The sequence below is a fragment of the Enterococcus mundtii genome (assembly GCF_003957375.1).
Classification (GTDB): Bacteria; Bacillota; Bacilli; order Lactobacillales; family Enterococcaceae; genus Enterococcus_B; species Enterococcus_B spodopteracolus.
Genome location: NZ_CP025473.1, coordinates 470,001 through 527,671, shown reverse-complemented (window position 1 = coordinate 527,671; position 57,671 = coordinate 470,001). Strand labels below are relative to the sequence as shown.

The following is a 57,671-nucleotide window of genomic DNA, read 5'->3' as shown; positions in this document are numbered from 1 at the left end:
AATAAATGGGATATTGACAAAAAGCGCATAAAAAACCATGACCCACCCCGCCCATTTGGGATTCCACAAAAAGAAAAGGAACGCTGGCGCGATCAATAGCCAATGTGTCAGCTCTGCTCTTTGTGTTTCAATGATGAATTTTTTCAGTGCGGCAGAATCAGTCTTACCAAGTCTTGATTTATCGAATCCACTCTTGGCAATCACAGTACCATCTGGCAGCTTGTCTTTCCATTTTTTGATCTGAAATTTTTTCTCCCAAATAACTCCTTGCTTTTCAAAAGAAAAAGAACGAAACCAACGACGCTTTCTTTCAAAAAAAGAGTCAGAAATTTGACGTACACCAAAGGATATACCCAAATGAAAAATAAACCAGGCAAGAATGTCGAGCATCACTAATACTCCAGTGGTCAAATGGATCAGTGGCATAAAAACCTCCTAAAGTTTGATTTTTCTTCCTTTCCAAGTCACTGATTTCAAAAGATAGGTTTGGATCAACGACCACAAAAACAAGAAAAGAAAGAAGATAAAAAAGAACGGAAAAACGAACAAGAAAAGCGGCTTGAAATTTCCTACACGTTTGGCAAATACAATACATTGGAGCACATACAGGCAATAAATGACCAGTGCGAGCGGCCATTGTTCCATACCAAAAGCCAACACTGAGCCAACTCCACCACTTATCCAGAGGATGACTCCTAACAAAATAAAGGGATTGGTTGCTCTAGAAGCTGTGGCAAAATCCTTTGTCCACCCTTGGATCAATTGCTTGAAACCTTCAGGATACATGCGAAAAGCAATCAACTCTTTCCCACCATATAAATGGATGGGAAATCCTGCCTTTTGAAAACGTTTGGCTAAAGCCATATCATCTAAGATCCCACGAGGCATATCTTTATGCCCATCGACTTGGAAATAATCGGTTTTCGAGCATAAGATACACGGCCCAAACGCCCCCGCTGCTTTTAATTTTTCACCCAGCACAGAAAAAGTATTCAACCCTACTAGAATGACCACATTGAAAACAAACGAGAACTGTTCATAAAAGCGAACAGTTTGATGAAACGGTTGAAGCGACAGCAAGCCACTATTCCCTCTTTTTTCGTATTCCTTCAATAGTCTTTCCAAACTATTGTCTGTCTGAAAAAAGGTATCTGCGTCTAAAAATATGAAATGCTCACTTTGGGCCTTTGTTGCACCTAACCAACAGGCAGCCGCCTTGCCATGCTGCTCACGATCATTTGAGTAAACTATTGCATCTAAGTTCTTGGCGATTTTTGCTGTATCGTCAGTGGAAGCATCGTCCACGACGATGATTTCTCGTGGTTGGATCGTTTGCCTTTGGATCGATTGTAGTAATTTTGGGAGCGTATTTGCTTCGTTACGTACAGGAATAATGATTGAAACATTTGTATCAAAACGTTTTGCAGAGGTTAGGTTTGTGATGAATGGCAGTCGATAAAAGATACACCAACCTGAAAGCCAAGCGACAAAAAGGACGATCATTATTAGTACCAAAATAAGCCTTCCTTCCTATACATCTGCTTCTCTTTGGGCAATCTTGTCACTCACTTGTTGCCCACTCAAAGTGACCATGGGCATACCTGCACCTGGATTGACTGTCCCACCTACAAAGTATAAGTTGTCATAGCACTCACTATGTTTTGCATGTTTGAATCCATGATTTTTCTTGCGATCAGATACAGTCCCATAGATTGCTCCACGATGTGATAAATAATTTTTTTGGATATCTTCCGGGGTCCAACGATTTTCATAGACAATATGTTTTCTCAAATCCGTTAGCCCCATCGTTTCCAATTTGATCAAAATACGTTCACGAAAAGCATCATATTCTGCTTCTGTAAATGGTTGATCTTGTAGATAAGGGATATGAGGTAAAATCTTGATATTCTCATGCCCTTCGATCGTTTGGGAAGGATCAGTCTTATTCACATTCACCAAATAGATCGTTGGGTCTTCTGGCAACTGGTGCTGATGGAAGTTTTGATCAAAATTTTCTTTCTCTGCATTTGAAAAGAAAAAATTATGATGGGCTAATTGCGGATATTCTTTATTAACACCTAAATGCAAGACAAACCCTGAACTTGCTGGTTCAAATTTCTTTTCTAACTTCTCAGTAAACGCTGGTTTTTCATCTAATAACTGTTCATAAGCCGGGATGACTTCCATATTCGAAACAAAATAATCTGCTTCGATCACCGTCCCATCTGCTAGTCGTGCCGAACGGATCTGATCATCCTCTACATTTAATTTTTCAACATAAATGCCGGTATGGAATGTCACGCCAATCTCTTTCCCAAGTTTCACGATTCCTTCCGCAATCTTGTGCATCCCACCTGGTACATACCAAACCCCTTGCGCATGTTGCATATAGATCATCATATTCAAAACAGCAGGTGCATCATAAGGAGACGAACCAACATACTTACTAAAATAACCGAGCATCTCCTGCATTTTAGGATGACTCACACGTTTAGCGATCCCATCATGCATCGAAGAAAAATAATCAAATCCTTTCAACGCTTTGATCACACCATGTTCTTTTAAAATCTCCATGGTCGAATCAAGCCCTTTGTCAAAATAACCGACTTCTGTGGCCGCATAGATTTCCTTCGCATAGTCTAAAAAATCTTGATACTCCCTCATGTCTTTTACAGTCAGCAAAGGATTTTCTTGAGCCATTTTCGTTAAATCACTGTATAGATCAATCGTTGTGTGATCAGGAAAAAAAGAACGCCACTGCAAATCTAATCGTTCGATCGGAATGTAATCTGCCATCTGTTTGCCACTCGTGAGAAACAGTTTTTCAAAAATTTGGGGCATCGTTAAAATCGATGGACCTAGATCAAAGCCAAATCCATTTGCTTCTAAACGGTTCAATTTCCCCCTAAATGATCGTTCTTTTCATATAGCGATACGTCGAATCCTTCTTGGGCTAAGGAAACTGCAGCAGACAAACCACCAAGTCCACCTCCCAGAACAATGACTGATTTCTGTTTGTTTTTCACAAAATCACCTCTTACTTTCTAAGTCTTAAAGCTCATTTCCACAGATGTAAATTCGTATGATCCAACTGTAAAAAAACACTTTACATCTATCTCTATAGTAGCATATCTCTAAAAAAACTTATTTCATTGCGCATTGTATTGTTATAAAACACTAAGAAAGGATAAAAGAAAAAACAGAAGAAACAAACACGTAAGAAACGCTTTGTCTATTCTGTCTTAAATTAATGGCACGTTCTTAGGCGCTGATTCCGTTGCTTCTATTAAAGTATCGGCACAAACAAGCCACTGATTTTCTCTTTGATTTTCGTCCATGCACTTCGCCGTTGCCATTCGTCTTTTTTGACCTTTTCGGCGTGGGCTAAATCTTCTGTAAAATGGACGTTCAATTCATCGATCGTTTTTGATGGACCATAAATGAACATTGATAGTTCATGATTGAGATAAAAACTACGAATATCAAAATTAGTCGATCCAATCGTTGCGACCACATCATCAACGATCATATATTTACAATGGATAAATGCAGTTGTATCGTAGATCGACACTTCAACTCCTGCCGATAACAACCCATCAATAAACGAGTTCGTCCCATGAAATGAAATCCCGCGATCGCCTTTTCCTGGTATGATCAATTGCACTTTGATCCCACATCGAGCTGCTCGTCTAAGCGCCCCAAGTGTTTCTTCATCTGGAATAAAATAAGGCATAGCAATCTTGATCGAATCAACTGCTTTACCAATCAAGTCATTGAAAGAGTCTTTGATGATCCTCTCTTGATCATACGGCCCTCCGTAAACAACCTGTACGATTTCTGAACCTTTTGGTTGTTCCGTTTGTAATGGAAAATACAGATCTTGCTGATTGATAAAATAAGTAATCGTTTCTGTCCCTTCATCGAGAAATAACCAATCATAAATGAAACATTCCTGCAACTCGAGTACAGAAGGCCCTTCGATTCGAACATTCGTATCTCGCCAATAAGAAAACTTTTTTCCGCGCCCACTATACTCATTCCCGATGTTCATACCACCAGTGTGCGCAATTTCCCCATCGATCACCACGATTTTCCGATGATTACGCCAATTGGCTTTGTTACTCAGCCACGGTGAGTTCAAGAGATCATAGGTTCGTACTTCTACACCATTTTCTCGCATCGTATCTAATAATCGATTCGGGAAAGCAATTGATCCGACACTGTCATACATAAAACGTACTTTGATTCCCTGTTGTGCTTTTTCGATCAAAGCAGCAACTAGTTCTTCGCCAGTTTCATCCCCTTTTATAATATAGAAGAAAACATGGACATGATGTATTGCCTGTTTGATATCGTGCAACAATGAAGCAAAAGCATCCGCTCCTTCTTTTAACAATGACAATTGATTATCTTTTGTTGGATACTTTGCGGAAAGATGGAAAATCTCATTGGAAAGATCGTGCTTGGCATGGATGATTTCTGAATGTTCCTGAAGAATTTTGGACACCGTCTCTTGTATGTTTCGTTCATTGTCTAGTTGCTGTTTCGATAACTTGCGTAATCGTGGCTCACGACCAATCAGATAGTACAGCATGATCCCGACGACCGGTAAAAATAATAACGCTAAGATCCAAGCAATTTTAGAGGTTGCTTCTCTTTGATCAAAAATCACTAAATAGCCACAAAGAAGAAAGGCAAAAATTTCCACGATCAGCCACGCATAAATGATTTGATTCAAAAAAATAATCAGCGAAACAGCTACAAGAATCAATAATATCAATAATATTTTGTATTGTTGCAATTTATTCTTTATCATATTTATCTCCATATTCGCTCGCTTCGTTTTTTTTGTTGCTTCTTTTTTCTGTGCCAATCAACGTTAATGGTGACAACACACCTTATATAGATTATATACGTTATAGTTACTCTAGTGTAAAGAAATCTCTCGTTTTCTTCGCACTTTTTTACAGAAAGTTTTCTACTATAGAAAAATACTTTTTTCCCTCAGTGTTAAGAAGATGAAAGAAGTGAAATACTATTCGTCATTTCATACTCTCTAAAACTGAGTAAATGTATTTAAAAAAAGAATGTTAGCAAAAATAAGCCAGAAATCCCGAAAATCTTGGGGGTTTCTGACTTATTTTTTGGAGCTGTATCTGGCTATCACAACTCTTTTTTTATTGATTTTCTGGAACACTACTCAATTCCCAAGTAAGTGTCGTTGAATATTCTTTGGCTTCTGGATTCGTTCCTTTCGGTACATACAAACCAACACTTTTATCTGCTGTCTCTGCATTCCCAAAACGATAGATCCAGGTTCCTGTTCCAGATTTTTCATCTGCTTGTAATAAGATTCTTTTAGTATTTGGTATGATTTTTTGGCCAGTTTCTTCTTTTAGCGCAGGCGCTGTTCCGCCTTGAGCTGTCACTAGTTCTTGATTGAGTAACTGGATCTCAGAACCAATCAATTCATGACCATTTTGATTACTGAATTGTCCATTCTGGGTAACCGATAATTGCCAACCACTTCGCTCATTGTCCGGTCGACGATCACTGATTTGGATAAAGTTTGGTCGTTCTTGTATTTCATTGACCGTGCCATCTTCGTTCAGTAAACGTTGGGGTTGGGCATAGTAGGTTTTATCCTTCACTGAGATATTCTGTTTCCCAAAATTGAAGCGAGAAATAAAATCGATACTTAATGCTCCTTGTTCTTCTGGAAGTTCTGGTTGATTTTCCGGAAGAACTTCATTTTCAGGGTCTAATGGGTCGACTGGCGCAACAGGATCAAAATTTCCAACAGTTAAAATAGTTGCCTCAGCAAAAGTCACATCATGGAAATCTAATGGTTGTGCTGGATTGATATTCCCTTGTTCATCATTTGTCAGTGGCGGATTTACAATTCCAGCTGCTTTTGCGGAACCGTTCTTGTCTCTTAAAAACACTTGGATTTCATCGTCTTCTGCTAACTGAATGGTACTAAGGTCAATGCTAAATTTCCCATTTTCATCCACCTCGACATTTTCTGTGTCGATTTTTTGTCCATTATGAGTAGCTGTCACCGATACATCAGGATTCTCGGAAACTCCTTCAATCTTTTGACTATTTCTTGAAATGATCGAAGAAGCAAATGTTGCTGGTTTCGGTGGAACAATTGGAAAGACTTCTACTGTTTCTGTCAAGATTTGATGGTCAAATCCAGTCGTCAATTCCCCACTACTCAACTCAACCTTGCTGATTCGAACTTTTGAACCTGCTTCTAATGGTTCATCCAGCTGTACTTCAAACAGTCCACCACGAGGTTCTTCATTGTAGATACTAATCCCTGGTGATTCATCTGAGTGTCCTACCGTTTTTGCCTTATACTCTTTTTTCTCTCTTGCAGGTGATTCTACTTCTATGGTAACCACGGCTTCATCATCCCAAGCTGGTCGACTATCATCTAATCCCACTGGAAGGCTCACTCGCCCATGAATTTTCGTATCGGCATTGGTTGGGACTCTGAGTTCATCTGCTATCGCCCAACGACCATTATTACTACTCAATCGACTGTATGCTGTTAAACCTAGAGTTCCAAACACTTCCGTATTTAGCTGTGTGGGGTCGCTTGTCTCTCTTAACGTATTAAAATTTGTTCCAGTAAACGAATAATCCATGCTTCGGAAGTCTAAATTGGGGTCACCATTCAAATCAGCGCCTTTTCGCCAAACAGATAAATCACTATTTGTTGCAGTTAGTGTCGATGCACCACTAACGTTAAATATGTTCCCCCACCAACGCGAGTATTTCTAAAGTCCATAAATAATGGATTATCAAAATCAACAGTTAAATTTCCAGCATTGAATATTCCTGCCGCGTCTGTAGCTGTTCTTCCTTGAGCAATGAAAGTGGCTCCATCACGCGCTTCAATTGCTCCTACCTGACTTTCCATATCGATCGCTGCACCGTTATCGGCAATAATTTGTACATTTGAGCCTAAACCATCGACTACAAAAGAATTATTTCCACCATTAGGATAATGTACCCCTTGATTGGCTAACCCAGATGAAGTATCTTGATTTATAGGTGTACCATTCCCAGGATTATAAATAAAAAATTGACCTTTATTCTTGATTTCAATATGGTTATTTCCACCATTCATTCGAATACCTGGTGTTCTGCCTCCAGATTTACTTATATTCATTTTTGCATTATCTATCGTAAACTGATATCCTCCAACACGTATAAATCGCAGTACAGCAACTGCACCATTAGCTGATGAATCAGTATTGCCTGCTGTTAAATTTAATTCTGACTTCTCTAATAAGTTAAATTGACCATTGGCACTGAGCAAACTTAATGCCGAGGCACGATTTGCATGGATGTTCAATTTTGCGCCTTCTGTCAATCTAACTTCAGCATTAGAGTTTGTAGCACCCCCACCCGTACTCGGAGCACCTAAAAAAACGGCTGCGTTTAATTCGGCTGCTGCAACATTACTAATAATCTCCATCTTTGATTCAGACCCACTCATTTGTAATAATGCACGTGCGCCATGTATGGCTATACTGTTCGCATTATCTGATGTTGCATTTACTCGGGCACCATTTTCTATAGCAAGTACTGAATCTGCTCCTGCTAACCAAATATTTCCACCAGAGCTGGCTGCTTCAAAAACAGCATCAGAGTGATCAAGTAAGACTGTACTATTGTTGCCGACCATATGAATATTGTGTCCGGCGGCTCCGTTCGCCTCCCACTGGCTCTTTGAGATGGCTAATTTATTGGTAGTTCCTGTTGCAGCATAACCGACGCCACTACCCTCTAGCTTTAAATTTACATCACTAGAATCAACAAGTGTCGTTGAATTATTTCCAGTTAATACTATTCCACGTCGATTGCCAGAAGTAATATCAATTGAAATGCTCGCTCCATCTGTTATATTTAGTTCTGGTTCATTTCCTCTGAGATGAACGGCATTATTGGCTGTAGCAGATCCTGCACCTGTTCCACTGGTAGTGGTTACACCTAATTTTGAACCACCTTCTAAGTCTATCTTAGGTCTCGCATTATTGTTCCCAACTTGAATATTTTCGGTAGTACCTGTTCCACCACCAGAAACTGTGAAGGTACTATTCTTTTTCAAAGAAAGTAAAGCATCGGTCCCTTCCAAAATCATTCCTTGAGAAGCACCTGTATCTGTCATTTCAATCGTACTCTCATTTAACAATACTTGTGGCGTTGCTCCTTGCAAATAAACTCCTCGACCAGTCATTGTTTTCATCGTCAGATGACTGTTATCCAAATTTAAGACAGGTGAAGCTCCAATCAAATTCATGCGTTGACCAGCCACTGTTTCGATGGATGTTTTGCTGTTTATCGCATGAAATCGTGCATCGCTTCCATTTATATTAATCCCTTGCCCACTTTGTGTATTTATATTAAGCTGGCTATCTTTGATTGTCAGATCAGCCTCTGCACCATTTAAATAGACCCCTCGGCGCGCATTGGAAATAACTGAAACATTTAGTTCTGATTCTTCTGATAGCGTCATTTTTGGTTGCTCACCACGTAAATGTAACCCATTATTCGCCGTATCCGAAGCACCACCTGTACCACTCGTAGTAGCAACCGTCACTTTAGACGCACCGGTCAGTGAGAGTTCTGGACGAGGGTTATTGGCGCCAATTTGGATGTTTTCAAATGTTCCCGTTCCGGCACCATTAATTGTCAGTTCGCTGTGTTCTGTTAAATCCAACAGCGCGTCTGCTCCTTGTAAAATCATTCCTTGTGAAGGTTGGCTATCTGTTATTTCAATCGTACTTTGTTTTAGTAACACTTGTGGCGTCGTTCCTTGTAAATAAATCCCTCGACCACTAGTAGCTCCCATTGATAATTGGGTCTGATCCAATGATAACTGGGGATTATCGCCGATCAAATTCAATCGTTGTCCGGTGGTACTTGTTAAACTCCCTGTAGATCCCACATAGTTGACTTTAGGTGATACACCTGTCAAGGCAAGTGTGGCTCCTGTTTCAGAACGAATATCAGTATGACTATTCGTTACAGAAAATGTTGGCTCCTCCCCTGATAGATTTACTGCTGATTGGGTAGTAGAGGTAACTGATAGTTCTGAGCTATCCACGATCACTTGAGGAGTATTCCCTGATAGATTCATGGCTGACTGTGTGGCTGAGGTCACAGATAATTTCGAATCATTCACAATTACCTGGGGATTATTCCCGGATAGATGTAACCCTCTTTTGGCTGCAGTACTTGTCGTCGTCAAATTACTTTTATCACGAACGGTGACTTTCGGTCCTGATCCAGTCATAGCAATCGTATTATTACTTGTGTTAGTAGGAGTAGCAGTCGTTCCTACTGTATTGATCGTTAAATTTCCAGCAGATTGGAGTGTGATTTCCGCATTTTCTCCTCTGAAATCAATCGCGTTGGCTACACCCGAAGTCGTAGTAATTGTTACAGTTGCGCCGGTTTCGATTGTTAGTTTAGGTTCGGAAACCGTCGCAGCTGCTAGAAAAATCGTGGCATTTCCACGACTGATCGTCACCTGCGCTTGATTGATTGCCTTGACTTCTTTTGCTTCAATGAAAGTTTGTGCAGAACTTGTACGTGTGAAGTTACTCGTCCCACCTGTAAATTGAACCGTTCCTTCTGGAATTGATGCTAGTCGCATCGTATTGGCATTGACTTCTGCCACATCTTCTATTTCTAATGTCCAATTGCGACTAACTTCTGTTGTTGCGTTGACTAAAGGAGTAGCACCGGTTTTTGTCACGGTTGCGTCCTCTATCCGAAAGGTCGTAGGTTCACTCACTTCTGCGAATTGAAAATAAAAACCATTGTTCCCAAAAGTCAGTGTATGACCGTTTCCTTGTATCTTGATTGGTCGGTCGATCGTCATGATATTGGCTGTACTTTCAGTCAAATTCGCTTGAACAGAAATCGTTGAAACATCCGGATCAGCAATGGCTTCGCGAAATTCTACCATTGTCGAAACTTCCGCTATCTGACCGGAAAACTCGTTTACTGTTGCTTCTTTCTTTTCTATTGACGACTCAGCTTCATCATCTGCGTGTTCATCAGTTTCCGCCACAAACGGATCATTATTTTCTGGTTCTGATAGTTCATGTTGACTCTCTTCTGTAGCATCATCTGTTCTATTATCAACTTTTTGTTCAAAACTTTTTTGCTCTTCTTCTGTTTGTTCAAGAGAAGTAGTCGGTGAATCGATAGAAATGGTCGTTTTCGCCTCTTCAACAGACGCTTCATAAGTTCCTACTTCTTGAAAAATAAGTGGTAACGTAAATGTTTCCCTTGGAGCCTCTGAGTGGAGTAGCCAATGATTCTCTTCCACTGTTTCTGTAATAGTCAATCCAGCGGGTAATCTCTCTTTATCCACAACTGCTTCTTTAGGTAAACGAATCTTGGCTTCTTGTGTTGGTTTATTCGCATAAAAAGATACGGATACAGGTTCTGTTACCTCACCTGTAACTCGCAGGTTGCTGGGAGAAAAACGTAAAGGGACCTCCGTCACTTCCCTCAACCCATCTAAATAGTCATTCGCAAGCATACTGCTGTCTGTTGTAACTTCTTGCACATCTACTGCTTCTACAGAAGTTGAAAATAGCACAGATGTAGGGAGTGCAACGGTTTGGACACAAAAAATACTTGTACATAAAACAACTAATTTATGATATCTACTCGTTGTCATTAACCGAATCATCCCTTTCATTTTTTTTCTTTTTCAACAATAACCAAACAATGATCAACAACAATAGGATGATCAGACTAATCGCTGCAACGATCCACCAATTAATACCTGTATCAATTGTGACATCTGCACGATTCAATGCTCTCGCTTCATCCACATCAATGGTAAACTTCCGTTCCCATTGCCATTCCTCTTCTCCAGAGCGTGCCGTCATTTTTAACAAATATTCACCACTGCGAAAACGATCGCCTTCTAAAGAAATCGGAAAATTGAAATTGGAGTTTGGCGCCATTTGCATCTGTTCTTGACTGGCTTGGTATAAAATTTCTTCTTCCCCCACTTTTTGAACCGTAGCTTCAACTTCTAAGCGATTCACAAATGTTGGGGTGAAGTTTTGTAGATTCGCACTGATGACATTGCGATAGTTGAGTTGATCGGCAAAAACATCTAACAACTCTAAATCAGGTTGTACAGCATCTTGTTTGTTGCTCACAACTACACCGATGATATACGCAAACTCATTCTGGATGGCGACCCCTTCTTCATCAGTTGTTTCGTCAGTTGTATTTTCTTTGACTTCTTCTATCCGTAAGCCACCAGCTAAGAAGCCGTCGAATGCTTCTTTAGGCATCTTCAGATCTAGCGTCACCGTTTTCGTTTCGTTACCACCAAGCTCGATGATTTCGGGTTGCTCGATCAACTCACCTAGTGAATGCTGGAGTGTGGGATCTGCTTTTTCTGCGTCTTGTCCGTATTCGACGACCCCCATCACGTTCGTATACGCAGTATGTGGCGTAATTTTGATTTTCTTTGCTTCGGCATTGGCGTTTTGTAGTTTCAATGTCAACTTTTCTGTCGCATCTGGCGCAAGATTTAATTGAAAATAACGATCATTTCCTGACTTTTGATTGTCTGAGAACTCCGGTGTTACATAGAAATTCAACGTTCCTTCTTCTGCCCCCACGCGCATCGGTACCAATAAACTAACCAATAATAGAAGCAGTACCATCCCCGCTTGTTGGATTTTCTTTTTTCGATATGTACTTGCTTGTTTCATTCGTTTACCCCTTCCTTTAAAGAGAGTAGCGCTACAAAATTGTAACGCTACGTCATTTGTTTCTATAATCTAAAATAGCTTGCCTTCCACCGATCCTAAATCTGGATTATAATTCGCCATTTTCTTCTTCTACACCGCTACTACCAGGTGTATTAGATAATTCCCAAGTTAATGTTGATTTATATTGTGTCGCATCTTTCGCTGTCTTACCAGGAACGAATAATTGGATTGCCTCATTGGTCACTACATCCGTCTCTGGATCCGCCTCTTGCGCATCTAGATTTGCTTGGTTCCCCCAAACAACGGAAGATACCCCTGCACCTTTATCTTTTTCAGCTGTCATCACGGATACCGCAGAAGCATTTGGCATCAATTTCAATCCACTTGTATGCACTCCTGGTGCATTTCCAGCCGTGTTTCCTTCATACTGGATTCTTGGATCCAACAATGAAATCTCTGCACCGATCAATGTATCATTCACCGTTGTACTCGTTGCTTTAAAGTCGGTCAGGCGTACTTGCAAATCCCAACCAGCATTCGTTCCACGAACATCTTGTACTTGTGCAAAACTGACATAAGGAACTTTGTTTTCTTCACCTGTTGTACCCGCTTTTTGTTGCTTTTCTGCGATCATATTGTAGGTTTGATCTTGATTCGAGATCACTTGTGAGCCAAAGTTCATCGTGACAGCTTTCATGATCGATAACGGACCTGTTGTTCCTGGCACTTCAGGCTCGATGTCTACATCTGGTCCACCTTCTGGTGGAATAACAACTAGCTCTTCCTCTTCATTTGGTGTAAATTCAATCGTTCCATCAGTTGTGACGTTACGTACTTCTTTTGATGTTTCTTCAGTTGTGTCGTCTGCGAAAGCTGTGATGCCTCCGGCAAAAATGGTGGATGTTAACGCTGCAATGGTAGCTAATCTAACGAATTTCATGTATTTAAATCCTACTTTCTTTTATTGTTTTTTTCATTTTGTGTTTCCAAAAACTAAGAGTAACGACGATGATCAGAATACCCAATATTTTCCAAGTATTCATCTGACTCTCGTTCGTTTGCGGTAATCTTTTATGCTCGCTCTTTGTCACTTCTGATGGTGCTTGAGCGATTTCTTTGGGAAAGGTTGGTTTTACTTCAACTTCGGGTGCTGGCTCTGGCGTTCCCGGTGTTTCATAGACGCCAGTAAAACCAATCGTCCCTTCAGTTTCCACCGAACGTACTTCTGTCCCATGAACAACTAGTGGTGTATACATTTGAATCAGTAACATACTTACACTTAGTATGTATCTTTTTTTGAATTTCATATCCCTCCCCCTACACTTGTTTCTGACCAGTAAGAGAATATTTTGTTGTTTCCTCTGCCTGTACATACAAGGTTAACGTAATACAAACAAAGAAGAAATTCAGGATTTGCACTAACTAGTGAACCTGATTGTAATCATTACAATCTTGTAGTTATATTCTCTTTATCTTTCTTATTACAAAACAAACAATCGAGAAAGAACCAATAGAAACTGCTTTCCTTAAGTCCTTCCTCAATTGAGTGCTATTTATTCGCTATGTCATGCTAAAAGCATTTTATCAATTAGAGGGTTCATGCTTGTTAAAATATTAAGCCAATCGTTTTTATCCGGTACGCGATTAATCAACAGGTAATCTTTTTTTAATTGATAGTCTAATAAGTATGGTCGATAATTGGTCACGATCAAGTCAACATGTTCAACATTCAAACGTTCCTCTGTGAGTTCTTGTAACCGAATAAATAGAACGTTGTGTTGCTTTGAAAGAAGTTGGATTGCTTGGACTTTGATCAGTTGAACCATCAAGTGATTCCCTTCTAAAAGAAACAATACTGTTTTTTTCGGACCATAATAAGAAAATAGAATCTCTGTGTACATTGTTAAACTCGCTACGACATCATCCAAATAGGCTTCTGAAAAAGCCAGTGATTTTTGATTTCTAAGGATAAATTGCTTGTTTTTTTCATAGGGTATGGCGTATAGTTCTTGGATGGTTCTATTTTCCTCACTTAGTAGCTTATTCAAAATAGGACAGATTTCATTATTGATTTTTCTACCTAGAAAAAATGCTTTTAGGAAAATTGGTAAGACAGAGTCATTTGCCACATCGATATGAAATACTTCAAAATAGGACTCGACAACTGCAGTAATTTCAGGCCATTGATTATACTGCTCGAAAAAAGTTACCTCATGTGACACGCTATCAATGGTTCGTTGACTTACGGTAACAAAGAAAAGCCAGATCAATTCGTCAGGGTGTAGAGTAATTCCATAGTTTTCTTCGATAAGAGGAACAATTTCAGAAAGCAAGACAAAATCTTCTGTATCTGAAATTTTTATACCCTTGATGCTTTGTGGAAGTATAATGATGTGTCCTTGCTGATTTCTGACCATTGAAATGTATACACAATAATAAAAAGCATTGACCATGATCCCTGTCCCAAATTCATACTTACCAAGACGTTCACCTAGATTATCTAAAAACATCTGGTGGATACTTTCTGGGGATAGACCGTATAAGGAGTAGGCTCCCCTTCGTAAAAGAAATCAAAAAAGAACTTGCGGATATTTCCTTCTTCTCCAACAAGATCTACTGGTTTCAAACTAAGTGAAAGCTGATATTCTTCTAACGCCTCATTGATTTGAGATACTGCACGTAGCATTGTACTTTCTGAATAGCTATAACGATCCGCTAATTCTTCAATCGATACTAGTTCTCCGAAAAATATATCGCTAACGATCTCAAACCAAATTTCAGATTCTAATAAAGCTTCTTTCTTTTCGTGATACAGTTGGCGATTTGTTTCTTTAAAAAAATAACCAGATGTATTTGACTCAAAAATTGCAGTATCTTCAAAGTATTTTTTCAATTCGCTAACGTCTTTTAGGATCGTCCGTTTAGATATCACAAGTTGCTGCGAAAGACCAACAATTGTAAACATATTTTGTTGTTCGATGACATTTAGGATACGCATCCACCTTTCCGTAATCGTGTTCGTGATAAACTTTAATTGTAATTCTCGCATCTAAGCACCTCATTTGTTTTTTATATCTATTCTTAAAAAAAATAGATTGTAAACATGTATAACAAAAAAAGTGAAAAAATACTAATAATAAATAAGTAAATAAACTAAAAATAACACACTTATGGTACCTTTTTATGACAGAAACACCGGTTGACAGGTTTCAACTTATGATGTTACTCTCACTTTAACAATTGAGGTCATTATGCGAGAAACATTTTTAGCGTTATTACGGGATTCCACGCCGCTGTTTGCAACATTACAAGAAGAAAATCGTCAAGAAATCGTCAGTTTACTAGTAGAAAAAGGCGGCTTAAGCGTGACAGAAATCACAGAAGAAATGTCGATTTCTCGCCCAGCTATTTCTCATCATTTAAAGTTACATTTACAAGCAGGGATTGTGTCTGTCGAAAAACGTGGCAAAGAGTGGATCTATTCTTTGGATGTTGCCTACATCCAACGTAACTTCAAAGGATTTATGCAACTATTGGAAAAAATATAACCAGGCTACGGCTTTTCTTTTTAAATAAACAGGTTCATAAGTTCGAACATATAAATCGATTAAAAGGAGAAAACGGATGATCAACCAACTTTTACAAGAGCAACAACAATTTTTTGAAACAGGACAAACAAAATCAATTGATTTTCGCTTGGCACAATTAGCAAAACTGAAACAAGAAATGAAAGAGAGCGAGATTGAATTGACACAAGCCTTGTTCAAAGATTTGCGAAAACCAGCACATGAAGCATACGTAACTGAAATCGGGGTCGTCTATCAAAGCATTTCTATGATGATCAAAAAATTAAAAAAATACGCGAAACGTCAAACCGTTCATACACCGATCTATATGTGGGGAAAAAGTTATCTTGATTATGAACCTTATGGACAAGTCTTGATCATCGCACCTTTCAATTATCCTTTTCATTTAGCTATCGAACCACTGATTGGGGCGATTGCTGCGGGGAATACGGTAATTTTGAAACCAAGTGAATTAGCACCCAATGTATCCAACGTTCTGGCAAAGCTGATCCGTTCAATTTTTCCCAAAGAGTACATTGCCTCGGTCGAAGGTGGTGTGGACGTAACGACTGAATTACTCGCACAAAGATTCGATTATATCTTCTTTACTGGCAGCGTACCTGTCGGAAAAATCGTAATGCAAGCTGCCGCAAAGAATTTAACACCCGTCACTTTAGAATTAGGTGGCAAAAGTCCCGTGGTCGTCGATGATACTGCGAATCTAAAATTAGCAGCCAAGCGGATCATTTGGGGAAAATTGCAGAACAACGGACAAACATGTATTGCACCAGATTATGTTTTAGTGTCTCGTAAACGAAAAGAGGCATTAATCAAAGAAATGATGATTGCCATGAAAGAATTTTATGGTTCTGATGTCAGAAAAAATACAGATTACGGCAGGATCATCAATGACCGGCATTTTATGCGACTACACAATTTGTTGAAAGTAGATCAATCATTCATCGCCGCGGGTGGTGAAACCAATCGGGCAGACTTGTTCATTGAACCGACTTTACTAGACCTTCCTTCCCATGAAGCGGCAAGTATGCAAGAAGAGATTTTTGGTCCGATTTTACCAATCTTGTCGTTCGATACGATCACTGATGCAATCACTCAAATCAAATACTATGAAAAACCATTAGCATTGTATCTTTTTACAACCTCTACTAGGAATAAAGAGAAAATCATGTCGGCCATTTCATCAGGGAATGTCACCGTCAATGATGTACTCAAACATGTCGCGAACCACCATTTGCCTTTCGGCGGAGTTGGAGAATCTGGTATAGGCGGTTATCATGGCAAGTATAGTTTTTTGACTTTCTCTCATCAAAAAGGAGTATATGAAAATCGATCGAAATTCAATGTCCCCGGCTTATTTCCGCCATATAATGAGCGAACTTTAAAATTACTGAAGCAAATATTGAAATAGATATCCAGTCATTTTAGAATAAATAGAATGATGCCTCTCCCGTATCTCCTAAAACTGAATTAACAGCAAAAACAGAAGTACAATCATTGAAAATAAGGTGACCACCATGAAAATTGCTCTGCCAATTTTTGTGGTTGTCGCCTTATTTCTCAAGTCTAAACACTCCTGTCTCAACCTCATTTTCAAGCAATATGATTTGGCAAAAAAAAGGAAGTTTTACCCTCGTTGCTACAATATAGATCCAATCTGATAGTTACTTTGATTATTAAAAAAATGAGAGGGGCTACCCCACAACAAAAAAATTTTACCCTTATGTATTGTATTCATTAATCAATCGAATTATTTTCCTATTCTTTTATTGATTATTAAAAAAACTGACCTAATTTCTTAGATCAGTAAATATCTCTATAGAGTTGATTAAATATGAATAGCCACTTACAAATTTTCATAGAAAAAGCAATATATTCACTTTTACAGGAATGAGAAAGAGTAAAACTCACCCTTTAAGAAATTGATGATTCATTGCCTGTAAACTTAGTTGATCGATAGCCAATGCTTGTTTCAAATAAGTTTGGATCGACCCGTATTCCTTTTCTATCACTTGATAAAAACGGTCCAAGTAACTACTGTCCACATTCAATGCAACATTTAAAGCAGCTAGATTCCCCTCGTTCAAGTGGACTTTTTTAGCTTGCGCCAAAATCAATGCATTTTCTTTTTTACGTAGTTCATTCGTGCGTAAATAATCGACATAGATTGCCTTACGAGGAACGTCTAATGACTCTAATATTAGCAAAGCTGCGATTCCCGTTCGATCTTTCCCAGCAAAACAGTGAAATAACAGACTTTCCTCTTGATCCAAAGTAAGTACTTCTTGGAAGAAACGAGCATATCCTTTCTGTGAAGTGGGATTCAAGGCAATATCTTCATATATTTTTGTCATATAGTTCGTGGCTTTTTCAGGTGAGCCGATTTTCACAAAATCTTCCAGCCCAGCGCCTTCTTCTGCCACATCTTTCATGATGTCGATATGAATATACTTCGTTTGTGGAACAGGTTTATCTGGTCGAGCTTGGATTTCATCTTCGCCACGTAAATCAACGATTTTACTTAAACGATAGGAGGTTTCTAAATGTTTAGCATCTTCTTCTGTCAAACTAGATAATTCACCTGAACGCAAGAAAACATTTGTTAAAACTTCTTTGCCATTTCTATTTTTGATGCCACCGATATCGCGAAAATTTGTGATTTTTACCATTTCTGCAATGACCTTCCTTTTTCCATATTTTAGGATTTTTTCCACTTAGTTCCTCAGAAGCGGTTGCGTACTGCATCTGAAAGAACCACCAAAGATCCTTGTCAGTTGATAGTCAACATACTCGACGGTGATTCCTCGTTTCTCTAATTCTTCTCCAATAAACATAAATTCTGGATCTGTGATGTACGTTGTTTCATTGATCGGCAAGCCATTCGTTGCCAAGCGAGAGGCTTGTGCTAAAGACACATCTACCCGATCCCAATGGCTTAATTGTTCTGGGATACCACTTAGGAACGCTTCTTCACACACGATCATCAATCCATCTTTGACAAGGCTTAATGCGCAGTCTAAATGTAGGATCGTCGGATGAAGTGGCACTTCGATCACTTTGTAGCCAAATCGCTTGACTAGATTTCTTAACCATTCAATACCACGAGTATTGGATGCTAACCCTGAGTTACCTGCAAAAATCGTTTTTCCTAATACTAAAACATCTCCACCTTCTAAGAAAGGCCCTTGTTCTGAATCGATACCTTGCGAAATATCCGGCTTAGGAATAGAAAAATACAAGCAGTCATTCTCATTCGATTCATTCATTAGTAGCTCACGAATCGGTAGAATCTCATTTCTGCGGTGTGGGAGCTTCAATGAGCCTTCAATCAATAGATCCCCGATCGTAAAAAAGGGATCTCGGGTGAAAAAGTTACTGTAGCCATACTCTAGTCCTAGTTCTTTTTCAAAAGAGGTCAATTTTCTTGGTAAAAGGACTTCTACCTCATGTTTTTCTAGTACTTTTTGTAAATTCTTTCGTTCGACTTCCCAAGCTTTTTGTTGTTCTGGGAAAGCTTCACTAAAGTCTTTGCCTATCACTTCAGGCCCACTAAATAATTCATGGTTTTCTTCTGTCAAGAAATCGACACCGGTTAATTCTTTCGTAGGAAAGCCAAATTCAGACTGTGCTAAAACGACCCGTTTTAGCGGTGCAAACTCGCTTTTCACAAAAATATGATCCATCGTTTCTGCTCCTCCTCGATTTGTTCGAATCTTTACAGGAAATAACATGCGAAACCAACCAAAAATATTAAAACAATCAAAGCAATCATTGGTTCGACCCATGTTTTTTTCGAAGAAAGAAAGACATTTTTCTTATTTTTTACAAATCCCCAACCAAAATTTCTAGGGAGTTGTACTTCTAATATCATCCCACCTGATAAAGGCAACAGTGCCACTTTATATCTGGATTTTGCAAACAAAAACAATGACATAAAATAAAGACCGAACTGGATGATTTTGATCAATCGAATGATTTGGATATTTTTGATTTTTCTCACTATTTCTCTCCTTCTATCCTAGCGGTTATCGTCTAACAATAACACCCTTTCTCTTTTTCTTAGGATATTTTTTAATTATTTGGTTAAAAGAGCGTCCTATTCCGTTACCTCTGCTCCCCAACCCCCACTATCTGTCAGAAGCAACTTTTTTACTATAGCATGAGTTGACTTCGTCTAGATCAAATCGATCATAATCGTTGGTTTTAGACTCATAACCTGCAAAATCACTCACTAAATAGCCCACATCCAGTCGATTGGAGGTGGGCTATTTTCTACCGAATTATTTCATTTCTACGCTTTCACCATTTGTCGCAATCACTTTTTGATACCAGTAAAATGATTTTTTAGGCGAGCGGGCCAATGTTCCGTTGCCCTCGTCATCTCGATCGACATAGATAAAGCCGTATCGTTTACTCATTTCACCAGTTCCTGCACTGATCAAATCAATACAGCCCCATGAAGTATACCCGATCAAGTCCACGCCATCATCGATTGCTTTCCCCATTTCTTGGATATGTTGGGCGAGATAATCGATTCGGTAATCATCATGGATCGAGCCATCGGATTCTACTTTATCGACCGCACCAAGTCCGTTTTCTACGACCATCACTGGGATTTCATAGCGCGAATAGATTTGATTCAAGGTATATCGCAGTCCGACCGCATCAACTTGCCAACCCCACTCGCTTGTTTCAAGATACTCATTGGCAACCCCACCAAATAAATTGCCGCCACTTTTATCTGACCGAGTATTTAGATCATGTGCTATACACGTACTCATGTAATAACTGAACGTATAGTAATCGACAACGCCTTCCTTCAGGAGTGCCAAATCCTCTTCTGTGATGTCCACTTCGATTTGTTCTTTTTCAAAGTAGCTTTTCATGTAATAAGGATAGGCTCCTTTGACTTGGACATCGCCACAGAAATAATTTAACCGGTCATTCATTTGTTGCGTCTTCAACACATCTAATGGATGACATGTTTTGGGATACATCGTGATATACGCCAACATACAGCCGATCTGAAAATCCGGATTGATGTTATGTCCAGCAATCACCGCGCGAGCAGAAGCAAGGAAGACATTGTGTAAGGCTTGATATTTTTCTGTTTCCGTATACGTTCGATTGAATAATCCATTGATTTGTTTGCCATGCTCTAAGACACCAAAATTGATTTCATTGAAGGTCAACCAGTATTTCACTTTGCTTTTGTAGCGTTCAAAAAGTGTCGTTGCGTAACGTTCGTAATACTCGATCGTTCGTGTGTCTAAAAATCCGTCATACGTTTTTCCCAAATGAAACGGTAACTCAAAATGTGAGATCGTCACGATCGGTTCGATCCCATATTTATGTAGCTCATCAAACACTGCATCATAGAATTTCAAGCCTTCTTCATTTGGCTGTGCCTCATCCCCATTAGGAAAAATCCGTGTCCACGCAATCGATAAACGATAGGCTTTAAATCCCATTTCCGCAAATAATGCGATATCTTCTTTGTAGCGATGATAAAAATCAATCGCTGTGTGGCTCGGATAGTAATACTTGGTTTCATCAATCACCAAATCAAATGTGCGCCGTTCCCCCATCTCACGATTGCCTGCCCGATTGTGATCGCTGATCGAATCTCCTTTGCCATTGACATCCCATGCTCCTTCACATTGATTCGCCGCTGTTGCACCACCCCATAAAAAATTCTTCGGAAAACTCATCAGTCATTGCCCCTTTTCAGTTTGATATGATAGCCTTACCGCAGTTATTCTGCCGTTGGGTATAAAAAAAGACCCAATCTACCACCTAAAAAGGCCGTTGATCAGGTCTAGCTTAACTGAATAATCACTATCCTAACTAAAAAGATACTATTTTTTGTAAACGTTGTCAAATATTGATTTATTCGTCATCTTCAGCCAATGCAGCAATCACTTGGTTCACATTCAGAATATTTTCTGCACCAGAGCGAACATATTCCGGCGCCGATCCAACCATTTGACTATTGATAAATTCGATGACCATTGGCATATTCATGCCTGCATATAATTCGATTGCTTCGCCTTCCATGATCAATTGAGCAATACTATTTGCAGGTGTCCCACCCATCAAATCACAAAAAACGACATAGTCTTCCAACGAAGAAACGACCGCAAGAAATTTTTCTTTGAAGTCCTCTGTTCCTTCTTCTGGCAATAAAGCCACAGTATGAATATGAGCTTGCGGTCCCATGATCATTTCGGTACTTGCCTTTAGTCCTTCACAAAGTCCTCCGTGACTGACAAGAACTAACTGTTTGCTCATTTTCACCACTCTCCTATTTTGAAATCACACCTAAAGCGGATAAAACGACACAGATGATCAAGACGATAAAAATTGCTCTTGTGGATGTCATATTCTTTTTGCCTAATAACCAATAGACACCACCAACGATCGCGGCTGGTAATAATTTAGGCAGGATCATATCAATATTATTTTGCATGTTCATCGTCACATCACCAATGCTCGGCGCCCAGGAAACTTGTACATTCACCATTGTAGCAACTAATGCCCCGACCATAAACACCCCTAACAAAGTGGCGGCATCTGTGAGGGCTGTTAACCGTGATTGCATCGTGGTCACTAAAGAAATTCCTTCCTTATAAGCAAATTGCAATTGTTTCCAACGAAAGACCATGACTGCGATTTGTGCTACTATCCAGATAAAAATCCCCGCGGGTTCCCATTAATTGCCATATTTGCGGCTAATGCCCCAAAAATGGTCGGGATCAATGCGGCGAAAATGGAATCGCCAATCGCGGCGAAAGGCCCCATCAATCCAGCTTTCATCCCGGAAATGGTTTCTTTTGCAGCAATGCCCTCTTTTTCTTCAATTGCTAAATCGATCCCAGTAATGATCGTGTTGAAAAAGTTAGAGGTATTAAAAAATTGTGTATGAGTCTTCATTATTTCTTTTAATTCCGGCGTATCATCTCCGTAGATTTTTCGCAATTGTGGCAGGATCGTATAGAGATAACCTGAACCTTGCATCCGCTCATAATTCCAGCCTAATTGGAAGGTCAACAAGCTTCGGCGGTTGATTTGTGTAAAGTCTTCTTTCGTTAACTTGTAATTAGATTTCGTCATCTTCGATTTCTCCTTCCTCAGAGGTTGTATGGGGACTTGCTACTTGCTGGTTTTCTGTTCGTTGATTGTTTTTATAGCTGATCGCTGCTAAAGAGAAACCGATCATTGCTACTGCCAACATCGGTAATGAATTGAAGGTTGCCGGCAAATCTTTGACGACACTTGCGACACTCGTGCCAAGCAACTGGACATTTGAGAACAACGTTGCTAATAAGGCAGTGATCGTAAAACCTAAAATCAGATAGGGAAAATGTTTCTTGACCGGTAAATAGCGTAGTAAAATAGCAAAACCAACAGCTGGTAAAACGGCTCCTGCGACAGATAAGCCATCGCCTAACCATTTCAACTCGCCATTTAGTACAGCGACGACGTTTTCGACTAATCCGCCACCAAATGCTAAGGCTAAAAAGACAGGGATCAAACGTGACAAGGACCAAGGAAGAGCACCTAATAAATAATTGCGTTCAATTGCTTGATAATTCATTGTTTCGACATGTTGGTCGATACGATGAGCGAAGTACGTATTCGCAAATCGAGCTAAAATATCCAATTGGATCATTAAACTAGCGACAGGAACTGCAATAGCCGCAATTGCCTGTTCTGGATTCATCCCTAATGAGATGGAAAAAGCAGTTGCTAGTATCGTTCCGGAGTTTGCATCGATCCTTGAAGCACCGCCAAATGTTCCAACACCTAGAACGGTCAATTGCATACTACCACCGATGATCAATCCAGCTTGTAAATCCCCCATGACTAATCCGGTGAACAAACCGGCAAAAACGGGGGCACTCATTGAGGAATAAATTTGTAGTTCATCTAAAATCTGATAACCTGCATATAAAGATAATAATAAGATTTGCCACCATTGAATGGACATCTACTTAACCCCCTTATTTATTCAAAAGACTCATAAAATCTTCTGATTTATCACTTGGTACCATTTGTGCGGTCAAATGGACCCCACGCGCATGTAACTGTTTGAAATCCTCCATATCCTTTTCCACCACATTGATCGATTTGGTGATTGATCTGGTTTCATTTGTCTGAGACATATTCCCTACATTGACTTCCTTGATCGGCACGCCTCGTTCAACAAGTTTCAATAATCGATCAGGTTTTTTGGCGACGATCAGTAAGCGTTGGGAGTCATATTTCCCAGCGAGAATATTCTCTGCAGCTTTTTCAATCGGTAAGACACTTAACTTTACTCCTGCTGGTGTGGCTAATTTCAAGCCACTTTTTTCTACTGTATTCATTGCAACCTCATCATCTACAACTAGTATCCGAGTAATCGACAACTTCGTTACCCAAAGATTCGCGACTTGTCCATGTATCAAACGTCCATCGATTCTTACACCAATAATTGCCATTGTTCATTCTCCTTTACCACTAAATTTATCATTCTTAAACCAAAGGTAGCGCTTACATTATTCACCTGTTTTTTGATACCAAGGTGTTGCTGTCTGGTTGATTACTTGATTCAAGTTCTCAATATTCTTTCTACCTTGTGTCCGTAGCCATTTGATGGCTCCTTCTTTCCCAGCATCTACATAAGCTTTGACGCCATCTTTCCAAGTCGCTCTTCCGCACAAGACACCATTGAAGGTGGAACCTGACTCATGAGCAAAGACTAGTGTTTGTTGGAATAATTCAGAAGATACACCCGCACTCAAGAAAATGAATGGCAAGTGAGTCGCCTCGCTTTGTGCCTTGAAAAAGTCAGCTGCTTCTTTTTGACTATAGACGATTTCCTTGTCACCAAAACCTTCGACAAAGTTCATATTGACTGGTACTTCGACTTTCAAAACATCTACTTGGTAGCGAGGCTTTGAAAATTCTCTCATCATTTCAATCACTTTATGCGGTTTGACCTTTGCATACTCCGATGAAGCGTTATCATTTATGTTTGCATCATAAGAAAGCAGTTCTAAATAAAACGGGCGATCCTCTCCTGCACATTCACTTCCTAGACGTTCAATAAAGACATGTTTCAAATGATTGATTTTTGGATCTTCATCAACGTCATAATAAAGTAAAAATTTCACTGCATCTGCTTGTTCTTCTTTTAATCTCAAGGAAGACCAGTCTCCTAATAGATCTGGTAAACGTCCAGGAGTCGATACGTCATAACCCGTTTTTTCATATGCCAAGAGCAAACCAGCGGATTGATCACGTACTTTGGCCGCAGGCAAACCATATTCAGGATCTAATAAAATAGCTGAAGCATAGGGCGTCAACTCACGAGAAACCAACGCTTTGAACTCAATCAATTGTTCATCTGTGGGTGTTTCTCCTAAAGCCGACAGCATTTTCTTCAATGCCCCCCGCTGATCGATTGCTAATGCACTGATGATGCCGTCTTTTGTTGCTAATCGTTCCATCGCTTTTTTCTTATTTGGTGTCATCGTTTTTATTGACCTCCTTGTGATTCATTTTGGTACGCATGGATCGTCACACCTTTGACTACTCGATTCACCGTTCCTGTCGGTGAAGGTGTGTCAGGCGTATTTCCGACTTGGATCGACATCTGCAAAGCAATGATTTGTGCGGTCAGGATCATCACAACAGATAGATAGGCATCGGGTAATTCTAGCGCGACTGGTTCTAGGAAAAAGTTTGCTCCAGAAAAGTCTCTTTGCGTCGATTGAGCAATGGCTAACACCTTTGCAGCAATAGCATTGCCATTGATTTCCTCTAAAATATCTAAATCATAGTTGCGTGTGTACTCTTGGTTCGTCACAAACCCAATCACTAAGGTTTGCTCATTGACAAAGGATTTTGGTCCATGACGAAAGCCCATCGAAGAATCAAAGATCGTCGCGATTTTCCCAGCAGTCAACTCTAAGATTTTCAGCTGTGCTTCTCTTGTGGCGCCAGCCAAGCTACCTGAACCAAGATATGCGACCCGATTGAACGGTACTGCTAAAAATTGGCTCAGTTCTTGCTCTCTTTTTAGAACATCTTTGCCGATACGGATCAAGGAATTAACATACTTTTGTTTTGTTTCTTGGTTCGTTTGATCAAACAGCCAAAGGGCACTCAATAACATACATGTAAAACTACCTGTCATGGCAAAGCCAGCATCATTTGCTTTTTGTGGCATCAACAACAAGAAATGTTGCGATTGTTCACGTGCAACTTGTGCTAATTGTCCATCTTCTGCACACGTAATCGCTAAATGAAACAACGTATCCACCACTTGATCGGCGATTTTGACCGCTGCCAGACTTTCCGGACTATTGCCACTTCTAGCAAACGAAATCAATAACGTGGGTTGATCCGGAAACAAATACTCTCTTGGCGAAGCAACAATATCAGTCGTACCAAAACTATGAAAAGCAAATCGTTTGGTGTCTCCATGCTCATTCAAGTAAGGAACAAGCGTATCGCCTACATATTGAGAAGAGCCTGCACCGGTAAAGATGACTTGGATTTGTTGCTTGTTTGCTTGTTTTTCAAGTTCATCAAAGAAAAGAGTTAATTCATTTTTCTTCTCTTCTAAGATGTCCACAACCACTTCCCACAGATTTGGTTGTTGTTTGATTTCTTCTGTAGTGATCCTTGCCCCTATTTTTTCTAATTCATCCTTCGACAGTTCAAACATGTTATTTTCCTCCTAGATTACTCCGAACATGACGGATCTTATAATGGAATTGGTCTGCTCTTGCGATACTATCGGTGTATTCGATGATCTCGTTTTTAATATTGAATGTCGTCCGTTTCAAATGTAGGATCGGCGCACCATCACAGATGTGCAGTAACTCCGCATCTGTTGCGTACACAATACTCGCATAGAATTCTTCTTCTGCCACTTGGACATGTTGATCAAAATCCTGCAGAAAGACATCATATAAAGGCTTACTTTCCAATAACGATAAATCAAGACCAAGAAATAGTTTTGCTGGTAAATAAGATCGCTCAACCATTAAAGGTACATCGTTCGCCAAACGTAATCGTTTGATCTTGAAAATCGCTTCGCCTAAATTGAGATTCAAACATTCAGCCAACTGCTTAGTCGCAGCTTGTTTTTCAAAAGCTAAAATAACCGTTTTCGGTGTACGCCCCAATGCCAACATTTCTTCTGTGAAGCTGTAAGCACCTGCTAAACTCGCTGCTTGATGCGATAAGTCACTGACAAACGTCCCTTTTCCATGTTTTTTATAAATATAGCCAAGTGTTTCTAATTCCCGTAATGCCAATCGAACCGTCGTCCGACTCACACCATAGTAGAGACATAATTCCCTCTCAGACAGCAATTTATCATGGGGGATCATTTCTGTCTCAATTCGTTTCTTTAGCACATCAACTAGTTGATAATATAACGGTTTCCCTTTACGAGAATTTTCCATTTCTTTACCCCTTCCAACTGGTTATAACCACAAGACAATCGTAAAGTAATAATAACTAGCTGTCAACATAAAAATCGTTTAAAAACCTCTACATAACAACGTTTACATTAACTATATATAAAAAAATTTTAAATACCTCGAAAATACCACTTAAAATAAAAAAACAGCATAACCCTCATAAAAAGAAACATAAAGCTTAGCCTAAAAAAAGCTTGTTATACTAGAAAATTTATAAAATAATGAACAAATCCAACGATTCTTTTTCTTCCATTCCGCTAAATTCCAATGAAAAATAACAAAAAAAAAAAACACTTCATTTGCCATGTCTAGGCGCTCAAAGTGTTTCTATTTACTATTTCAAGATGACTAACCAACTAGCGACAAATCTTATTTTGCCAAGGCGAAGCTGTCTTCATCAAGACGCCATTTAATTCCTCAATGTTGTTTCTTCCTTGTTCAGCTAGCCATTTTTTTGCCGCCTTTCCCCCTTGATCTGCAAAAGGTACCACGCCACCTGCCCATGTAGCTCGCCCACATAAAACACCATTGAACGAAGACCCAGCGTTTTTGGCAAAGTGTAACGTTTCTTGGAATCCTTTGGCACTGACACCTGCACTCAGAAAAATAAACGGTAAGTCAGTGGCTTGGCTTTGCTTGATGAAGAAAGCGGACGCCTCTTGCTTGGAATAAATGATTTCTTCTCCAAAACCCTCAACATAAGTCATATTGACAGGTACTTCTACCTTCAGGACATCCACATTGAACCTCGGCTCTGAGAATATTTCCATCATTTCAATGACTTTTTTTGGTTTGATCTTGGCATATTCTTTGGAGGTCGTATCTGGGATCGTTGCATCATAAGATAGCAATTCTAAAAAGAAAGGAAGATCTTCCGCCAGACATTCTGAACCGATTCTTTCTACATATGCCTGTTTCCGTTCATTGACTTCTTCGCTTTCGTCGACATCATAGTAAAGCAAGAATTTGCAGCCATCTGCTCCAGCTTCTTTTAGCCTTTTGACTGACCAAAAAGCTAAAGTATCTGGCAAACGTCCAGGTAGCGTTGTATCATATCCTGTTTTCTCATAAGCCAACAATAGTCCAGCTGTCTTGACGCGTTTTTCGGCAGCGGGCAACCCATATTCTGGATCTAAAAGAATCGAAGAAGCAAAAGGTGTCAATTCTTCGGACACGAGTTCTTTGAAATGGATCAAATCATCCACTTTGACCTCCTCTTGATGTCTCGCTATCATTTTTTTCAATGCCCCTCTTTGATCAATTGCTAGAGCCCCAATGATTCCGTCTGGATTACTCATGTTTACCAATGCCTGATATTTTTCCGCAGATACTTTCCTCATATTCTTAACATCCCTTCTAACTTAGACTCAATCAAACCAACAATTTCTTCTTGGTTGGGAGCCGCAATAAATGCCTGTTTAAAACTATCATCCAGCAACATTCGTGCCATTTGCGAAAGAAGCGCCAAATGACTGGTTCCTGCTTCTTTGGCTGGAATAAACAACGCAATCACATACTTGATCGGTTGACCGTCTAAACTATCCCAGGCCACTGTATTCGTTAATTTCAAGATCATGATCGTTGGTTCTTCTATACTTTCACTTTTCGCATGAGGGATCGCAAAGCCATCCATCATACCAGTCGTGCCTTCTGCCTCTCGTTGTTTCAAGCCGATTTTGACCGCCTGTTCATTGGTCGCTTTTCCTACCTCGACGATTTTTGTTGAAAGAAACTCAAATACCGCTTCACGAGTATTCGCCGTCACATTGGTATAAACAAATAAATTTCCCATCAAATGAATCCTCTCCCTTTCACACACTCAGTGACTTTCTTTTTTGAACCAAGCCTAGTAATACTCCGCCGACAACAGAACCAGCAAGAATCGCAAGCACCCACAGTAAGCCATGCGTCACTACTGGTAAAACGAGAAATCCGCCATGGGGTGCCGGTACTTGTACGCGAAAGAAATAGGTCAATACAGCGGCGATCGACGAACCAAGCATCATGATCGGCAAGACACGAAGCGGATCTTTTGCTGCAAAAGGAATCGCCCCTTCCGTAATATGTGTTGAACCTAAAATGAAATTCACTAGACCAGCATTCTTTTCGTTTGGCTCGAAGTATTTCCCAAAAAGCAAGACAGCAAAGCCTGTAATCAACGGCGGAGCAATACAGGCTGCAGAAACGCCCGCCATAAAGCTAGTATTTCCTTGTGCTAACAGAGCAGTCCCAGTAACATAGGCTGCTTTATTGATCGGACCACCCATATCGAATGCACACATACAACCGACGATCACCCCTAACACTAAGGGACTTGAGTTTTCAAAACCTGCTAGAAAATCCATCATTCCCTCATTGATACTAGCCATCGGTTCTGAAATGACCGTCATGATCAAACCAGTAGTTAACACTCCTAGGACAGGATACAAGAATATCGCTTTTAAACCATCCAGTGTTTTAGGTAAAATTTTCAATACTCTCATTAGCCCCAACACCACATAACCTGCCAAGAAACCTGAGATAATCCCACCTAAAAAACCTGTGCCACCATCTGAGGCAATCAATCCACCGACAAAACCAACAACGAGTCCAGGACGTTTTGCAATTCCTTCAGCAATAAACGCGGAAAGGATTGGCACCATCATACTCATCGCAAAACCACCGATTCGATTCAAACTCGCAGCAAATTCATTGTATTGTGCATTCGTTGGATCAGCAGAATAGATGCCCCATAAAAAAGAAATCGCAATCAAGACCCCACCACTGACAACAAAAGGCAACATGTGGGAAACCCCATTCATTAAGTTCTTATAGATTTCATGCCCCACGCTTTGTTGTACATGTTGTTTTTCCTTGTCTCCTTCGGCCCTTTCGATTTTTTCAGAAATCACACCTTCACCGTTCAAAACCGCAGCAATCAATTGATCGGCTTCTTTGATCCCTTTCGAAACAGAAACATCAATGATCCTTTTCCCAGCAAATCTTTCCGATTGGACATCTTTATCCGCCGCAATAATCACTGCTTCTGCTTCAATGATTTCTTGTTCCGTCAGTTGATTTTCTACCCCTACTTGACCATGGGTCTCCACCTTGATTGAAATGCCTTTTTTCTTTGCTGCCTGTTCCAGTGCTTCTTGTGCCATATACGTGTGGGCGATACCTGTCGGACAACCGGTTGCTGCAATTAATCGATACTTAGCCATTATTTGAATTCCTCCTTATAAATGGTGATTGCTTTTTTCAACGCTGCGACATCTGTAAAATCAGTCAATCCTTTTTGAAACGCAGTCGAGCTGCCCGCAGCTAAACTATCCTTTAAACAATCGGTAGGGTCTTCTCCTTTGATCATACCTGCCAGAAAAGTCCCTAATAATGTATCGCCGGCACAGGCAGTATTGACGACTTTTCCTTGTGGGGCATTTCCTGTCAAACAATAATTCTTGTTTACATAGATGCCACCAGCTTCACCTAATGACAACAACACATTTTGAGCGCCTGCGACTAACAACTTCTGACAATAGTTCACGTATTGCGTTTCTGCGATTTCTTCCTCAAACCATTCTGCCAATTCCTGCTCATTTGGTTTTAGCAAAAATGGCTGATACTTTAAACATTGGGTGACAATCTTAGCGCTCGTATCTAAAATCAAACGCACGTGATTCTCATGACAAATTTTACTGATCATTACTAAGATTTCTTCTGGTACCCCTCTGGGCAAGCTCCCCGAAACACAAAGATAATCCCCCGCTGACAATTGCTCGATTTTCGCAAGCAATTCTTCCATCGCTAACTGGTCGATTTCTGGTCCACGATTGACCAACTTGTATTCACTTGATTCCTCATTCACTTGTGTAAATACGTTGATGCGCGTCATTCCGGGTATAGAAACAAAATGAGCATCGATTCCTTCCTTCGCCAAACATTCCTCAATATAAGCCCCAGTAAATCCTCCGCTAAAGCCCAACGCAGTATTTGGTATCCCGAGTTTATTTAAAATCAATGAAACATTGACCCCTTTCCCATTTGCTTGGATGTCCTCATCGATTGAGCGGTTCACGATATTCGGTTTGAGTTGTGCCACTTCAATAAACAGATCAATCGCTAGATTCATCGTACATGTATATACGTTAGCCACCTGTATCCCTCCTCACTTTATCTACAGTATGACCTGTTTTTGGATGTACATGTTTTCTAAATAAGCGAAATTTTAGGTAAATATTTACAAAATAAAACTCATCCGAGTAAGGGTTTACATCCGTGGTAGAATAAAAAGAAGCTACAAAGAAAAGGGGAGGAGTAAATGGAACCTAAATTAAGCGAGGCAGAATATTTTTTATGGGCGTATATGATGAATCACATCCAAGAAATCCCAAATCTATCAATTATCAAACTAAGCGAACGAGCCAACGTATCCACCACGACCATTGTTCGTACCATGAAGAAAAAAGGGTACGAAGGCTATACTTCTTTTAAGCATCATTTAAAAGAAAAGAAGAATACCACCATCAATTTTGCTATGGTCGATAAAGTAGATGAAGAAATAAAAACCTCCATTCTAAAAAACGAGCAAGAAGTCGTACGTACCATCAATCTATTGGATACAGGAGTAATCGAAGATGCGATTCAAAAAATCTGGAGCTCACAAAGAATCATTATCTTTGCCAGAGGATTTTCAGAAATGATTGGGGAAGAAATACAAACAAAATTCCAACTACTCGATAAATATTGTGTCCTTCATACCGATCCAAATATCATCAAAACCGTTAGTCGCAAACTGCACAAAAAAGATGTCGTTCTCTTTATTTCCTTAAACGGTGAAACAGACGAACTCGTAGCAGCAGCGGAGAATTGCTACCGCGAAGAAATCAGTTCGATCCTGATCACCGCCTCACGGGAAAGTCGCTTGAACCGCTTAGCAGAATTATCCTTGATCGGCTTCAAATCCGAAATCTCCTTCTTCCCTGAATATGAAGTCCGCTCTCGCCTGCCACTTTCTGTGATTGCGCGGATCTTGCTAGATTCGTATGCGATACGGGTGAAGAAGGGGGATTGAGAAATAAGTGTAAGAAGCATCAATCACCGAAAATGTGAAGTTTTTTCGGTGATTGATGCTTCTTTACGAAAGAGTTTATTCAGTTTTATTTACGTTTGATTTACATTTGATTTACATTTGATTTATGACGTTCATCTACATTCATGTCTTGTCATAACGCCAAAACAAAACAAATAATAGAAACTACAACCGTCAAAACAAATTCAACCTTCACTTCCGTTCCATACGTTTGATTCGGTAGATAGATTGCTTTTCGTTTCGATTGATAGGGGATTTTTGGTCGATTAGGTTGGGCAGACTCAATGAGTATCGATAACAAAATCAGTGTGAAGTAAATAGTATTTTGCTGTGCCGCAAAATAGATGCTTGAAGCTAATAAAATCAAACTAGTCCCTTTTAGTATCCTAGCGTAGGGCATTTTTATCTCTCCGTTCTATTCTTCTATTTGTAGATTTTCTGTCCTGTTTTCTAACTATTTTCTATTATTTTTATACCTCCACATGACAATCAATAGAATCGTCATCACTAGATAGGAGGTGAGAACAATTATTTGGTTCACTCTTTTCACCTTCTCTAAAATTCTCAAACGATCGGTACTTTTATGTATTCATTTTTATTACTAATAAATAGACGTGGTTCAAATGATTCCTGTTACTAAAAATGATACAATTCTAATTCTAAAATGGAGCAAATCATAAGAACTAAAATCGTGGGAATCAGCGCAAACATCACTTCCGTTTTAGATATTTGATTCGGTAGATAGATTGCCTTTTTTCCCGATTTGTAAGGAGTTTTAGGTTGGTCGTATTGAACATATTCAATAAATAGTGATAGCATAATCAGTGTGGTATAGATCGTATTTTTCATTGCCGCAAAATAGATGCTTAGTGCTAATAAACCCAGTTGGATTATTTTGAATATTCGAACGTAGGTCATCTTTCAACTCTCCATTCTATGTATAAATAGTAACCGATCCCTCTCTACAAATATATATACGTAAAGCGCTAAAATATTACTTTAACAAATTAAAATAACTTCCACTTTAATCATATCAAAAAATATCAAAAAAATTTATTTCATTCCTAAAAAGCTGTTTTTACATCATAATTGCCCTTATTTTATTTGCCATTTAAAAAAATCGTTAAACAAATAAAAAAACGAAACAACAGGCTGAATGTTTCCATCTACCTGTTATTCCGTATTTACTATTACTTAAATTTAGTTTTTATTCCACAAATGGCTCTTCACCTAGTGCTTGTTGTGCGGCTAAGTTTAGTAGGCTCCATTGACGGTCGTGTTCTGGTTGGAAGAAGAAGTCTGCTTCTGCCAAGTCTTCGATCGTTAATTTTTGTTGGATCGCTAATGCCAAGACATTGCCTTGTGCAGTGATGTCCTTCGTTGATAATACCGCACCGCCTAGCAATTGATGGGTAAATGGATCGTACGCTAATTGCACAGCTGCTTTCGCATTACCAAATTCTTCTGGGACGAATTTGGGACGGATCGTATCTTCGTAGAAGGCTGTTTTGATGGCTACGCCAGCACGATCAGCTGTGAAACTGTTCAAGCCGCTTGCAGCAAAATGATAGTCAAACACACGTAACGCAGATGAGCCGATTAAGCCACCAAATGGTTTGCTTGGTGTTTGTTCAAATAAATGTTGGACCACATAGCGTGCTTCTCGACGGGCAACTGTTGCTAATGCGATTGGCACTTTTTTGCCTGCTGGGATCGAGTAAGCAAGGGTTGCATCTCCTACTGCGTATACATCAGGTAAGTTGGTTTGTAGATATTCATCTGTCATGATCCAGCCACGTTCATCTAAATCAACGATGCCTTTCAACCATTCGGTATTCGGTTTGACACCGGCTGCTTGGATGATCAAATCCGTTTCGATTGTACCACTCTCTGTTTCGATGGCTGCGACTTTCCCCTCACCTGTGAAGGCTTTGATAGTCACGCCAGTTTCGATCTTCATGCCTTTTTCTTTTAAGTGCGCTTCTAAGATATCTGTCATTTCCTTATCTAAGTAAGTACCTAAAGGACGATCGATCATATCTAATAACGTTACTTCTTTTCCTGCATTCAAGAAAACTTCTGCTGCTTCGATTCCGATGTAACCTGAACCGATAACGGCTACTTTTTTCACTGCTGGGTCTGTCATGCGTTCTTTGATTTTCGTTGCCCAATTATAGCCACGCATCAAATATACATTTTCTAAGTCTGTTCCTGGAATAGGTAATGAGTTTGGTTTCACACCTGAACTCAAAATCAATTTATCATAAGCATACTCTTCTGTATGTCCATCTTCTTTACGTGTAACTGTCACTGTTTTTTTATCGGCATTGATTGTGTTGACTTCGTGGTTATTTAATATCGCCACATTTGGTTGTGGAAAGTTTTCCGGTCTGAAATTACGGACATCATTCACACTAGTGACTTGATCCTCTAAATATAATTCCATGCCACATGACATAAATGAAACATAGTCGCCTGCTTCAAACAAGGTGATATCCACATTTTCTCCGTATCTAGATAGTAATTCTAAAATGGATTGATGCCCTCCATGTGATGCACCGACAATAATGACTTTCGTTTTTTCCATTGACAAAACCCTCCTCATAACAATTGTTTAGAATCATTCTAAACAATTTCACGATATCATTCTACGAATAATAATGCAAATGAAAAGGTTTGCCTAAAAATTTTATTCGTTATTTTAATCTTATTGCTTTAATTGTGCTAAAAATGTGCCGATACGTTTACACGCTTCTTTTAGATCGTCCATCCCACTTGCATAAGAGATTCGGATAAATCCTTCGCCTTCTGGTCCAAAAGCGGAGCCAGGGATACAGGCAACCTTACCTTGTTCTGCGAGTGCTAAACAAAAATCCCACGAATTCATCTGGATCGCTTCTGGTAAACGACAGAACAAATAAAATGCACCATCCGGTTGAGAGATTTGAAAGCCTAATTCCGTCAGGTGCGGCAATAGATAATCTCGGCGTTCAATGTAGCGGGCTTTCATTTTTTCTCCTTCATCCATGCTTTTTGTCAGTGCTTCGACCGCCGCTTTTTGCGAAATCGTTGTGGCAGAAGTCACTAAATATTGATGGACTTTGATCAATTCATCGATCACTGGTTTTTGAGCAAAGAGAAATCCAATGCGCCAACCAGTCATAGCATGGGATTTAGAGAGTCCATTCACGACGATCGTTTGTTCAGGTAAGTACGTAGCCATCGATACATGATCCCCCACGTAATTCAACTCCGCGTAAACTTCGTCACTGATGACAAAGACTGGATGTTGGCTTAAAACTTCTGCAAGCTTGCTCATTTGCTCCGCAGATAATAATGTTCCAGTTGGATTACTTGGATAATTCAAAATCACTGCTTTAATTTCGTCTCCGTATGTGGCAAATGCCTCTTCTAGTTGTTCTGGCTGACAAATAAAGCCAGTGTCTGATGTATCGATCGTGATCAATTCGGCGCCTGCTAGATCAACGATTGGTTGATAGCCGGGATACGCAGGTGCCGGGATCAATACCTTATCTCCTTCTTCTAAGACCGCTAGTAAAGCTGTCGCGATTGCTTCTGTGGCACCGATCGTTGTCAGTACTTCCGTTTGCGGATCATAGGAAAGACCATAACGTTCTTTTTGGAAGAAACAAGCTGCCTCACATAATTCTGGTAAACCTCTCATCCCGGTATAATGAGAATAGTTTTCTTTGATGGCTGTGATACCAGCTTCTTTCACTGCTTCAGGTGTTGAAAAGTCTGGCTCACCTAATGTCAATTTGATGATGCCCGGAATACTTGAGATTTGCTGATCGAACATGCGGATCTGTGAGACTTCGACTTTAGCCAGCCTTGGATTAAAACGATGGTGTAAATTCATAGACTTCTCCCCTTTTGGTTACTATCCTTATTTTTTCAGAAAAGTTCCTTGGTGTAAAGGATTGTTTGGTACCATTCCAAGCCTTTTTCTAAAACGGACATATCAAAATCAAATGTCGCATCATGCAGGGCAGGTGTTTCGCCTACACCTAGAAAGAAAAAGACACAAGGATAGTGTTCCGTATATACGCCGAAATCTTCTGCTTGTAAGACAGGCTCAGTTAATTCATGTAATAATTCTGAATGAGCAAGTGACGCGTACAATTTTTCATCATTTCGCACAGCAGGATATCCATCGTTATAACGAAATGAGATTTTCGCTTGAGAAGTTTGTTGGAATTCTTCTGCTAATCGAGCTAATTGTGTTTTTAAGTCTGTTTGTGTCTGACGACTGTATGAACGAATGCTGCCTGAGATAACGACTTCATTGGCTAAGACATTGCGGATCGTGCCGCCTGTGATCTGGCCGAATTTCAAGAGGTGTTCAAGATTTTCTGGCAAGGATTCGTCAAAGTCGTAGACTAACTTCATAAAACGGACGGCTGCTTCTAAACTGTCGATGCCTTTACCACTTGAGGCGATATGCGCAGATCTGCCTTTGACGATGATATCTGTTTCGCTACTTTGGGCCATCAACGCACCTGGTCGTGAAAATACTTTTCCTTCTGGCAAGCCTGGCCATAAATGAAAACCAAAGATTGCCTGTACCTTGTAATGTTCCAACCACCCAGAACGGATCACACTTTCTGCCCCGCCAGCGATTTCTTCTGAGGGTTGAAAAATCAAGACGATATTGTGCTGCATCTCTTGACGGTGCGTGGCAATATAATCGGTCAATCCTAAGAGCATTGCCATATGACCATCATGTCCGCAGGCGTGCATGAATCCTGGGTGTGTAGACGCAAAAGGTAACCCTGTGGCTTCAGTGATCGGTAACGCGTCGATATCTGTCCGAAAAGCAATCGTTGTGTCTTGGTGCTGATCAAAATAAACCAACAAGCCTGTTGCATCGATTTCATGGATCACACCACCGCAGTTTTTGATTTGTTCGTAAAGATATTCCTTCGTTTTAAATTCATGAAAGCCAAGTTCAGGAATTTGATGTAACGCCATTCGATGTGCTGCCAACATGTCGCTTCACCATCCCTTCATAGATGCCTTTTACTACGGTTTCGTACTGTACATTGGGTACACCGATGATCAAGTTCAACTCTTGTGCCCCTTGTGATAGAATCGAGGTCCTGATTTCTAACTCATTCAGAATCGACAGCACTTTCCCCGAAAGTCCAATTGGTTCCTTGTGTGGGCCGCCTACAACCGAAATCAAGGCAAGGTCTTCGATGATCTCGATTTCCTCTACGCCTAATTCCTCACGTAATTCTTTGGTGATCAAAAACAATTTATCCATGATCAATTCCGCTGAAACGACGACGCCGATATTATCGATGCCCGAGGGGATATGCTCAATCGAAATCCCATGTTTTGCAAAAATACTCATGGCTTTCCAAATAAAACCGATTTCGTCTGACATATGTTGTTTGAACAAGGTGATTGAAAGAAAGTCTTTTCGCCCGGCGATCCCCGTCAACCCATTTTCTTTTTCGACTTCATGATTTGAGATTTTTGTGCCATGATCATTCGGTCGATTCGTATTTTTGATTTGGATCGGGATATCAGCTTCTTGGACAGGAAAAACCGCTGATTCGTGTAAGACGTTTGCACCCATATACGCCATTTCTCGTAATTCACGGAAAGAGATTTCTTCAATGACTTTCGGCGAGTCGATGATTCTCGGATCTGCCATCATGATGCCTGAAACATCCGTCCAATTTTCATAAAGATCTGCCTGTAAGGCACTGGCTAAAACGGAGCCGGTAATATCACTGCCCCCACGACCAAGTAATTTTTCTTTTCCTGCTGGGTTCGCGCCATAAAATCCTGGGACGATCAACTTTTGGTGTTTCTGGTACATCTCACGTACTGCTTGCTCTGTACGAGGAAAGTCGATGCCTCCTTCATAATCAAAGTGGATCAGCTCACTCGCATCGGCAAAGGTATACCCTAAATATTCCGCCATTAATTGCGCGGTCAGATACTCCCCACGACTGACTAAATAATCGATCGTCACTTTTTCCTGTTTTAGTTGTGTTTCGATCATGGTTAATTCTTTTTCAATCGGAAAGTCAAGTGACAGAAGATCTCTTACTTGAATAAAACGTTGCGTGATCCGTTCCCATAGAGACGTCCAATCAACCTTATGTTGAAGATACGCATGGATCAAATAGAGTAAATCGGTCACTTTATCGTCTTCATTAGTTCTTTTTCCTAAAGCGGAAACGACAATGACTTCTCGACGAGGATCAGCTAGCACGATCCCACGGACTTTACGGAACTGTTCTTCATGAGACATCGAGCTTCCACCAAATTTTGCGACTTTCATGAAAGGACCTCCTCTTGAAGAAGTGACAAAGCAATTTGAACAGCGTTAGCTGCAGCGCCTTTGCGGATATTGTCAGCTACGGTATAAAAGAGCAAACCATTTTCAACAGAGAGGTCGCGACGAATACGTCCTACGTATACTTGGTCTGTGCCTCTTGCTAATGTACTTGTGGGATATTGGTGTTCTGCTAAGTGATCGACGACCAAAATCCCTGGAAACTGACTGAAGCAAGCACGGACTTGTTCTAGGGAAAATTGCTTTTCTAACTCGACAGCAATCGAGACACCATGACCATTTTCAATCGGTACACGTACACAAGTCGCAGAAACAGGCAAATCTGGTTGATGCAAGATTTTTTTCGTTTCATTGATCATTTTTTGTTCTTCTTTGGTATACCCATTTTCCATCGGGCGATCGATTTCTGGAATGACCGTTTGACTGATATCATGCAGATAAAAAGTTGCTGGTGCGCCATTTTTAGTCGCCTGTAGATCAGCGATCCCTTGTTGCCCTGAACCCGAAACAGCTTGATAGGTCGTGTAATTGACCCGAACCAAGCCAAAGGTGTTCTGTAGTGCTTTCAGTGGTAAGACGGACTGGATCGTCGAACAATTTGGATTGGCAATCAATGGATCTAACGTATGATCTTCTAGATTTACTTCAGGGACGATCAACGGGATCATCGGATCTTCTCGCCACGCTGAAGAATTGTCGATGACCACTAAGCCAGCTTGACGTGCAATTGGGCCAAATGTTTGAGACACGGATGCTCCAGCTGAAAAAAGCGCTAAATCATACCCAGAAAAAGAAGTCTCAGTCAGTTCTTCGATGACGTACTCTTTTCCCTTAAACACAGACAGACTCCCCGCAGAGCGTTTGGATGCTAAAAGCTTGAGTTTTCCTACTGGAAAATCGTACTCCTCTAAGACTCTTAACATAGTTTGACCGACTAATCCCGTCGCTCCGACAATACAGGTATCTATTTCGCGCATATTTTTCATCCTTTCTTTGTCTACAATTCTCTTAGTGCTGCAATCAATGCGGTATTTTCTTTGGTTTGATCATCTTTTATTTTTAATACACGTGCCGGTGTACCACCAACGACCGTCTCAGGTGCAACGTCTTCTAAAACGACTGCTCCTGCTGCGATGACTGCATTCTTTCCAACACGAACACCTTCGACAATCACTGCATTCGCACCAACTAATACACCGTCTTCGATCACTACTGGTTGGGCGGAAGCTGGTTCAATGACCCCTGCTAGCACAGCGCCGGCACCGATATGACAATTCTTGCCGACAGTCGCACGTCCGCCTAGTATTGCTCCCATATCGATCATGCTATGATCCCCGATCTCAGCACCGATATTGATCACAGCGCCCATCATGATCACTGCTTGATCGCCGATGGTCACTTGATCACGAATGACAGCGCCTGGTTCGATGCGAGCGTTGATGTCTTTGACATCCAGTAAAGGAACTGCACTGTTTCTAGCAGTTTGTTCTAGTTCGATCGCTAAGATTTTTTCCGCTTCTTTTTCTAGTACCGGCGCGATGTCTTTGTAATCTCCAAAAACGATTGGACTATGCACTTCACCAAATACTTTCGCATTCGGAAACTCGACAGGTTCTGATACATTTAAATAAACTTTGACTGGGGTCTTTTTTTCTGCTATTTGAATAAAACGAATGATTTCTTGTGCGTTCAACTTAGGCTCCTCCTCTAGGTTCAAATAAATCTTCTAATTGATATGAACCGGCTGACTGCTCGGCCAACCAGATACTTGCTTGAACTGCCCCTTCTGCAAAAATTCGATTTGAAAAGGCTTCGTGTTTCACTGAAAGGACTTCATCTTTGGTCGCAAAAAGGACCTCATGTTCTCCAGGAAAAGAGCCTGCACGTAGGCTATGAACACCGATTTGTTGGTCTTTTCGAGGTTCGTCTGTCCATTGATAGACAGGTGTCAGCTCTCGAACGGATTGTAGTGTTTCTACTAAGCGCTTGGCTGTGCCAGAAGGTGCGTCTTTTTTTTGGCTGTGGTGTTTTTCGATTAATTCGATCTGCCAGCTGGCTAAGTCTTTAGCTGCTTGTTTGATCAAGCGATTCATCACCATGATCCCTAATGAAAAATTAGCACTGTAGAGTACAGGGATCGTTTGAGCTGCTTGGGCGATTTCAGCAAATTGCTCTTCGGTATAGCCTGTTGTGCCAATCACCAGTGGGACTTGGTGAGCTTTGCTGTATCGCAAGATTTTATCCAAACCAGCTGGATGAGAAAAATCGATCATGACTGCTGGTGTCTGAGCAAACGATAATTCCTCCGTTGCTTGTAAGGATTCGGTCGAACTCAATGGCTGATGTTGATATTCTTCGGTAACTTCTGCAATTCGCTTACCCATTTTTCCACTTCCGATGATCCCTATATTCATGTGCTTGCCCCTCCGTTTTCTGTTAACAGTGCGATAAGTTGTTGCTTTTTCTCCTCGCCTAATTCAATCAGTGGTAGTCTTAATGGTCCAGCAGGTAAGCCTAAATGATTCATTGCTGCTTTCACTGGAATTGGATTGGTTTCACTGAATAAGGCATTGATCAACGCTAAATGAGTCAATTGTTTTTCTTTTGCTGAAGGACTGTTTCTGTTTAAGTAATCATGAACTAATTCATGGACTACTTTTGGCTGGATATTTGCCCAAACACTGATCACACCGATACCACCAATACTTAGAATAGGTAAAATCAAATCATCATTGCCACTGTATAGTGCAAATGATTCATCAATCAGTTGCGCCACTTCCATTGTATAGGACATATCACCAGAGGCTTCCTTGATGCCGATGATTCGTGGATGCTTCGCTAGTTCCGTTAATACAGGTAACGAAATCGTCATCCCTGTTCGTGACGGTACGTTATATAAGATGATTGGTAGCGAGGAAGCGTCTGCGATCGCTTTAAAATGAGCCAGTAACCCTACATCACTCGTTTTATTATAGTAAGGGGTGATCACTAATAATTGGTCTGCCCCAAGTTCAGCAAAGCGTTGGACTTTCTTGACCGTTTTCGCCGTTGCATTTGATCCTGCACCAGCAATCACTGGGATACGTCCATTGACTTTTTCAACGGTGAATCGTACGATCTCTTCCTCTTCCTCCTCAGATAGTGTGGGTGATTCCCCAGTTGTTCCAAGGACCAGTAAGCCGTCTGTTTGTTCTTTCAGATGAAACGCAATCAGCTGCTCCAAGCCTAGATAATCCACTGCACCTGTTTCCGTCATTGGTGTCACTAACGCGACAATCGAACCTTTGATCATGCCTCTACCTCCAAATTTTTATGCCATTCATATGTGGCTGGTCCCGCCATCGTGATCGTTTTATCGCCAGAAATCAGTAAATCGCCTTGCTCTAAATGGATCGTCGCTTGTAAGCCGGAAAGGTATCCTTGATCTCTTGCGACGACATACGCTGCACAACAACCTGTACCACAAGCTAGTGTCCAACCGACCCCACGTTCATACGTGCGGACGATCAATTCTTCTTCATTGACAGATTGGACAAAATTGACGTTTGTTTTCTCTTTGAATAAGGGATGATGGCAGAGTTTTTCTCCCGTCTCTTTGGTTAATTCAGCCAACGCATCTTCAACAAAAACAACTGTATGGATCGTCCCCATGAATAAACTAGTCAGCTCTACCTTTCGCTCATCAATCATCAGTGCTTGTTTGATGATAGGTGTTGATTGTGCTACGCCTACTTTCTCTGGTTGGTAGTCCGGCGCTCCCATGTCAACTGTGCAATAAAAAGGCTCTCGTGAATGGATTGTCACATGGATCATCCCAGCAAGCGTTTTGACCGCAAATTGTGGCGCTTTAAGTAATTGTTGATCGCTGACATAATTGGCAAAACAACGGATACCGTTGCCACACATCGGCGCACGGCTACCGTCTTTATTGTAGTAGATCATTTCTAAAGGTTCGGTTTTAACAGCAATCAATCCATCCGTATCGTAAGCCGTGGATGCACACAAGCTTTGAGCCAAATGACTATAGTCGATCGTTTCATCGTAATCTAAGAAAATAAAGTCATTGCCACAACCATTATATTTATAAATCTGCATAGACTTCTCCTCTCAATAGATCCGCATAAGTTTGCCGACGCACGACTTCTCTCGACACGCCATCTTTGACAAAAACAACTGCTGGTCGAAGTGCACGATTGTAATTGCTACTCATCGAATATCCGTAGGCTCCTGTGGCATACACTGCCAGAAGATCACCTGGCTCTGCAGGAGGCAACTGTGTTTCTTGGATCACCACGTCTCCTGATTCACACATTTTTCCGGCAACCGTCACTTTTTCTGTTTTTTCAATGTCTAGTTTATTTGCCAAATCACAGGTATATTCTGCTTGATAAAGTGCCGGTCGAATATTATCTGTCATCCCACCATCCACAAAATAATATTTCTTGTGAGGTGTTTCTTTGATATAGCCGACTGTATAAAGTGTTGTTCCGGCTTCACCAACGATACTTCTCCCAGGTTCAATCAATAAGCGATCGATCGTTAAGTTTCTGTCAGCTAGCGTCTGCTCTGTGTGTGTAACCAGATGTTTGACTGATTCTGCAATTGGTAAAGGTGTGTCCGCTTCGGTATAACGGATACCAAAGCCCCCTCCCAGATTTAAAGAAAGCGGTTGTTGAAAATCTTCAAGGTAGGTAACCAGCTGGTCGATCTCAGCCAGCCAAGCAGTCATATCAAAGATTTGTGAGCCGATGTGGGCATGAAAGCCTTCCAATCTAAGAAATTCACTTTGTTGGATACGTGCAATCGCTTGTTGGCAAACATCGCTATCGTAAAGCATGCCGAATTTTGAATCGATATGTGCGGTGACGATGTATTCATGGGTATGTGCTTCGATCCCTACGTTCAATCGCAACATGATCTGTAGCTTTTTCTGATATTCTCGGCTTAACTCTTCCAAGACTTCGACTTCCATCCCATTATCTGCAACAAAATGGCGTATATCATTTTCAATGGCATATCTTAATTCATCAATCGTTTTGTTGTTGCCATGGAAATAAACATCTTCTAAAGGAAATCCAGCTTGTAACGCGGTATAAATCTCCCCACCACTTACGACATCTAGACCTAACCCTTGTTCAGCAATTAGCTGGAGTAATTCTACCGTTTGAAAGGCTTTAGACGCATACAAGATCTTTGTTTGAAAAGAATCAGAATCAAAGTTCAGCTTAAACGACTTTATCGTTTCTTCCATCTTTTTTTCATCATACACATATAGGGGTGTTTGAAATTCTTTTGCTAATTGACTCACTGGAATTTCGCCGATCATTAATTCTGTCATTCTCTTTTCCCTCTTTTCAAAAATTGTTTTCTCATCAAATTGAAATATCCTTAGATTATAATTTGAATTTTATTTGAATAATATTAAACAAAATTGTTTGAATTGTCTAGTTTAAATCGTTATTTTCAGCAAAAATGTTTAATTTTTCAATTTTATTGCATACATAAAATAAAAAATAAAAAACCACTATTTATTTTCACATAATCCTCTTAGAAACAGACAAAAAAAACTGACCAATAAATTGGTCAGTTTTTTGAATCGTATTTTTCTTAAATCAATTACTTACATAGATTGCTAAAAACATCAACGCTGCACCTAACATGACAAATAGATGCCAGATCACATGGGTGAATCGTCTGCTTTTCATGCTATAAAATAGTGATCCCACAGAATAAGCGATTCCTCCGCCCACTAGTAATAGTAAGCCAGTCAAATCGATATTCTGATAGAGCTTAGGTAGCACAACGATGATTGCCCACCCCATCACATTGTAAATGATCGTTGAAACTTTTGATACCTTGTTTGTCTTTGTTAAAGTCAAACATTTATAGATAATGCCAATCACTGCTGTGGCCCAAATGACACTTAGCAATACTAGTCCTGTCGTTCCTTGTACGACTAACAGACAAAATGGCGTGTAAGTTCCAGCAATCAAAAGGTAAATCGAACAATGATCAAATACCTGGAATACTTTTTTTGCTTTCGTAAAAATCAAACTGTGAAATAACGTGGAAGAAAAGAAAAGCAGAAAAAGAGAACAGCCATAAATCGCAAAAGCGACATAATCTAAGGTCGTATGGGCGCGATCCATCAGCAAATTGAAGCAAAGCAGACTTAATAAAGCTGCAATCCCATGGGTCACCGCATTTAATACTTCATTGACGATTTGGTACTTTCGGCTAAATTCTATCTCCATCTTGATCCACTCCATTTCGTTTGTTCAATTTCATTATACATGAAGGATGTTCTGTTTACAAAAACTTTATCATCTAGTTTCCAAAACTATATTATTTTTTAATAACTTTTGTAAAATATTTTATCATCATGATAAGAAATAGCAACAAAAACACACTGATCAAGCCATTTACGAGTAAAAATGCAGCACGCTTCGCCTGTTTCACTTTTTCTAACGATTCTTTTATTTCTTCTGGTTCAACAGCGACCCTGTGTCCGCGTACTAATAAACGGTGACTATTAACCATATACGGAGTACAGGTAACCAGTGTGACTAAATCTTGATTTTCTTGAATTTGCAGCGCTTCTGTTTCTGTCGGTGCTACGGTTTTGATCTGATCGACTTGATACGCAAGATACTGTCCATTGATTTCAATATAAAAGTGATCTTCTATTTTTAATTGAGGTAAATCTGTAAACAATTTTGCTTGCGGCAAGCCTCGGTGACTGGAAAGTACCGCATGTGTCGATTTGCCTCCGATCGGGTATGAGGTGCCCTCGAGCAGACAAGCGCCTTTTTCCAATAGTTTCGTCGTTGTTTGATCAAAAATCGGTAAACTGACATTGATTTTGGGGATCGTCAAAACACCAACGGTATGTGATTCGATATACGATTTCTGAGATTTTTGATCATTCTTTTTTTTCTTGGAAAATGGGTCTGCTTCTGGCATCGCTACGTTTGATGCCAGTTGTTCATTTTTTTTGATCATCTGCTTTTGTAATTCAGCAAGTTCTGTCGCATGTTCAGACTTTGCCTTTTTTTGATAATTTTTGATGATCTGCTGGTCGAGATAATCATTCAACGTATCACTGACAAAAGGATACGCCAAGCTGAGGACACCGATAAAAAATACCGAGAACATGATTAGATCTAACAGACGCCATTTTTTTTGTTTCATTTTATTCTCCTCAGCGAGTCACTCGTTCTTCATTTTGAGACTATTTAACTTCTGGTCGTTTTAGCCAGTACGCACCCACGATTGTCAGTAAAACCACACCTAAGAAAATGTACAATGAAATGCCTTTGCCACCAGTTGCTGGTAATGTCCCTTTGTGTTTGTTTGGTACTTTCTCTGGTGCAACCAATTCACCTACAACAGCATAAGATTGTTGATCGACCTTGAACGCCATTCGTTCAGTTAGTTTCACATAATTGTTTGGTGCTTTTGTTTCTTCTAAATAATACGTTCCATAAGACAAGCCTGTGATATCCACTAATCCATCACTTGTTGTCGTGAAAATCGTTGCTTCTTCCTGTGATGTAGTCCACGTCACTGCTTTTGTTACTGGATCAATGATCAAATATTTCGCTGTTGCTTCATCTTGATCACGTACCACAAACGAAGCGTCTGCTAATGGTTTGATATCAGCTACTGCTCCATCTACTTTAATGAAACGTTTCCCACCTGTCAGTACCTCCACAGTTGGTGGTGTTTGATCGGTCGTATGTCCAGTATCAACATTTGCTTCGTTGTTATAACCTTGGGTTGGCTCTGCTAACTGATTCAAATGCATATAATAAACAAAACGCAACGTACCACCTGGAGTCAATGAAGGAATATAAGTTGGTTCAATCGTTACTGTGAAGCCGTTTGTTTGTTCAGTTACGTGGTAATTCGTTGAATCAATGATCGTTTCACCATCGTAAAGTGCATATCCTGTTTCTCCCGTTGATTGGTTCATGAACGTTAAAGCTGGATCATGTGTATCAATCAATTTGAAGGTGGTATATTTATTATTGGATCCTTCTTTATCCGCAATACCAAGAGGAATATTGACGCTGATCTCATAATTGACTGGTTCCCCGATTGCTACGTCTTGCCCATCTAATTGCGGAGTTTCTTTTTCTACTTTCGTCGTATCATTTTTCACCGTAAGTTCAACTGGCGTTTGACTACCAGCAACAATTGTGAATGGGGTCTTCGTTTGCTCAGTGATCATCGCTACATTTTCAGGTGCTTTTACTTCTTCTAACACATATTCGCCAACTTCTAACCCAGTAATAAGCATGTGGCCTTTCTCTGCTTCTTTTTCAGCAACGTCCTCTTCACCGATTTCATAGCTTTTGCCAGTCCCAAAGTGTTTTGCTTTAGATTTATCAGTTGTCCATGTATACATTCCTTGTGCTACACCATGCAAATATTTGGCAACACCTGCATCTTCTTTCACAATGACAAATTCCGCACCGTTTAGTGCTTCACCTTCTGCTGAACCTACTTTTTTGACCTTCAGCGTTCCTTCATTTTCCACGACATTTTTAGGATATAAATGAACTACGTCTAGTTCTTCTGTCCCATATTGATATGAACCGTCGGATTGTTTGATCAGTTCATATACTGGAAATGCCACAACCATATTTGCAGCAGCTGTTACTCCTGATTTTGTTTCTTCTTCAATCACATAGACTGCATCTTTTCCAGCTTGTTTTTTTGGCAACGCTAAAGAAAGATCCCCCTGAGCGTCTGTTGTACCAGAAAGAAGAGCTGTGCCAGAAGTCTGTGATTGGACGATCGCTTTTGCTTCTTCAATCGTCGCGCCATTTTTTCTTTCTTCAGCAAAGGATTCGGTGACATCATACACATGGAATGTCACATCTGCCAACCCTTGATAGTTGTTGAATTCAGTCATTTCTTTCCCTGTATTTTGGATCTCTTGTTGTGGGAAATCTAACATTTTCTTTTTGTGAATCACCAATTGTGCATCCGTTCCTTCAGCAAACACTTGTGGATTAGGAAGTAATGCCACCAATGTAAGTAGTGATGAAATAAGACATAGTAATACTTTTTTGAAATTTTTTCTATTCTTCATTCTTCTTTACTCCTGTTCTTTTGATAAATAATGAAACTACCTATGATCGATATGCCACCAATCATACCAACACTTATTTTTTCGTCAGTTGTTTTTGGAAAAAGAAAACTCGTTTCTTGTTTCTGATTAGTGATTTTCAAAGGTTCACTAGGTTGTCCATTGATGGCATATGACATACTTTTTACGACAAACGAGACAGCATAAGGGTTTCTTTTATACCCTTTTGGTGCTTTGATTTCTTCAAGTAAATATTCTCCGTCTGCTAAGCCATTGATGGAAAAGAAGCCATTTCGATCAGAAGTCAGCGTTATTGCATCTCTTGCTCGTTTTTTCCAGCAATATTTTCCATCTTTCAAATGCAGGTATTCTTCCTGTTGGTTTTTGATCATAAACATTGCATCTTCTAGCACCTGTTGTTCCTTATCTGTTGTAACTTTTTGAAACCACTTCCCCCCTGTTCGAATGCGTGTACTTCGTGACAATGATGCTGTTCCGATGTTTAATGTCGCTTGATTAATGATCGATTGATCAGCAATTGCATCTTGTAGTAAACGCATCTGATAGTTGATCCTCACTGTTTTACCTGCCAGATCTTGCAAGTCTTGACCGTTAAACGCAATGCTGAATCCTTGACTATGGCTATGAAACGTCAGATTTTCCAAGCGTTTTTCTTCGCTGTGGACTTTGAGTGATTCAGTTAGCAATTCCAACTCTTTCGTCGCACTGTCAGTGACTACACATGTTTCTTCAGTTGCTATCCCATTTGGAAACTGGATATCCAATTGATAGTAGATCTTTTCACCAATCGAATAAGTGTTTTTTTCCTCTACAAGCTTTTTTTCAAAGACGATCGCAGATGGCTCTTGGTTCATTTTAGGATAGAGATGGATTGCCTTTTGTGGGTGATCATATGAATCATAAAGAGGCAAAACCACGACTACATTTTGTGATCCTGCAAACGCATCTGCTATGTGAGTGGTTTCATTCACTAAATAAACGTTACCTATTTGATTCGTTGACTCACGTAGATCAAAGATTGCTACATCTTCTCCATCATTGTTCGACTTCACCAGTTTTTCCATTAGAAAAGAACCTGCTGAAGTACCTTGTTGCGCAATGATTTGTTGTGTTTCTTCGACAGTAAATCCTTTTTTACGTAATTGATAAAATAATTTTGTCACATCGTAAACCGCAAAACTTGCTTGATGGGATTCCGTTTGTTTATCTGATGAGGGCTGCGTAGTATGGACAATCAACTGGACCATCTCTTGTGTTTGGGCGATACACGTTTTGGCACCACCAACTAACAGAAAAGGCAACAACAGCAAGAACCAATAATACTTGGTCAACTTGAAATGCCTCCTCGTTTCATCCCCCTTGAATAAACGACAAATGAAACAATCGCAAGGATACTTAATAATAAGAAGCCAAGTCGGCCAGATCCTCCGGTTTCAGGCAGTGGGATCAATGCCTGATTGGTGATGACCAAATGGATTTGGTTGTTCGTATGATCATTTTGTAACTGGACTTCTGTTGGTTCACCATCTACAGTTACTTTTCTATCCGTTTGGATAACGATCTGTACGGGTTGCTCTAATCCCAGATAACCTTCCGGTGTTTTGATCTCCTCCAACGTATACTCACCCGGTTTTAGGTTCTCAAAAACAAATGTATCAGTTACTTTTTCGTCGTTTGGTAATTCAATCTGTCCATCTGGACCGGATAGTCGGAAGACTGCCCCTTTTAGCGCCTGTCCTGTATCCGTTTGCTTTAGAACTGTTAAATCAAAAGGTTTGATTTGATTCATATGCGTCAATGTCCAAACGGTATCTTCCTCTACATTTTCTCCGTCATATAGAATCGTACCGTAAGGGTCAACTTTAAATTCATAGTTTCCTGGAATCGTATCGTAGCCAAGCGGTCCTACTGTTTCTACTAAACGATATTCCCCCGCTTTTTGTATCACGAATTCTGCCAATCCTGATGATGCGGTGACTTCCTCCTTCAGTGTATGATAGATTCCTGTTTCGCCTTTTATTTGTAAAGCAAAAGTTGCTCCTGCCAGATTGATTTTTTGTTTGTCCTTTTCGGTATATTTTCTTATGGCTATCGGAAGATCTGCAAATGGATTCTCAATCGTCAATTGGATCACTTGATCAGTGACTGTAGCTTGTTGTTTGTCCACTGTTACTTCCCCATTGTCAGAAATGGCAATTTCCCACGTCTGCTTTTCCGATTTTTCATGTCCAGCAGGTGCACTGATTTCTGTCAATGTATAAGATTTCCCTTTTTCAAGGCGTGTGCCTTCTGGCAATGAATAGGTACCATCCTCATGGTCGATCAGCTGAATCTCCTGACCTCCAATCGTTAGTTGAAACACTGCTCCTTTTAAGAGATGGTCAGCTGACGAAGTTTTCTTGGTTATTTTTAAATCTAAAGGAACAAATTGTTTTTTATTTTTCCAAGTCGTTGCGTTGATTTTTTCTGATTGATATCCTGGTACATCCAACTCATTCACCGCTTCATAGTGAAATTCTTGCCCTTGATTGTTGTATTTTGGCAAGTTGAGGGTTTCACGAGACGCTTCACTGGACGCTAAAAGTTTGGTGATATTGGTTCGCTCCCAAACATTGGTGTTCTCCTCTTCCGGTTTACTTAATTCTACATAGCCACTTTCCCAACTAGATGTTTCAATGATTCCTGTTCGCTTGATTTCATAAATCACTTTCTCTGGTCGAGTCGTCGTATCTTGATCAAATTCTTCCCATTCCTTGAAAAAATCAAGAGATACACCTGGTGCTTTGGCTGACGGCACACCGAATTTAGCAAGAACATCTGGATTGCTCGTTGGTTGGAAGATTGTTTGCCCATTCATTTGATACCAAGTATCAGTCTCGAACTTTTCGCTTTCTGTTTGGAGTCTCACTTGATAGTGTAGTTGGATTTCCTGACCTTTTTTTAAATAGATTTTATCGACATTGATCGTTTGCCCATCAATAGAAAGAAGTGGCTCAATCGATAGAGGGGTTGTCCCTACACTTGTAACAGAAGCGCTGTCTGGTTGATAAACAAATGGATCAATGATTGGATCCGTTATTTTTCCGTCAACAACTGTTCCAGAAAGCTGCACAGCTTTTTTGGCTAGATAATCGGCGATATCCGCAGACTCATTTGCAGATTCATAATATGCCGTACCGTCTTCGCCAGTGGTAACCATCTTACGCATTCGCCGTTCCACTTCTTCCTTCGTGATTCCTTCTGTTTCATCTCCTTGCAACTGTATACCCAAGCCATGGATTTCGATACCTCGTTCTTTCAATGCCATTGCTTCACCGATTGTTGCTGTGAATGTTGAATTGATCCAATGCCCTTGTGAATCTTGGTCTCTAACAGGTACAAGATAAGGCGGGGAAATTTTTGAAGTATATTCGGGATGATCGACTTGATTGCTAAAAGTCGCGCCATAATAACTACCGTCCTCTTCAGTCACCACACTTGATACGTGATAGGAGCATGTCGGAACACCATCAGTCAAAAGAACGATCACCTTTTTGTGACCATTTTGTTCAGACAACATCTCGCCTGCCTGACGTAAACCATTTTGAGTAAACGTACCACCACTTGTTGAATCAGGTGTGGCTGCTTGGATTTCTTCCTTTACAGAATCAAATCCAGCAATCGGTATCATTCGATTGTCGTAGCCTTCACTAGAAAAACCAACATAACCTAAATTGATTTTTTCCGTTACACCACTTTCTGATAAGGTATCGACAAATCGATCAATCCCATTCTTCACTTCAATAATACGATTGTCCTCATTCATACTGCCAGACCAGTCAACAACCAGAACGACATCTAAAGGAGTGATATTTTTTTGGGTATTTCCTCGAACATTCAGATACAAGTCAAACAATCCAGGATTCGCTGTCTCTTTGGCAAATTTACGGATTGCGTAATCGGCTTCTTCTTTTTCCCCACCATATTCAATATAAGAATTGTTTTGATTGGTTGGGTCACCATCCCAATTCGTCAATCCATCCCATTGTGATTGACCATGACGATTCCCTTGATGATTTCGTACATTCTCGTCATTTTCCGGTTGCCACATCGCTTGCGGATAGGTTCCTTGCTCATCTGTGGTATATTCCGGTTCAATCGTAGCTAACCCTTTAGGTTTCAACTGTTCATTGAATAATTGTGGTTGTTCAAACGGACGATATTCGTTTTTAGCTACCGCTGAATCATCCGACACCTCACTGTTTTCAGAAGAAGTCGTGGTTTCAGACGTTGGTTCACTCGTTTGTGCAGTTTCCTGATTCTCGTTATCTATAGAAAATGAAAAGGAAGCTGGTTCAGATAAAAGTAACTGACCCGTTTTTTCTTCTATCTGAATATTGAGTTGAAATTCTTTGCTCGTACTCGGTAATTCAATGGACAATTCTTTTTCTTCAACGGCTTGAGAAAAATCACCTGCTAGCCATTTTCGTTGTTGTTCATCTGTGTATTCTTGATATTCTTGAGAAACATAAGAGGAAAGCAGATTCGTTTCAGGTGCATCTTTTGGATGTAACTGGAATAAAAATCGGTTTTCTTGTGTTTGCTCTTTTAATCGATACACGACCGTTAGCTGATGATCTATTTTCCTAATACTTACTTTGCCATATTCATTATTTAATACTTCAATGGTTGCTTCTTCATTAGCTGCCACAGTCTTTCCTTTTTGGAAATAGAAATAGGTGACGAAAAATAGAGAAAATAGACAGAAAACGATGAAATAATTTCGCTTCTTCATTTATGGATACCTCCTTAAAAAAACTTTAAAATTCAATTAGATAATATAAAAAAAAGAAAAAATTCACTAATCTTTCTAGTTCTTCTCTCTTTTGTTTCTAACTATTAAATTAAAGTTATTTTAAATGGTTTGATTTTTTATACAACAAATAATATAAATTAATAATTCGTTATTTAAAATCAATTTATTATTCTTTTCTCTCACAAAATAAACATATTGGAGGATAGTTTTGAGACAAATTTAAAAAAAATGTTTCTAAATCCTGTATAGTTTTTTTAGAAAATTGAGACAAGTATTTACAAGGCAAAATAAATAGGGTATTAATAATGAAAATATAAAAGAAGGTGAAGAATTGATTGAAAAAATTTTATTAGATGACCATGCACGAATGAAATTAAGTGTGTATGGAAAGGTGATGACCTTATGGCCAGGGGAATATAGTTTAGATCATGTACGAGAAAACTTAGATTTCTATTTTAGTGCGACTCGTTTCAAAAAAATCCTATATGCTATACAAGATGATTTAGAACAATTTACTGATATTAAACTGTTACATACTAAAAACAAGTTATCCATTCCTGAACAACTTGTTCAATATACCCAATATCAACATTACCTATCAACAGAAAGTGTTTCTTATAAATTATTGATCAGTCTTCTGACTGAACAAGATGAAGATCTTGCAGCTTTTTGCAATCGTCACTTTATCAGTCGCTCAACGTGTTTTAGACAAACAAAAAAATTGGCTGAATATTTGAAGGAATACAATATCAACTTGAATTTATCGAATCTTACCTTATCTGGTTCTGAAACACTGATTCGTATCATTTTTTTCAATTTCTTTTGGTTTGTTTCACTAGGAGAAAGTCTGGACAGCAATCCTTACAGCCAAGAAATTCGCGCATTGATTTATAAACACGAAGGTTCGCAACACAAGAATAAGTTTGATTTAGGAAAAAAACAAGCTAGTCTCCATTGTCTGATTTGTTTGCTTAGGATCGAAAATAATCATTTTACAGATATTTACAGTTTATCGAAAGATTCTTTTATTCCAAGTGAAACAAACATTGACTTTTTTTATGACTTCTTCAAAATTGCAAATCTTCGTTTAGATATCTTAGAGGTAAACTCTTTATTTTATTTGTTCTATTATTGGCCGTTTCTTACCTCTAATCAAGATATTCGTGTGCCGATCGTGCAACATTCCTATCAACAACCGAGTAATGAGATCAAAGCTATTTTAGATGAATTTCAGGAGCATTGCCATACATTTATTGGTACATTTCATTTTGAGAAAGAGCCAGCTTTGCTTTTGAATCTCTATCTATCTATTGGTAACTTTAGCATGTTTAAACAAAAAATTCCTTTGACCACATTATTTATCTCTTCCTATATTCAAGATAAATACCCACTCTTACGTATCTTGACAATCAAAATTGAAGGATTTTGGAAAAAAATCGCACAACGAAAAAACTATAAATGGTTGAAATCTTGCGTAAGTGAATTAGCCTATCTACAAGCCAGTTTACTTTATCCTTATTATTCAGAAATCGACGAAAACTATAAATTGAAAGTTGGGTTTGTCAACGTCTCTGAACATCTGATCTCCGCAGAAATCTTAAATTTAGGTAAGAAGATCCCCTTTGTAGATATTGAGCGACTCACACTTCCCATCATTGAAGAGTATGATTTTTTTATCTTTGGTTCCCCACTACTAATCCCTATTGGACTTGATCCTTCTAAGTATACAGTCCTTGATTTTTGTCATTATAGAGACTTTGAAACAAATCTGTATCAACGACTGTTAGAAGTTCATCATTTAAAGCTACAAACATTATTTGCTGATTAATGTAAAAAAAAGCTTTTAAGCATCCTGCTTAAAAGCTTTTTTACTGCACTCGATTATTTCGCACGTTTTACGTATGAACCTTCTGCTGTATTGATTTCTAATAATTCATCTGTTTCGATGAAATCAGGTACGTTGACTACTAAGCCTGTTTCCATTGTGGCAGGTTTACCAGAACCAGTCACTGTCGCACCTTTGATCGATGGTTGTGTTTCAACGACACGTAAGACAACTGTTGTTGGTAATTGGACACCAATCACTTCGCTACCGAAGAATTGGATTTTAACTTCCATGTTTTCTAAGATAAATTTCATTTCTTCAGATACAGTTTCTACAGGGATCTCATATTGTTCGTATGTTTCTAGATCCATAAAGAATGCTGTATCATCCATTGTGTATAAGTATTGAACTGGTTTTGTATCGATGTGTGCTTTTTCAAATTTTTCATCTGGTCTTAGTGTCGTATCGTAAGTAGCACCAGTACGAACATCTTTTAGCTTCATACGCATCACAGTATTTCCTTTACCAGGTTTGTGATGACTTGCATCAATTACTTTGATCAATTTTCCGTCTTGGACAAATGTCATTCCGGCTTTTAAATCGCTTGCTGAGATCATTATTTTTTGCTCCTTTTTCTCTTAATCATAATCATCCTTATTGTATCAGACAAACGCTGATAAGACTAGAAAATTATTGATTTTGAAATTTTACTCTTTGACTTTCTTGTTTATTCATGCTATTTTTAGTTAAATCATTATTGGAGGGATAAGCATGGCAATCAATTACTCAAAACAATTGAAGTATTGTTGTTATATGGTGTGTAAAAACAGCATACTGTTTGCCATGTCTATTAATTGCCCTTCATAGTTGAATGAAAGATTTCTTTCTGTAGTGAAAGTGTTTTCTTTCTTAGTCTTTTCAATTTACGATCTTACAAGGAGCTGATTAATTAGTCAGCTCCTTTTTTATTTTACTTTTTGGAGGTATGGATTCGTGATCATCTCATCAATTACTGAAGCAGTCGGGCATACGCCCATCTATCAATTTACTGCAAAAGATTTTCCTATGCCCAAAGATTCTGTGATCTATGCAAAACTGGAATACTTGAATCCCGGTGGCAGTATCAAAGATCGTTTAGGTTTGTACTTACTGTCCTCTGGGCTTGGAAGCGGAAAAATCGATCAAGAAACAACGATCATTGAGCCGACTGCCGGAAATACCGGCATTGGTTTAGGTCTGGCAGCTTTGAAATTCAATTTAAAAACAATTTTTGTCGTACCAGAAAAATTTAGTATCGAAAAACAAAAAATCATGCAGGCACTAGGCGCAAAAATCGTACACACCCCTACAGAAGAAGGAATCGTTGGTGCGATCGAAAAAAGTAAACAATTAGCTTCTGAGATTCCAAATAGTTATGTTCCCTTGCAGTTTGAAAACCCACACAATCCAGCTACTTATTACCAAACATTAGGGCCCGAATTGTTTCAAGAATTGAAAGGATCAATCAATAGCTTTGTTGCCGGTATTGGAAGTGGTGGTACGTTTGCTGGAACCGCAAAATTTCTAAAAGATCGTTTACCTGAAATTCGCTTGATTGGTGTTGAGCCAGAAGGATCGATTTTGAATGGTGGTCCTTCACATGGGCATGAAATTGAAGGCATCGGTGTTGAATTTGTCCCCCCTTTTCTTAGTGAGTTGACAATTGATCAATTTGAAACTATTTCTGATGCCGAAGGATTTGCTTACACACGTCAACTAGCAAGAGAACACGGATTATTAGTAGGCAGTTCGAGCGGGGCCGCTTTTGCCGCAGCATTAAAAGAAGCGCAACGTTTACCTAACGGACAGTCTATCCTGACCATATTTCCAGATACATCCGATCGTTACTTATCAAAAAATATTTATCTGTGAGCAATCATCCAAACAACAAACTCAATGAAGAAACTGGAGGAAACAATTATGCATATTCAAACAAAATTGATCCATGGTGGTATTAGTGAAGATCCAACAACAGGAGCAGTTAGCGTACCAATCTATCAAACATCGACTTACCGCCAAAATGCAGTTGGACAACCGAAAGAATATGAATATTCACGTTCAGGTAACCCAACACGTTTTGCTTTAGAAGAATTGATCGCAGACTTAGAAGGTGGGGTTCGTAGCTTTGCCTTTGCCTCAGGTCTAGCAGGAATCCATACAGTGTTTTCCTTATTCCAATCTGGGGATCACATTCTCTTAGGCGATGACATCTATGGCGGAACTTTCCGTTTATTTGATAATGTTCTTACAAAAAATGGATTAGAGTATACAATCGTCGATACAAGTAATCTTGCACAGATTGAAGAAGCGATTCAAGATAATACAAAAGCGTTATACCTAGAAACACCAAGTAACCCCCTATTGAAAATCACTGATTTGAAAGCAGGTGCAGCAATTGCAAAAAATCATGACTTGTTAACAATCGTGGATAATACATTTGCTACACCATACTTTCAAAAACCTTTAGAATTAGGCGCTGATATTGTTTTACACAGTGGCACAAAATATCTAGGCGGGCATAGTGATGTCGTTGCTGGATTAGTGACGACAAACAACCAAGAGTTGGCGGATCAAATCGGTTACTATCAAAATGCGATCGGTAGCGTATTAGGTCCACAAGATAGTTGGTTGATGCAACGCGGGATCAAAACTCTTAGTGTGCGTATGGAGGAACATCAAAAAAATGCCTATGCTGTAGCTGAATTATTAGCGAACCATCCTGAAGTTGAAGCAGTCTATTACCCTGGTCTAACAACTCATGATAATCATGAAATTGCGAAACAACAGATGTCAGGTTATAGCGGAATGGTTTCCTTTACCTTGAAAAATGACGCAGATGCCATTCCTTTTGTTGAAGCTTTGCAACTATTTATCCTCGCTGAAAGCCTAGGTGGTGTCGAAAGTTTAGTGGAAATTCCTTCTGTGATGACTCATGCCTCTGTACCTAAAGAAAAACGCGAAAAGGCTGGAATCAAAGACGGATTGATTCGTTTATCCGTAGGAATCGAGTACGCCCAAGATCTTTTAGATGATTTGAACCAAGCCTTTACTCAATTGAAAAATCACTGATCCATTTTATCTTTAAAGAATTGAAGAAAATCAATCAGTTTTCTACACCTGGCCTGCAATAAGTGTTAGAATTTAAATAAATCGACCCAATCTTTTTAGAGGATTTTTATTTCTCTAAAAAGAATCATCAGATAGTTAGGAGTAATTCAATATGAAAATGAATGTCGAAAGTTTTAATTTAGACCACCGTAAAGTAAAAGCCCCTTATGTTCGTGTAGCTGATCGTAAAAAAGGCGAACATGGCGATTTGATCATCAAATATGATGTCCGTTTCAAACAGCCAAACAAAGAACACATGGATATGGCAGGTTTGCATTCTTTAGAACATTTAACTGCCGAAAACATTCGTAATCATGCAGATTATATTGTAGACTGGTCACCAATGGGATGCCAAACAGGCTTTTATCTTACTGTCATCAACCATGAAAATTATGACGATATTTTAGATGTTTTAGAAAAAACGATGGAAGATGTGCTACAAGCGACAGAAGTTCCAGCAAGCAACGAAATCCAATGTGGATGGGCTGCAAACCATACGCTAGAAGGCGCACAAGCTTTAGCGCGTGAATTTTTAGCAAAACGAGA

Annotated in this window: 49 protein-coding genes and 2 pseudogenes (2 of these 51 cut by a window edge); 7 read left to right on the top strand and 44 right to left on the bottom strand. The window is 39.6% G+C overall.

Annotation, left to right across the window (positions count from 1 at the left end):
* From CYK55_RS02795 to CYK55_RS13680, 11 genes and pseudogenes are all read right to left on the bottom strand, one after another.
* Positions 1–426, bottom strand: the 5' portion of a protein-coding gene (locus tag CYK55_RS02795; RefSeq protein ID WP_126133898.1) for a glycosyl-4,4'-diaponeurosporenoate acyltransferase. Its footprint begins 66 nt before the window's first position; 426 of the gene's 492 nt are visible here — the first part of the coding sequence; it begins with the start codon at positions 424–426; the stop codon falls past the left edge of the window.
* Between the two features lie 9 nt (positions 427–435).
* Positions 436–1,515 carry a glycosyltransferase gene (locus tag CYK55_RS02790; protein WP_080693184.1) on the bottom strand — a complete coding sequence of 360 codons (1,080 nt, stop codon included), beginning with the start codon at positions 1,513–1,515 and terminating at the stop codon, positions 436–438.
* A 15-nt stretch (positions 1,516–1,530) separates the two neighbouring features.
* Positions 1,531–3,026, bottom strand: a pseudogene (locus CYK55_RS02785) (phytoene desaturase family protein).
* A gap of 260 nt (positions 3,027–3,286) precedes the next feature.
* Positions 3,287–4,816, bottom strand: coding sequence for a cardiolipin synthase (gene cls, locus CYK55_RS02780; RefSeq protein WP_034690354.1), 1,530 nt, complete (start codon positions 4,814–4,816; stop codon positions 3,287–3,289).
* A gap of 361 nt (positions 4,817–5,177) precedes the next feature.
* Positions 5,178–6,656: a WxL domain-containing protein gene (locus CYK55_RS02775; protein ID WP_126133897.1), complete on the bottom strand. Its 1,479-nt coding sequence runs from the start codon at positions 6,654–6,656 to the stop codon at positions 5,178–5,180.
* Positions 6,657–6,733: 77 nt separating this feature from the next.
* Positions 6,734–10,714, bottom strand: a complete 3,981-nt coding sequence (locus CYK55_RS02770) for a pectate lyase-like adhesive domain-containing protein (RefSeq protein WP_126133896.1) — start codon at positions 10,712–10,714, stop codon at positions 6,734–6,736.
* Complete coding sequence (locus CYK55_RS02765; protein WP_126133895.1) at positions 10,701–11,771, bottom strand: DUF916 and DUF3324 domain-containing protein; 1,071 nt, start codon at positions 11,769–11,771, stop codon at positions 10,701–10,703. Before CYK55_RS02765 ends, CYK55_RS02770 begins: the two co-directional genes overlap by 14 nt.
* 106 nt (positions 11,772–11,877) lie before the next feature.
* Entirely contained in the window at positions 11,878–12,711 is an 834-nt protein-coding gene (locus tag CYK55_RS02760; protein ID WP_126133894.1) for a WxL domain-containing protein, read from the bottom strand.
* A 4-nt stretch (positions 12,712–12,715) separates the two neighbouring features.
* Entirely contained in the window at positions 12,716–13,078 is a 363-nt protein-coding gene (locus CYK55_RS02755) for an LPXTG cell wall anchor domain-containing protein (protein WP_126133893.1), read from the bottom strand.
* Positions 13,079–13,336: 258 nt separating this feature from the next.
* Complete coding sequence (locus CYK55_RS13685; RefSeq protein WP_241234788.1) at positions 13,337–14,281, bottom strand: hypothetical protein; 945 nt, start codon at positions 14,279–14,281, stop codon at positions 13,337–13,339.
* Positions 14,272–14,820, bottom strand: a complete 549-nt coding sequence (locus CYK55_RS13680) for a helix-turn-helix domain-containing protein (protein WP_241234787.1) — start codon at positions 14,818–14,820, stop codon at positions 14,272–14,274. The genes CYK55_RS13685 and CYK55_RS13680 overlap by 10 nt, the downstream gene beginning before the upstream one ends.
* A 202-nt stretch (positions 14,821–15,022) precedes the next feature.
* On the opposite strand from CYK55_RS13680, the gene CYK55_RS02745 reads away from it, so the two are divergent.
* Both CYK55_RS02745 and CYK55_RS02740 read left to right on the top strand, forming a co-directional pair.
* Positions 15,023–15,319, top strand: a complete 297-nt coding sequence (locus tag CYK55_RS02745; protein ID WP_034689967.1) for an ArsR/SmtB family transcription factor — start codon at positions 15,023–15,025, stop codon at positions 15,317–15,319.
* 76 nt (positions 15,320–15,395) lie between these two features.
* Positions 15,396–16,766, top strand: a complete 1,371-nt coding sequence (locus CYK55_RS02740; RefSeq protein WP_126133892.1) for an aldehyde dehydrogenase family protein — start codon at positions 15,396–15,398, stop codon at positions 16,764–16,766.
* 496 nt (positions 16,767–17,262) lie between these two features.
* On the opposite strand, the gene CYK55_RS02735 is transcribed toward CYK55_RS02740, so the two are convergent.
* The 15 genes and pseudogenes from CYK55_RS02735 to pfkB form a co-directional block, all read right to left on the bottom strand.
* Entirely contained in the window at positions 17,263–18,069 is an 807-nt protein-coding gene (locus CYK55_RS02735) for a tyrosine-protein phosphatase (RefSeq protein WP_034689968.1), read from the bottom strand.
* A complete protein-coding gene (locus CYK55_RS02730) occupies positions 18,070–19,038 on the bottom strand; it encodes a dimethylarginine dimethylaminohydrolase family protein (protein WP_034689969.1) in 969 nt (322 codons plus the stop codon). It lies immediately after the preceding gene.
* A 32-nt stretch (positions 19,039–19,070) separates the two neighbouring features.
* Complete coding sequence (locus tag CYK55_RS02725) at positions 19,071–19,355, bottom strand: hypothetical protein (protein WP_034689970.1); 285 nt, start codon at positions 19,353–19,355, stop codon at positions 19,071–19,073.
* A gap of 280 nt (positions 19,356–19,635) precedes the next feature.
* Positions 19,636–21,066, bottom strand: coding sequence for a glycoside hydrolase family 1 protein (locus CYK55_RS02720; RefSeq protein ID WP_034689971.1), 1,431 nt, complete (start codon positions 21,064–21,066; stop codon positions 19,636–19,638).
* Between the two features lie 178 nt (positions 21,067–21,244).
* Positions 21,245–21,646 (bottom strand): PTS sugar transporter subunit IIA, encoded by a 402-nt coding sequence (locus tag CYK55_RS02715; protein ID WP_034689972.1) that lies wholly within the window; start codon positions 21,644–21,646, stop codon positions 21,245–21,247.
* A 13-nt stretch (positions 21,647–21,659) separates the two neighbouring features.
* Positions 21,660–22,468, bottom strand: a pseudogene (locus CYK55_RS02710) (PTS system mannose/fructose/sorbose family transporter subunit IID).
* Complete coding sequence (locus CYK55_RS02705; RefSeq protein WP_034689975.1) at positions 22,455–23,345, bottom strand: PTS mannose/fructose/sorbose/N-acetylgalactosamine transporter subunit IIC; 891 nt, start codon at positions 23,343–23,345, stop codon at positions 22,455–22,457. Before CYK55_RS02705 ends, CYK55_RS02710 begins: the two are co-directional and overlap by 14 nt.
* A 13-nt stretch (positions 23,346–23,358) precedes the next feature.
* The gene (locus CYK55_RS02700) at positions 23,359–23,838 is read right to left on the bottom strand and encodes a PTS system mannose/fructose/N-acetylgalactosamine-transporter subunit IIB (RefSeq protein ID WP_034689976.1); all 480 of its coding nucleotides are present in this window, start codon (positions 23,836–23,838) and stop codon (positions 23,359–23,361) included.
* A 57-nt stretch (positions 23,839–23,895) separates the two neighbouring features.
* A complete protein-coding gene (lacD, locus tag CYK55_RS02695; protein WP_034689977.1) occupies positions 23,896–24,873 on the bottom strand; it encodes a tagatose-bisphosphate aldolase in 978 nt (325 codons plus the stop codon).
* 5 nt (positions 24,874–24,878) lie between these two features.
* A complete protein-coding gene (locus tag CYK55_RS02690; protein WP_126133891.1) occupies positions 24,879–26,072 on the bottom strand; it encodes an SIS domain-containing protein in 1,194 nt (397 codons plus the stop codon).
* Position 26,073: 1 nt separating this feature from the next.
* Positions 26,074–26,817: a GntR family transcriptional regulator gene (locus CYK55_RS02685; protein WP_034689980.1), complete on the bottom strand. Its 744-nt coding sequence runs from the start codon at positions 26,815–26,817 to the stop codon at positions 26,074–26,076.
* A 374-nt stretch (positions 26,818–27,191) separates the two neighbouring features.
* Positions 27,192–28,175, bottom strand: a complete 984-nt coding sequence (gene lacD, locus CYK55_RS02680; protein WP_034689981.1) for a tagatose-bisphosphate aldolase — start codon at positions 28,173–28,175, stop codon at positions 27,192–27,194.
* Positions 28,172–28,627, bottom strand: coding sequence for a fructose PTS transporter subunit IIA (locus tag CYK55_RS02675; protein WP_034689984.1), 456 nt, complete (start codon positions 28,625–28,627; stop codon positions 28,172–28,174). The genes lacD (CYK55_RS02680) and CYK55_RS02675 overlap by 4 nt, the downstream gene beginning before the upstream one ends.
* A gap of 19 nt (positions 28,628–28,646) precedes the next feature.
* Positions 28,647–30,038, bottom strand: a complete 1,392-nt coding sequence (locus CYK55_RS02670; protein WP_034689985.1) for a PTS fructose transporter subunit IIC — start codon at positions 30,036–30,038, stop codon at positions 28,647–28,649.
* Entirely contained in the window at positions 30,038–30,970 is a 933-nt protein-coding gene (pfkB, locus tag CYK55_RS02665; protein WP_034689986.1) for a 1-phosphofructokinase, read from the bottom strand. Before pfkB ends, CYK55_RS02670 begins: the two co-directional genes overlap by 1 nt.
* A gap of 165 nt (positions 30,971–31,135) precedes the next feature.
* Here pfkB and CYK55_RS02660 point away from each other — a divergent pair, with 165 nt between their 5' ends.
* Positions 31,136–31,888 (top strand): MurR/RpiR family transcriptional regulator, encoded by a 753-nt coding sequence (locus CYK55_RS02660; protein ID WP_034689988.1) that lies wholly within the window; start codon positions 31,136–31,138, stop codon positions 31,886–31,888.
* A 151-nt stretch (positions 31,889–32,039) separates the two neighbouring features.
* Here the strand turns inward: CYK55_RS02660 and CYK55_RS02655 are convergent, their stop codons facing one another.
* From CYK55_RS02655 to CYK55_RS02575, 17 genes are all read right to left on the bottom strand, one after another.
* Positions 32,040–32,306, bottom strand: coding sequence for a hypothetical protein (locus tag CYK55_RS02655; RefSeq protein WP_034689990.1), 267 nt, complete (start codon positions 32,304–32,306; stop codon positions 32,040–32,042).
* Positions 32,307–32,542: 236 nt separating this feature from the next.
* Positions 32,543–32,824, bottom strand: coding sequence for a hypothetical protein (locus tag CYK55_RS02650; RefSeq protein WP_034689992.1), 282 nt, complete (start codon positions 32,822–32,824; stop codon positions 32,543–32,545).
* Positions 32,825–33,113: 289 nt separating this feature from the next.
* The gene (locus tag CYK55_RS02645) at positions 33,114–34,493 is read right to left on the bottom strand and encodes an FAD-dependent oxidoreductase (protein WP_034689994.1); all 1,380 of its coding nucleotides are present in this window, start codon (positions 34,491–34,493) and stop codon (positions 33,114–33,116) included.
* A gap of 120 nt (positions 34,494–34,613) precedes the next feature.
* A complete protein-coding gene (locus tag CYK55_RS02640; RefSeq protein WP_034689996.1) occupies positions 34,614–35,786 on the bottom strand; it encodes a pyridoxal phosphate-dependent aminotransferase in 1,173 nt (390 codons plus the stop codon).
* Positions 35,787–35,821: 35 nt separating this feature from the next.
* Positions 35,822–36,916, bottom strand: a complete 1,095-nt coding sequence (locus tag CYK55_RS02635) for an amidohydrolase (protein WP_034689997.1) — start codon at positions 36,914–36,916, stop codon at positions 35,822–35,824.
* Entirely contained in the window at positions 36,876–38,225 is a 1,350-nt protein-coding gene (locus CYK55_RS02630; protein WP_126133890.1) for an aspartate kinase, read from the bottom strand. The genes CYK55_RS02635 and CYK55_RS02630 overlap by 41 nt, the downstream gene beginning before the upstream one ends.
* Entirely contained in the window at positions 38,222–39,217 is a 996-nt protein-coding gene (locus tag CYK55_RS02625) for an aspartate-semialdehyde dehydrogenase (RefSeq protein ID WP_126133889.1), read from the bottom strand. Before CYK55_RS02625 ends, CYK55_RS02630 begins: the two co-directional genes overlap by 4 nt.
* A gap of 20 nt (positions 39,218–39,237) precedes the next feature.
* Positions 39,238–39,933: a 2,3,4,5-tetrahydropyridine-2,6-dicarboxylate N-acetyltransferase gene (dapD, locus tag CYK55_RS02620; protein ID WP_126133888.1), complete on the bottom strand. Its 696-nt coding sequence runs from the start codon at positions 39,931–39,933 to the stop codon at positions 39,238–39,240.
* A 1-nt stretch (position 39,934) separates the two neighbouring features.
* Positions 39,935–40,654, bottom strand: a complete 720-nt coding sequence (gene dapB, locus CYK55_RS02615) for a 4-hydroxy-tetrahydrodipicolinate reductase (protein WP_034690004.1) — start codon at positions 40,652–40,654, stop codon at positions 39,935–39,937.
* Positions 40,651–41,532: a 4-hydroxy-tetrahydrodipicolinate synthase gene (gene dapA, locus CYK55_RS02610; protein WP_034690006.1), complete on the bottom strand. Its 882-nt coding sequence runs from the start codon at positions 41,530–41,532 to the stop codon at positions 40,651–40,653. Before dapA ends, dapB begins: the two co-directional genes overlap by 4 nt.
* Complete coding sequence (dapF, locus tag CYK55_RS02605; protein WP_126133887.1) at positions 41,529–42,335, bottom strand: diaminopimelate epimerase; 807 nt, start codon at positions 42,333–42,335, stop codon at positions 41,529–41,531. The genes dapA and dapF overlap by 4 nt, the downstream gene beginning before the upstream one ends.
* Entirely contained in the window at positions 42,322–43,578 is a 1,257-nt protein-coding gene (gene lysA, locus CYK55_RS02600) for a diaminopimelate decarboxylase (protein WP_034690010.1), read from the bottom strand. The genes dapF and lysA overlap by 14 nt, the downstream gene beginning before the upstream one ends.
* Before the next feature lie 274 nt (positions 43,579–43,852).
* Entirely contained in the window at positions 43,853–44,494 is a 642-nt protein-coding gene (gene trhA, locus CYK55_RS02595; RefSeq protein ID WP_034690012.1) for a PAQR family membrane homeostasis protein TrhA, read from the bottom strand.
* A 91-nt stretch (positions 44,495–44,585) separates the two neighbouring features.
* Positions 44,586–45,431: a class C sortase gene (locus CYK55_RS02590; RefSeq protein ID WP_034690013.1), complete on the bottom strand. Its 846-nt coding sequence runs from the start codon at positions 45,429–45,431 to the stop codon at positions 44,586–44,588.
* Between the two features lie 40 nt (positions 45,432–45,471).
* Positions 45,472–47,340, bottom strand: coding sequence for a SpaH/EbpB family LPXTG-anchored major pilin (locus CYK55_RS02585; RefSeq protein WP_126133886.1), 1,869 nt, complete (start codon positions 47,338–47,340; stop codon positions 45,472–45,474).
* Positions 47,337–48,689: an isopeptide-forming domain-containing fimbrial protein gene (locus tag CYK55_RS02580; RefSeq protein ID WP_034690018.1), complete on the bottom strand. Its 1,353-nt coding sequence runs from the start codon at positions 48,687–48,689 to the stop codon at positions 47,337–47,339. Before CYK55_RS02580 ends, CYK55_RS02585 begins: the two co-directional genes overlap by 4 nt.
* Entirely contained in the window at positions 48,686–52,132 is a 3,447-nt protein-coding gene (locus CYK55_RS02575) for a SpaA isopeptide-forming pilin-related protein (RefSeq protein WP_034690020.1), read from the bottom strand. Before CYK55_RS02575 ends, CYK55_RS02580 begins: the two co-directional genes overlap by 4 nt.
* Positions 52,133–52,484: 352 nt before the next feature.
* Here CYK55_RS02575 and CYK55_RS02570 point away from each other — a divergent pair, with 352 nt between their 5' ends.
* A complete protein-coding gene (locus CYK55_RS02570; RefSeq protein ID WP_034690022.1) occupies positions 52,485–53,981 on the top strand; it encodes a helix-turn-helix domain-containing protein in 1,497 nt (498 codons plus the stop codon).
* A 53-nt stretch (positions 53,982–54,034) separates the two neighbouring features.
* Here the strand turns inward: CYK55_RS02570 and efp are convergent, their stop codons facing one another.
* Positions 54,035–54,595 carry an elongation factor P gene (gene efp, locus CYK55_RS02565; RefSeq protein ID WP_034690907.1) on the bottom strand — a complete coding sequence of 187 codons (561 nt, stop codon included), beginning with the start codon at positions 54,593–54,595 and terminating at the stop codon, positions 54,035–54,037.
* A gap of 376 nt (positions 54,596–54,971) precedes the next feature.
* On the opposite strand from efp, the gene CYK55_RS02560 reads away from it, so the two are divergent.
* The 3 genes from CYK55_RS02560 to CYK55_RS02550 all read left to right on the top strand — a co-directional run.
* Positions 54,972–55,889, top strand: a complete 918-nt coding sequence (locus CYK55_RS02560; protein ID WP_034690906.1) for a PLP-dependent cysteine synthase family protein — start codon at positions 54,972–54,974, stop codon at positions 55,887–55,889.
* Positions 55,890–55,937: 48 nt separating this feature from the next.
* On the top strand, positions 55,938–57,086 hold the full coding sequence (locus CYK55_RS02555) for a cystathionine gamma-synthase (RefSeq protein WP_034690905.1): 1,149 nt from the start codon (positions 55,938–55,940) through the stop codon (positions 57,084–57,086).
* Positions 57,087–57,237: 151 nt separating this feature from the next.
* Positions 57,238–57,671, top strand: partial view of an S-ribosylhomocysteine lyase gene (locus tag CYK55_RS02550; RefSeq protein WP_010736339.1) — the 5' portion only. 25 nt of this gene lie beyond the right edge of the window; the window shows 434 of its 459 coding nt (coding positions 1–434); it begins with the start codon at positions 57,238–57,240; its stop codon lies off the right edge, out of view.

Excerpts from the sequence above, each read along its gene's own strand:
- CYK55_RS02635 (WP_034689997.1), bottom strand. The coding sequence starts at position 36,916 with ATGTTGGCAGCACATCGAATGGCGTTACATCAAATTCCTGAACTTGGC.
- CYK55_RS02650 (WP_034689992.1), bottom strand. The coding sequence starts at position 32,824 with ATGACCTACGTTCGAATATTCAAAATAATCCAACTGGGTTTATTAGCA.
- CYK55_RS02590 (WP_034690013.1), bottom strand. The coding sequence starts at position 45,431 with ATGAAACAAAAAAAATGGCGTCTGTTAGATCTAATCATGTTCTCGGTA.
- CYK55_RS02715 (WP_034689972.1), bottom strand. The coding sequence starts at position 21,646 with ATGAGCAAACAGTTAGTTCTTGTCAGTCACGGAGGACTTTGTGAAGGA.
- CYK55_RS13680 (WP_241234787.1), bottom strand. The coding sequence starts at position 14,820 with ATGCGAGAATTACAATTAAAGTTTATCACGAACACGATTACGGAAAGG.
- CYK55_RS02655 (WP_034689990.1), bottom strand. The coding sequence starts at position 32,306 with ATGCCCTACGCTAGGATACTAAAAGGGACTAGTTTGATTTTATTAGCT.
- lysA (WP_034690010.1), bottom strand. The coding sequence starts at position 43,578 with ATGACAGAATTAATGATCGGCGAAATTCCAGTGAGTCAATTAGCAAAA.
- trhA (WP_034690012.1), bottom strand. The coding sequence starts at position 44,494 with ATGGAGATAGAATTTAGCCGAAAGTACCAAATCGTCAATGAAGTATTA.
- CYK55_RS02745 (WP_034689967.1), top strand. The coding sequence starts at position 15,023 with ATGCGAGAAACATTTTTAGCGTTATTACGGGATTCCACGCCGCTGTTT.
- CYK55_RS02640 (WP_034689996.1), bottom strand. The coding sequence starts at position 35,786 with ATGAATTTACACCATCGTTTTAATCCAAGGCTGGCTAAAGTCGAAGTC.
- lacD (WP_034689981.1), bottom strand. The coding sequence starts at position 28,175 with ATGAGGAAAGTATCTGCGGAAAAATATCAGGCATTGGTAAACATGAGT.
- CYK55_RS02755 (WP_126133893.1), bottom strand. The coding sequence starts at position 13,078 with ATGAAATTCAAAAAAAGATACATACTAAGTGTAAGTATGTTACTGATT.
- CYK55_RS02700 (WP_034689976.1), bottom strand. The coding sequence starts at position 23,838 with ATGGCAATTATTGGTGTAAGAATCGATGGACGTTTGATACATGGACAA.
- CYK55_RS02675 (WP_034689984.1), bottom strand. The coding sequence starts at position 28,627 with ATGGGAAATTTATTTGTTTATACCAATGTGACGGCGAATACTCGTGAA.
- CYK55_RS02660 (WP_034689988.1), top strand. The coding sequence starts at position 31,136 with ATGGAACCTAAATTAAGCGAGGCAGAATATTTTTTATGGGCGTATATG.
- CYK55_RS02770 (WP_126133896.1), bottom strand. The coding sequence starts at position 10,714 with ATGACAACGAGTAGATATCATAAATTAGTTGTTTTATGTACAAGTATT.
- cls (WP_034690354.1), bottom strand. The coding sequence starts at position 4,816 with ATGATAAAGAATAAATTGCAACAATACAAAATATTATTGATATTATTG.
- CYK55_RS02625 (WP_126133889.1), bottom strand. The coding sequence starts at position 39,217 with ATGCGCGAAATAGATACCTGTATTGTCGGAGCGACGGGATTAGTCGGT.
- efp (WP_034690907.1), bottom strand. The coding sequence starts at position 54,595 with ATGATCTCAGCAAGCGATTTAAAAGCCGGAATGACATTTGTCCAAGAC.
- CYK55_RS02685 (WP_034689980.1), bottom strand. The coding sequence starts at position 26,817 with ATGGAAAATTCTCGTAAAGGGAAACCGTTATATTATCAACTAGTTGAT.
- CYK55_RS02705 (WP_034689975.1), bottom strand. The coding sequence starts at position 23,345 with ATGTCCATTCAATGGTGGCAAATCTTATTATTATCTTTATATGCAGGT.
- CYK55_RS02760 (WP_126133894.1), bottom strand. The coding sequence starts at position 12,711 with ATGAAATTCGTTAGATTAGCTACCATTGCAGCGTTAACATCCACCATT.
- CYK55_RS02775 (WP_126133897.1), bottom strand. The coding sequence starts at position 6,656 with ATGGATTATTCGTTTACTGGAACAAATTTTAATACGTTAAGAGAGACA.
- CYK55_RS02630 (WP_126133890.1), bottom strand. The coding sequence starts at position 38,225 with ATGAAAGTCGCAAAATTTGGTGGAAGCTCGATGTCTCATGAAGAACAG.
- CYK55_RS02765 (WP_126133895.1), bottom strand. The coding sequence starts at position 11,771 with ATGAAACAAGCAAGTACATATCGAAAAAAGAAAATCCAACAAGCGGGG.
- CYK55_RS02645 (WP_034689994.1), bottom strand. The coding sequence starts at position 34,493 with ATGGAAAAAACGAAAGTCATTATTGTCGGTGCATCACATGGAGGGCAT.
- CYK55_RS02575 (WP_034690020.1), bottom strand. The coding sequence starts at position 52,132 with ATGAAGAAGCGAAATTATTTCATCGTTTTCTGTCTATTTTCTCTATTT.
- CYK55_RS13685 (WP_241234788.1), bottom strand. The coding sequence starts at position 14,281 with ATGTTTTTAGATAATCTAGGTGAACGTCTTGGTAAGTATGAATTTGGG.
- dapF (WP_126133887.1), bottom strand. The coding sequence starts at position 42,335 with ATGCAGATTTATAAATATAATGGTTGTGGCAATGACTTTATTTTCTTA.
- CYK55_RS02720 (WP_034689971.1), bottom strand. The coding sequence starts at position 21,066 with ATGAGTTTTCCGAAGAATTTTTTATGGGGTGGTGCAACAGCGGCGAAT.
- CYK55_RS02730 (WP_034689969.1), bottom strand. The coding sequence starts at position 19,038 with ATGGATCATATTTTTGTGAAAAGCGAGTTTGCACCGCTAAAACGGGTC.
- CYK55_RS02690 (WP_126133891.1), bottom strand. The coding sequence starts at position 26,072 with ATGTTTGAACTGTCGAAGGATGAATTAGAAAAAATAGGGGCAAGGATC.
- CYK55_RS02555 (WP_034690905.1), top strand. The coding sequence starts at position 55,938 with ATGCATATTCAAACAAAATTGATCCATGGTGGTATTAGTGAAGATCCA.
- lacD (WP_034689977.1), bottom strand. The coding sequence starts at position 24,873 with ATGACACCAAATAAGAAAAAAGCGATGGAACGATTAGCAACAAAAGAC.
- CYK55_RS02740 (WP_126133892.1), top strand. The coding sequence starts at position 15,396 with ATGATCAACCAACTTTTACAAGAGCAACAACAATTTTTTGAAACAGGA.
- CYK55_RS02585 (WP_126133886.1), bottom strand. The coding sequence starts at position 47,340 with ATGAAGAATAGAAAAAATTTCAAAAAAGTATTACTATGTCTTATTTCA.
- dapA (WP_034690006.1), bottom strand. The coding sequence starts at position 41,532 with ATGATCAAAGGTTCGATTGTCGCGTTAGTGACACCAATGACGGAAACA.
- dapB (WP_034690004.1), bottom strand. The coding sequence starts at position 40,654 with ATGAATATAGGGATCATCGGAAGTGGAAAAATGGGTAAGCGAATTGCA.
- CYK55_RS02670 (WP_034689985.1), bottom strand. The coding sequence starts at position 30,038 with ATGGCTAAGTATCGATTAATTGCAGCAACCGGTTGTCCGACAGGTATC.